Annotated in this window: 52 protein-coding genes and 2 tRNA genes (1 of these 54 running past the window's edge); 33 read left to right on the forward strand and 21 right to left on the reverse strand. The window is 41.7% G+C overall.

Translation table 11 applies throughout. From position 1 onward, the window contains the following. Nucleotides 1-618: 618 nt before the first annotated feature. From ACGHEH_RS19020 to ACGHEH_RS19040, 5 genes are all read right to left on the reverse strand, one after another. Nucleotides 619-990, reverse strand: coding sequence for a hypothetical protein (locus ACGHEH_RS19020; protein ID WP_390448596.1), 372 nt, complete (start codon nucleotides 988-990; stop codon nucleotides 619-621). Between the two features lie 11 nt (nucleotides 991-1,001). Beyond that, entirely contained in the window at nucleotides 1,002-1,523 is a 522-nt protein-coding gene (locus ACGHEH_RS19025) for a hypothetical protein (RefSeq protein ID WP_390448599.1), read from the reverse strand. A gap of 244 nt (nucleotides 1,524-1,767) precedes the next feature. Then, nucleotides 1,768-1,860: transfer RNA gene (locus ACGHEH_RS19030), tRNA-Ser, on the reverse strand. 17 nt (nucleotides 1,861-1,877) lie between these two features. Next, nucleotides 1,878-1,968 (reverse strand) — tRNA-Ser (locus tag ACGHEH_RS19035). Between the two features lie 164 nt (nucleotides 1,969-2,132). Further along, the gene (locus tag ACGHEH_RS19040; RefSeq protein WP_390448602.1) at nucleotides 2,133-2,276 is read right to left on the reverse strand and encodes a hypothetical protein; all 144 of its coding nucleotides are present in this window, start codon (nucleotides 2,274-2,276) and stop codon (nucleotides 2,133-2,135) included. Nucleotides 2,277-2,504: 228 nt separating this feature from the next. Between ACGHEH_RS19040 and ACGHEH_RS19045 the strand changes: the two genes are divergently transcribed. Next, the gene (locus ACGHEH_RS19045) at nucleotides 2,505-3,323 is read left to right on the forward strand and encodes a diacylglycerol/lipid kinase family protein (RefSeq protein WP_390448605.1); all 819 of its coding nucleotides are present in this window, start codon (nucleotides 2,505-2,507) and stop codon (nucleotides 3,321-3,323) included. A 60-nt stretch (nucleotides 3,324-3,383) separates the two neighbouring features. On the opposite strand, the gene ACGHEH_RS19050 is transcribed toward ACGHEH_RS19045, so the two are convergent. Then, the gene (locus ACGHEH_RS19050; protein WP_390448608.1) at nucleotides 3,384-4,172 is read right to left on the reverse strand and encodes a YggN family protein; all 789 of its coding nucleotides are present in this window, start codon (nucleotides 4,170-4,172) and stop codon (nucleotides 3,384-3,386) included. Nucleotides 4,173-4,442: 270 nt separating this feature from the next. Between ACGHEH_RS19050 and ACGHEH_RS19055 the strand changes: the two genes are divergently transcribed. Both ACGHEH_RS19055 and ACGHEH_RS19060 read left to right on the forward strand, forming a co-directional pair. Then, the gene (locus ACGHEH_RS19055) at nucleotides 4,443-4,625 is read left to right on the forward strand and encodes a PA3496 family putative envelope integrity protein (protein WP_138480097.1); all 183 of its coding nucleotides are present in this window, start codon (nucleotides 4,443-4,445) and stop codon (nucleotides 4,623-4,625) included. 145 nt (nucleotides 4,626-4,770) lie between these two features. Continuing rightward, complete coding sequence (locus tag ACGHEH_RS19060) at nucleotides 4,771-5,418, forward strand: cytochrome b/b6 domain-containing protein (protein WP_390448611.1); 648 nt, start codon at nucleotides 4,771-4,773, stop codon at nucleotides 5,416-5,418. 74 nt (nucleotides 5,419-5,492) lie between these two features. On the opposite strand, the gene sthA is transcribed toward ACGHEH_RS19060, so the two are convergent. Continuing rightward, nucleotides 5,493-6,881: a Si-specific NAD(P)(+) transhydrogenase gene (sthA, locus tag ACGHEH_RS19065; protein WP_390448895.1), complete on the reverse strand. Its 1,389-nt coding sequence runs from the start codon at nucleotides 6,879-6,881 to the stop codon at nucleotides 5,493-5,495. 93 nt (nucleotides 6,882-6,974) lie between these two features. Next, the gene (locus ACGHEH_RS19070; protein ID WP_390448614.1) at nucleotides 6,975-8,102 is read right to left on the reverse strand and encodes an acyl-CoA desaturase; all 1,128 of its coding nucleotides are present in this window, start codon (nucleotides 8,100-8,102) and stop codon (nucleotides 6,975-6,977) included. A gap of 104 nt (nucleotides 8,103-8,206) precedes the next feature. Here ACGHEH_RS19070 and fabR point away from each other — a divergent pair, with 104 nt between their 5' ends. From fabR to ACGHEH_RS19105, 7 genes are all read left to right on the forward strand, one after another. Next, nucleotides 8,207-8,833: an HTH-type transcriptional repressor FabR gene (gene fabR / locus ACGHEH_RS19075; protein WP_390448617.1), complete on the forward strand. Its 627-nt coding sequence runs from the start codon at nucleotides 8,207-8,209 to the stop codon at nucleotides 8,831-8,833. Nucleotides 8,834-9,277: 444 nt separating this feature from the next. After that, a complete protein-coding gene (leuA, locus tag ACGHEH_RS19080; RefSeq protein ID WP_390448620.1) occupies nucleotides 9,278-10,825 on the forward strand; it encodes a 2-isopropylmalate synthase in 1,548 nt (515 codons plus the stop codon). After that, nucleotides 10,822-11,898, forward strand: a complete 1,077-nt coding sequence (leuB, locus tag ACGHEH_RS19085) for a 3-isopropylmalate dehydrogenase (protein WP_390448622.1) — start codon at nucleotides 10,822-10,824, stop codon at nucleotides 11,896-11,898. Before leuA ends, leuB begins: the two co-directional genes overlap by 4 nt. Before the next feature lie 51 nt (nucleotides 11,899-11,949). After that, nucleotides 11,950-13,350, forward strand: a complete 1,401-nt coding sequence (leuC, locus tag ACGHEH_RS19090; RefSeq protein WP_390448625.1) for a 3-isopropylmalate dehydratase large subunit — start codon at nucleotides 11,950-11,952, stop codon at nucleotides 13,348-13,350. Then, nucleotides 13,350-13,949 (forward strand): 3-isopropylmalate dehydratase small subunit, encoded by a 600-nt coding sequence (leuD, locus tag ACGHEH_RS19095; RefSeq protein WP_390448628.1) that lies wholly within the window; start codon nucleotides 13,350-13,352, stop codon nucleotides 13,947-13,949. Before leuC ends, leuD begins: the two co-directional genes overlap by 1 nt. A gap of 78 nt (nucleotides 13,950-14,027) precedes the next feature. Continuing rightward, nucleotides 14,028-14,618, forward strand: a complete 591-nt coding sequence (locus tag ACGHEH_RS19100) for a hypothetical protein (RefSeq protein WP_390448631.1) — start codon at nucleotides 14,028-14,030, stop codon at nucleotides 14,616-14,618. Between the two features lie 91 nt (nucleotides 14,619-14,709). Then, a complete protein-coding gene (locus ACGHEH_RS19105) occupies nucleotides 14,710-15,126 on the forward strand; it encodes a globin family protein (protein WP_390448632.1) in 417 nt (138 codons plus the stop codon). A 496-nt stretch (nucleotides 15,127-15,622) separates the two neighbouring features. Here ACGHEH_RS19105 and ACGHEH_RS19110 read toward each other — a convergent pair whose 3' ends face one another. After that, entirely contained in the window at nucleotides 15,623-16,630 is a 1,008-nt protein-coding gene (locus ACGHEH_RS19110; RefSeq protein ID WP_390448635.1) for a GlxA family transcriptional regulator, read from the reverse strand. Between the two features lie 257 nt (nucleotides 16,631-16,887). Here ACGHEH_RS19110 and ACGHEH_RS19115 point away from each other — a divergent pair, with 257 nt between their 5' ends. The 17 genes from ACGHEH_RS19115 to ACGHEH_RS19195 are packed head-to-tail and all read left to right on the forward strand — an operon-like array spanning nucleotide 16,888 to nucleotide 35,965. Continuing rightward, a complete protein-coding gene (locus tag ACGHEH_RS19115; protein ID WP_390448638.1) occupies nucleotides 16,888-18,054 on the forward strand; it encodes a cysteine desulfurase family protein in 1,167 nt (388 codons plus the stop codon). Nucleotides 18,055-18,087: 33 nt separating this feature from the next. Then, a complete protein-coding gene (locus ACGHEH_RS19120; RefSeq protein WP_390448641.1) occupies nucleotides 18,088-18,363 on the forward strand; it encodes a MoaD/ThiS family protein in 276 nt (91 codons plus the stop codon). A 1-nt stretch (nucleotide 18,364) separates the two neighbouring features. Beyond that, a complete protein-coding gene (moeB, locus tag ACGHEH_RS19125) occupies nucleotides 18,365-19,522 on the forward strand; it encodes a molybdopterin-synthase adenylyltransferase MoeB (protein WP_390448644.1) in 1,158 nt (385 codons plus the stop codon). A gap of 45 nt (nucleotides 19,523-19,567) precedes the next feature. Continuing rightward, complete coding sequence (locus tag ACGHEH_RS19130; protein ID WP_390448646.1) at nucleotides 19,568-20,023, forward strand: hypothetical protein; 456 nt, start codon at nucleotides 19,568-19,570, stop codon at nucleotides 20,021-20,023. A 17-nt stretch (nucleotides 20,024-20,040) separates the two neighbouring features. Next, entirely contained in the window at nucleotides 20,041-22,767 is a 2,727-nt protein-coding gene (locus ACGHEH_RS19135; protein WP_390448648.1) for an aminotransferase class III-fold pyridoxal phosphate-dependent enzyme, read from the forward strand. A 10-nt stretch (nucleotides 22,768-22,777) separates the two neighbouring features. Further along, a complete protein-coding gene (locus ACGHEH_RS19140) occupies nucleotides 22,778-23,554 on the forward strand; it encodes a sterol desaturase family protein (protein WP_390448650.1) in 777 nt (258 codons plus the stop codon). An 11-nt stretch (nucleotides 23,555-23,565) separates the two neighbouring features. Next, nucleotides 23,566-23,934, forward strand: coding sequence for a hypothetical protein (locus tag ACGHEH_RS19145; RefSeq protein WP_390448652.1), 369 nt, complete (start codon nucleotides 23,566-23,568; stop codon nucleotides 23,932-23,934). A 1-nt stretch (nucleotide 23,935) separates the two neighbouring features. Then, on the forward strand, nucleotides 23,936-25,288 hold the full coding sequence (locus tag ACGHEH_RS19150) for an APC family permease (protein WP_390448654.1): 1,353 nt from the start codon (nucleotides 23,936-23,938) through the stop codon (nucleotides 25,286-25,288). Between the two features lie 26 nt (nucleotides 25,289-25,314). After that, entirely contained in the window at nucleotides 25,315-26,232 is a 918-nt protein-coding gene (locus ACGHEH_RS19155) for a ferritin-like domain-containing protein (RefSeq protein ID WP_336567750.1), read from the forward strand. A gap of 9 nt (nucleotides 26,233-26,241) precedes the next feature. Continuing rightward, nucleotides 26,242-27,249 (forward strand): 2Fe-2S iron-sulfur cluster-binding protein, encoded by a 1,008-nt coding sequence (locus ACGHEH_RS19160; RefSeq protein ID WP_390448657.1) that lies wholly within the window; start codon nucleotides 26,242-26,244, stop codon nucleotides 27,247-27,249. Further along, nucleotides 27,233-28,279, forward strand: a complete 1,047-nt coding sequence (locus tag ACGHEH_RS19165) for an alpha/beta hydrolase (RefSeq protein WP_390448660.1) — start codon at nucleotides 27,233-27,235, stop codon at nucleotides 28,277-28,279. The genes ACGHEH_RS19160 and ACGHEH_RS19165 overlap by 17 nt, the downstream gene beginning before the upstream one ends. Next, complete coding sequence (locus ACGHEH_RS19170; protein WP_390448663.1) at nucleotides 28,279-29,448, forward strand: fatty acid desaturase; 1,170 nt, start codon at nucleotides 28,279-28,281, stop codon at nucleotides 29,446-29,448. Before ACGHEH_RS19165 ends, ACGHEH_RS19170 begins: the two co-directional genes overlap by 1 nt. A gap of 53 nt (nucleotides 29,449-29,501) precedes the next feature. Then, nucleotides 29,502-31,838 carry an RND family transporter gene (locus tag ACGHEH_RS19175; protein WP_390448665.1) on the forward strand — a complete coding sequence of 779 codons (2,337 nt, stop codon included), beginning with the start codon at nucleotides 29,502-29,504 and terminating at the stop codon, nucleotides 31,836-31,838. A gap of 18 nt (nucleotides 31,839-31,856) precedes the next feature. Beyond that, on the forward strand, nucleotides 31,857-33,044 hold the full coding sequence (locus ACGHEH_RS19180) for an alkane 1-monooxygenase (protein WP_390448667.1): 1,188 nt from the start codon (nucleotides 31,857-31,859) through the stop codon (nucleotides 33,042-33,044). Next, nucleotides 33,034-33,903 carry a metal-dependent hydrolase gene (locus ACGHEH_RS19185; RefSeq protein WP_390448669.1) on the forward strand — a complete coding sequence of 290 codons (870 nt, stop codon included), beginning with the start codon at nucleotides 33,034-33,036 and terminating at the stop codon, nucleotides 33,901-33,903. Before ACGHEH_RS19180 ends, ACGHEH_RS19185 begins: the two co-directional genes overlap by 11 nt. Before the next feature lies 1 nt (nucleotide 33,904). Then, nucleotides 33,905-34,699, forward strand: coding sequence for an outer membrane lipoprotein-sorting protein (locus ACGHEH_RS19190; protein WP_390448672.1), 795 nt, complete (start codon nucleotides 33,905-33,907; stop codon nucleotides 34,697-34,699). Nucleotides 34,700-34,744: 45 nt separating this feature from the next. Further along, nucleotides 34,745-35,965 carry a hypothetical protein gene (locus ACGHEH_RS19195; RefSeq protein ID WP_390448674.1) on the forward strand — a complete coding sequence of 407 codons (1,221 nt, stop codon included), beginning with the start codon at nucleotides 34,745-34,747 and terminating at the stop codon, nucleotides 35,963-35,965. Between the two features lie 85 nt (nucleotides 35,966-36,050). Here ACGHEH_RS19195 and ACGHEH_RS19200 read toward each other — a convergent pair whose 3' ends face one another. From ACGHEH_RS19200 to ACGHEH_RS19220, 5 genes are all read right to left on the reverse strand, one after another. Next, entirely contained in the window at nucleotides 36,051-36,410 is a 360-nt protein-coding gene (locus tag ACGHEH_RS19200; protein ID WP_390448677.1) for a hypothetical protein, read from the reverse strand. A gap of 31 nt (nucleotides 36,411-36,441) precedes the next feature. After that, the gene (locus tag ACGHEH_RS19205) at nucleotides 36,442-36,843 is read right to left on the reverse strand and encodes a hypothetical protein (protein ID WP_390448678.1); all 402 of its coding nucleotides are present in this window, start codon (nucleotides 36,841-36,843) and stop codon (nucleotides 36,442-36,444) included. Continuing rightward, entirely contained in the window at nucleotides 36,843-38,534 is a 1,692-nt protein-coding gene (locus ACGHEH_RS19210; RefSeq protein WP_390448680.1) for a S41 family peptidase, read from the reverse strand. The genes ACGHEH_RS19205 and ACGHEH_RS19210 overlap by 1 nt, the downstream gene beginning before the upstream one ends. A gap of 87 nt (nucleotides 38,535-38,621) precedes the next feature. Then, nucleotides 38,622-39,254, reverse strand: coding sequence for an endonuclease (locus tag ACGHEH_RS19215; RefSeq protein WP_390448683.1), 633 nt, complete (start codon nucleotides 39,252-39,254; stop codon nucleotides 38,622-38,624). A gap of 128 nt (nucleotides 39,255-39,382) precedes the next feature. Next, nucleotides 39,383-40,090, reverse strand: coding sequence for a hypothetical protein (locus ACGHEH_RS19220; protein ID WP_390448685.1), 708 nt, complete (start codon nucleotides 40,088-40,090; stop codon nucleotides 39,383-39,385). A gap of 242 nt (nucleotides 40,091-40,332) precedes the next feature. Here ACGHEH_RS19220 and ACGHEH_RS19225 point away from each other — a divergent pair, with 242 nt between their 5' ends. The 5 genes from ACGHEH_RS19225 (at nucleotide 40,333) to ACGHEH_RS19245 (ending at nucleotide 46,245) form a co-directional block, all read left to right on the forward strand. Then, the gene (locus tag ACGHEH_RS19225; RefSeq protein WP_390448687.1) at nucleotides 40,333-40,713 is read left to right on the forward strand and encodes a hypothetical protein; all 381 of its coding nucleotides are present in this window, start codon (nucleotides 40,333-40,335) and stop codon (nucleotides 40,711-40,713) included. A gap of 256 nt (nucleotides 40,714-40,969) precedes the next feature. Beyond that, complete coding sequence (locus ACGHEH_RS19230) at nucleotides 40,970-42,784, forward strand: assimilatory sulfite reductase (NADPH) flavoprotein subunit (protein WP_390448690.1); 1,815 nt, start codon at nucleotides 40,970-40,972, stop codon at nucleotides 42,782-42,784. A 54-nt stretch (nucleotides 42,785-42,838) separates the two neighbouring features. Continuing rightward, nucleotides 42,839-44,557 carry an assimilatory sulfite reductase (NADPH) hemoprotein subunit gene (gene cysI / locus ACGHEH_RS19235; protein ID WP_390448693.1) on the forward strand — a complete coding sequence of 573 codons (1,719 nt, stop codon included), beginning with the start codon at nucleotides 42,839-42,841 and terminating at the stop codon, nucleotides 44,555-44,557. 45 nt (nucleotides 44,558-44,602) lie between these two features. Beyond that, nucleotides 44,603-45,343 (forward strand): phosphoadenylyl-sulfate reductase, encoded by a 741-nt coding sequence (locus ACGHEH_RS19240; protein ID WP_058028427.1) that lies wholly within the window; start codon nucleotides 44,603-44,605, stop codon nucleotides 45,341-45,343. Between the two features lie 371 nt (nucleotides 45,344-45,714). Further along, on the forward strand, nucleotides 45,715-46,245 hold the full coding sequence (locus tag ACGHEH_RS19245) for a DUF4124 domain-containing protein (RefSeq protein ID WP_390448696.1): 531 nt from the start codon (nucleotides 45,715-45,717) through the stop codon (nucleotides 46,243-46,245). Between the two features lie 47 nt (nucleotides 46,246-46,292). Here ACGHEH_RS19245 and ACGHEH_RS19250 read toward each other — a convergent pair whose 3' ends face one another. The 3 genes from ACGHEH_RS19250 to ACGHEH_RS19260 all read right to left on the reverse strand — a co-directional run bounded on the left by ACGHEH_RS19250 (nucleotide 46,293) and on the right by ACGHEH_RS19260 (nucleotide 50,932). Further along, nucleotides 46,293-46,487 carry a hypothetical protein gene (locus ACGHEH_RS19250; protein WP_390448698.1) on the reverse strand — a complete coding sequence of 65 codons (195 nt, stop codon included), beginning with the start codon at nucleotides 46,485-46,487 and terminating at the stop codon, nucleotides 46,293-46,295. Nucleotides 46,488-46,706: 219 nt separating this feature from the next. Then, entirely contained in the window at nucleotides 46,707-47,795 is a 1,089-nt protein-coding gene (locus ACGHEH_RS19255) for a metallophosphoesterase (protein WP_390448701.1), read from the reverse strand. Nucleotides 47,796-47,905: 110 nt separating this feature from the next. Beyond that, nucleotides 47,906-50,932 carry a TonB-dependent receptor plug domain-containing protein gene (locus ACGHEH_RS19260; protein ID WP_390448704.1) on the reverse strand — a complete coding sequence of 1,009 codons (3,027 nt, stop codon included), beginning with the start codon at nucleotides 50,930-50,932 and terminating at the stop codon, nucleotides 47,906-47,908. 330 nt (nucleotides 50,933-51,262) lie between these two features. Between ACGHEH_RS19260 and ACGHEH_RS19265 the strand changes: the two genes are divergently transcribed. Beyond that, nucleotides 51,263-53,347: a winged helix-turn-helix domain-containing protein gene (locus ACGHEH_RS19265; RefSeq protein WP_390448707.1), complete on the forward strand. Its 2,085-nt coding sequence runs from the start codon at nucleotides 51,263-51,265 to the stop codon at nucleotides 53,345-53,347. Between the two features lie 50 nt (nucleotides 53,348-53,397). Here the strand turns inward: ACGHEH_RS19265 and ACGHEH_RS19270 are convergent, their stop codons facing one another. From ACGHEH_RS19270 to ahpF, 4 genes are all read right to left on the reverse strand, one after another. Beyond that, nucleotides 53,398-53,628, reverse strand: coding sequence for a hypothetical protein (locus ACGHEH_RS19270; protein WP_390448710.1), 231 nt, complete (start codon nucleotides 53,626-53,628; stop codon nucleotides 53,398-53,400). 74 nt (nucleotides 53,629-53,702) lie between these two features. Then, nucleotides 53,703-55,022, reverse strand: a complete 1,320-nt coding sequence (locus ACGHEH_RS19275) for a trypsin-like serine protease (protein ID WP_390448713.1) — start codon at nucleotides 55,020-55,022, stop codon at nucleotides 53,703-53,705. 250 nt (nucleotides 55,023-55,272) lie between these two features. Then, on the reverse strand, nucleotides 55,273-55,926 hold the full coding sequence (locus ACGHEH_RS19280) for an XRE family transcriptional regulator (RefSeq protein ID WP_390448716.1): 654 nt from the start codon (nucleotides 55,924-55,926) through the stop codon (nucleotides 55,273-55,275). A 221-nt stretch (nucleotides 55,927-56,147) separates the two neighbouring features. Continuing rightward, nucleotides 56,148-57,671 carry the 3' portion of an alkyl hydroperoxide reductase subunit F gene (gene ahpF, locus ACGHEH_RS19285; protein ID WP_390448718.1) on the reverse strand. 54 nt of this gene lie beyond the right edge of the window, so the window shows 1,524 of its 1,578 coding nt (coding positions 55-1,578); its start codon lies beyond the right edge, outside the window; the stop codon is at nucleotides 56,148-56,150.

Raw genomic sequence — 57,671 nt, forward strand, 5'->3', positions numbered from 1 at the left:
GTGAGCAACCTTCACAACACTTCGTCTTTTCTTGTTGAATCCGTTTCCATGTAGATAAACCTCGATTGCTAATTCATCCCTGAAGTAGTGCCCCTCGCGCATCCATGCGTTCACTCCCTCATGCTCCGAAACTTCGTTTCGGTAATTCGTCACCTTTGCGCAAAAGAAGCGCACACATTGCGTTCGCAGTCGCTAATTTTGCACCATAAGCGCAAGGTGAAATGAGCAGTTTTCACAGTAACCAAAGTGTTCATTCTGAAACACTTTTCATAATAGTTAGTTAATTAATACACCCTAAACTCCAGTTAAACTAGCTCACTTCACCTTGCGCAAAGTAAATGCACTCGCTTTGCTCGCTGTCATTAACTTTGCACCTAATTTGAAACAAGCTTAACTAATGGCTATGCTTAAGAGGTATTTATAAAAGGTTTGATGTGTGTCGATATACTTAATTTATTTACTTGTTATGTTTGCTTTATTCGGCACATCAGCGAGTTATTTTGCGCGTTTTATTTATCGCTATTGGGTTCATAAAGATATGGATCAAATGTTGATCTATAAAGCTGGGGGGTGCGCCCTATTGATTATGACATTGTCAGCAATAGGGGCTTTGCTGTTTTAGTTACTTACTGTGAAGCTCTCACACTTACTTTTAATACACAGAGATTGAATAGGAAGCACTTGCTTGCAAGTTTCATCAGGGGTTTGTCGTTCGTTGAGTATTCGCTCTTGTGCAGTTTCGGCATCAGCTAAGCGTTCCACTTCATTTTCATCAACATTCTTAGTCGAAAACACAACATAGTTACTTGGGCCACCACACGCTGCTCTCTCACCTACACCTATTACTTTGCATTGAAAGCTCGCATCACAGCTTAGATCAGCTACATAAGCTTCCAGAGTGTTGCTCTCTTCGATCTGAGTACCTGTTGAGGACTGACAGCCTGATAACATGAGCAGAGTTGATGTAACTAGGGCCAAAACTGTTTTCATGTATGTTCCTTTTATTGCGCGATATAAGTACTGCCGTTTAGTGTAACACACTTGTTATTGATACATTGTGTCGCTGGCTTAGTTAACATGGCACAGATGCTTTGCATACCTGTTTGGGCATTATAAAGACTTTCGTACTTTGTTAGTTTATCTGCAACAGCTTTGGCTGTTTCATCAGTTGTAGTTTTAGTTGAGTAAAGCATATAGTGGCTAGGACCACCACAAGCTCGGCTGCCAGCAGCTATTACCTTACATTGCGTATTGGAGTCACATTCATTGTTTTTCTCTATTGCGCTTATATCAGCTCTAAGAGAATTTAAAGTTTCTTGAGATACCTTTTCTAAACCTAGCTCAGTTTTATCTACGTTTGAAAGCTCGGTCACTTTAGGTGCAGACGCAGGCTTATCTTCCGTTGTAGAGCTCACTTTTTCAGCGCTCTGTGGTTTTGCCTGTTCGGTATTGTTCATTTCATCAGTTTGACCACAGGCTGATAAAACGAATAAAACAGCTGTGAAGACAATGGCTTTTTGCATAACGTGTTTCGCTCTTTTTTCAGTCAGTTTGCATCTTATTGAAAATTTATTCAAGCATAGTGAAAATGAACCTGTTATGTAGAACAGTGACTTAATACATTAATAAAGCACTTTCTGTTTAGTTGCTTTACTCACGTTAAAATAGCTTGTTGAACAAAGAAGGAATATCAATCGTTTATGGATTTAATGTGACTAAAATTCAGGCATAAAAAAACCGCAGTTAAGCGGTTTTAATATAAGTTAATGGCGGAGAAGGAGGGATTCGAACCCTCGATAGGGCTACAAACCCTATACTCCCTTAGCAGGGGAGCGCCTTCAGCCACTCGGCCACCTCTCCGGCGCAAACTTTAAATATGGCGGAGAGATAGGGATTTGAACCCTAGATACGCTATTAACGTATGCCGGTTTTCAAGACCGGTGCTTTCAACCACTCAGCCATCTCTCCATGGGCAAAGATAATACTCAGCGATTATGCTGCTGTAAATAGCTTTTGATTTGTTTGCTTAAAATTTAACCCAAAATTAAAGAAAAAATTCTTTTTTTTAGCTCAGATAGCCACATCGGTTAAATTGTGTATAGTGAAATCAAAAAGATAAGCCCTTTAAACGGTTACTTATATTGAGCCATATGAGCCGTCGACAGTTTTTGAGCGCAGACTGCAAAAAGAGACTGCCAGCTAAAGCTTGGCTTTTTAGTAGTTGATTTCTTTAAGCGAGGTTGCGTGTTGCTGCACGCCGCAGCTGTCTGGATCATGATGAGCTCCTAAGTTTTGTAAGTGAGTAGTACTTGATTGAGTGTATTTTGCATTCGATTTGATTAATTTAAAAACAATAAAAATTGCTATTTTCGGATAAGTTTTTCTAATGAATTTTTATTCATTGTTATGATCTTTGAATAGTTATTCTTATCTATTTTTCATTATTTAAGGGCCTTCTTGGTTTTTTGTGAATATTTATTTAATAAGCTAGGTTAATTAATTTTATGCTCGTTGTTGTAAAGCCAAGCGACTCGCCTTTTATCGAAGCGCAGGTTCAATGGATAAAAGAAGAATGTGTAAAAAGAGGGCTCAAAAATCAGTGGTTTTTTACATCAGGGTGTTTTGAGACAGATGTTGCAGCTATCAAGAAAAAGCTAGCAGAAGTAGAAACGGTTGTTGCAGTTGGTGGTGATGGGACATTGCATTTGGTCGCGAATGCATTGGCGAATTCATCTGTTTCGCTTGCTGTGTTGCCAGCTGGCACGGGTAACGATTTTGTAAGGCAGTTCGGGTATTCTAAACAGCAATGGCGAGCCTTGATTTTTTCTGAATCTTATAGGTTATTAGATTTAGGTAAAATCAATCAGCGCTTTTTCATTAATGTTGCAGGTATAGGGTTTAATGCTGCAGTTGTAAAAGATATGAATACGTTTCAAATCCGTCATAAGCTGAGCTATATTTTTGCGGGCATTAAGCACTTATTTAGCTTTAAACACACTTCATCGCATGATCCTTCTTTCATGCGTGTATTTGCCAATGGTCAGTTTTTTGCTGCAGGCCTAAAAGTGGCGCCGAGTGCTAGGATTGATAATGGCAAGCTATTAATGTTGCATTTTAGGGCTGAGTCTTTAATGAGTAGACTTTGGAGCTTTTTACTGATGCTAGTACATCAGCATGAAAAGTCATCTCATCTAGATGTGAGCGAGTTGATGGAGTATGAAATCTCTGTTCCTGGCCTGTTAGTTGAAGCTGATGGCGAAATGATAGGAGAGACACCCGCAGTCGTTAAAGTCTGCCGAGGCGCACTTAAGATGAGGTTATAAAAAGAGCTGACATTAGTCAGCTCATAAAGGGAGATAATTAATACTGCAATTTGATAATGCTTATTTAGATTTAAAGTTGAAAAGCTGATAGCCATTCATTGCTGGGATCTGCGCAACTAAATTTGTCTCTGCATGTGCAATACCTTCAAATTTATCGCATAAGCCATCTGCTTGTTCTTCAATTTGCTTCGCTTGTAACTGCACTTTTTCTTCAATTTGTTTACCCATGTTTTCCATGCGCGCTTCAAAGCTTTCCATGTCGCCACCTGAGCTGACCATTTCAGAGCCGACCATCATTAAGATACTACCGATTGATTCCATCATGGCTGACTCGACGGCTTCTTCTATGTGAGTTTCAAAGTGGTTATCAAAATTTTCTCCGAACTCATGAAAGGTCTTTTCGCCCATGACAAATGCACCTTGTTGATAGAAGGTATCACTGATCTCAACGTGTAGTTCATCCATCAGACCGTTAAGAGACTCTAGTCCTTGTAGGTTGAACGCTTGCGCTACTTCATCCAATGCAACACCAGCAAGCTTTACACCGTCAAGAGCGATATTTGCCACTTGTGGTAGTTGTACTCTGAGTGAATCTGCATAATTCGCTAGAGCTGTTTTTTGATCATAGGTTAGTGTGATTGCTTGTCCATCAACATAAAGCTCACCATAGCTGTCAATTGTTAGTTGTTTATTATTCTCTGCAGTGATCTGTAGTTGATTTGGTGTGATACGAACATCATTCTGGAAATCGACTTGGCACTGGTCACTGCTAATTTGAATACCGTGATCTTCATGTGCGATTGCTGAAGTACTTAAAATTAGCGTTGTTGCTAGCATAAACTTTTTCATAATTATCATTCCTATTGATAGACTCGATGATTACTTATCAAGATGAATGCCAAAAATTAAAGTTATTTAAATTCATATTGTTACGTGTTTTTGTTTTATTTCTGGAAGTGTTCTTATAGCTAAAAAAAAATAAAAGTGGTTTATTTAACCAATTATTACGATTTTTAACATTGAGGTCTCCATGCTAAGTCGCATCGTAAAGTTTGCAAACCTAAAAAATCGAGCTAATTATTAATTCAGTATTGTGCTTATAGTCATGAGGTTGTCACCATGCGTAATTCCTTTTCTGAAGATGCGCCTATTGATGATGAGTTTGGTGCGGAGTTAGATGATTTAAATACAGAGTCTTCTAGTATTCAAAAGCGCCGTGCTCGAAAAAGGTTAGAAGATTATTTTGAACAAAAGCGCTTACGTGAATGCTTAGGTGATGATGAGTTTGGAGATATTGATTAAACAAAGCGCGCTGTTTTTAGCTAAGTTTCTTCGCTTAAGTCAAAGTCAGGGCTAAAAGTAACTCTGCGTTAAATCTCAACTATCTAGACACGCTCCCGCAGTTCGTCATAATGGTGCGCATGGCATAAAATAGTTTGAGATTAATATGGGCAAAGTTAAGGTTTGGGATGGCTTTATTCGAGGTTTTCACTGGTTGTTGGTTATTGCGTTAGGTGTGCTGTATATCAGTGGAGAGGAAGGCTGGCTAGAGTTGCACTTTGTTACTGGTTATGTGTTGTTAGCACTAATGTTAGCTAGATTAGTTTGGGGTGTAATTGGTAGTGAAACAGCTAGGCTAAGCAAGTTGATTAATCACCCGAAAAAGGTTGTTAATGCATTAATAGGCAAAGAAGACAGAGTTGGCCACAATGCTGCAGGCAGCCTGATGGTTGTGCTGTTTTTTGTGTTGATCCTTCTACAACTCGTTACAGGGTTATTTACCACAGACGATATTCTTGTTGATGGTCCTTTGGTGCAGTATGTCAGCTATAATCTTGTTGAGCTAGCAGGGTCAATACACCACAGCAATGTCGACTTTATAATTGCCGCAATTGCATTACATATCTTGGCTATCATTGCCTATCGTTTTAAAGGTAAAAACCTCATCAAAACGCTTTTAACAGGCAAAGTAGAATCAAGCTTGCAACAGCCAAAAATGAAGGCTGGTTGGATAGCTTATATCATCTTTGCTCTGTTCGCTGCGGTATTAATTTTCTTGTGGGGTATGGAGCCTTTAAGTCAATTGATGGCATAAGCCAAAACTTGAGTGAATAAAAAACCCGATAAACTCAGTTTATCGGGTTTTTACATTTTTATGTGGTGAGTTACTTAGTCACTCAAGCGGTTTAAGCCATTTAACGCTGCTACACGATAGGCTTCTGCCATGGTTGGATAGTTAAAGGTGGTATTAACAAAGTATTCGATGTTATTACCCGGGCCCTTTTGTTCCATAATTGCTTGGCCGATGTGAACGATTTCTGAGGCACGCTCACCGAAGCAGTGAACACCTAAAATCTCTTTAGTTTCCGAGTGGAATAACAGCTTCAAGCTACCCACTTGTGTGCCTGTGATCTGCGCACGCGCAAGGTGCTTAAACTGGGCTCTCCCAACCTCGTAAGGGATTTTAGCTGCTGTTAGCTCTTGCTCTGTTTTGCCCACAGAACTCATTTCAGGAATGGTATAAATACCAGCAGGAATGTCATTGATCAGCTTTTCGCTGCAATCGCCTGAAACAATGGCTTTAGCTGCGATACGGCCCTGGTCAAATGCGGCACTGGCTAAACTTGGATAACCAATCACGTCACCAACGGCATAAATGTTATCGATTTCGGTTTGGTAGCTATCGTTAACTTTTAATTGTCCACGGCCATCGGCTTTTAGGCCTACAGCGGCAAGATTAAGCTTATCTGTATTACCGGTTCTGCCATTGGCAAATAAAATGCAGTCGGCACGTACGCGTTTTCCTGATTGCAGATGCAGTACGACACCATGCTCATGTGGTTCAACTTTAGCAAATTCTTCATTGTGACGAATAACAATGCCGCTATTCCAGAAGTGGTAACTTAGCGCATCAGAAATCTCCGCGTCCATAAACGCCAGTAATCTATCGCGGGTATTGATCAAATCAACTTTAGCACCAAGCCCTTTAAAGATAGAGGCATACTCACATCCAATAACACCGGCACCATAGATTAAAACGCGCTGAGGGTCATGCTCTAGGCTTAAAATGGTGTCACTGTCATATATTCTAGGGTGAGAGAAGTCGACACCAGGTGGACGATATGGACGTGAGCCTGTGGCAATCACAATAATCGGTGCCGTGATAACTTCATAAGAGCTATCTGCATGAGTCACCTTAATTGAGTAACGGTCAATAAAGCTGGCATCACCTTGAAATAACTCAATGCGGTTTCTGTCATAAAAGCTGCTGCGCAGATTTGATTGCTTAGAGATCACATTACTGGCATGGCTAAGAATATCGCCAAAGGTTAAACGCTGCGGTTTTTCAGTGAGGCTAAAAAGTGGGTTTTGTTTATATTCAATTAAACGGCTAACAGAGTGTCTTAGTGCTTTTGAAGGAATAGTGCCCCAGTGAACGCAGCCACCACCAACCGCTTTATGGCGCTCGATAACGGCAACACGTTTGTGGCTTTTAGATAGGTTCATGGCGGCACCTTCACCGCCAGGACCTGAACCTATGATAATGGCGTCATACATAAATGACGCCGGCTTGTCTGTATTTGATTCTGCTTTTTGTTTGGCCACAGCCCCTCCTCAACTTGCGAGTTGGCTATCACCGAATAAATTGATTTAAGCGTTCGATAATAGCCTTGCATTTAGTGCTAACCATGCTTGTTTTTGCGTTTGCCAAGCAGCTTCAAGTTCTTTGTATTGCTTGGCAATTGCCGAAGTATCACATTGCTCACGCATGGAATCAGCTTTTGCTTCTAATAACTGCTTTTGTGCCGCACAAAAGGTTTGTAACTTTTTTAGAAGCAAATCATATTCTTGTTGTAACAATGTAAGCTGATCTTGGGCTAAAGGCAATTTTGCCAGCTTAACTTTAGTCTTAAGTAACAAGGTTTCAGCTTTGGCTTTTTCGATACGCTCGACTGGTGTGCGTTTGAGTTTACTGGCAAGGCCGACTGCCGCAAATGCACGGATCATCCATTTTGTTGGGTCGTAGTGGTACCAACGAATACCATTGCGATAGTCACTGGCAAAAATATGGTGGAAATTGTGATAGCCCTCACCGTAGGTGAACAACGCTAAAAAGCCATTATCACGGGCGGTATTTTTTTCGGTATATGGGCGAGAGCCCCATATATGCGCCAGTGAGTTGATAAAGAAAGTAAAGTGCTGACTTAATACCAGTCTTAACACACCTGCCAATAACAACACACCAATAATGTCACCAAACAGCGCGCCTAGTAGTAATGGAATACCCACATTCGTTAGTAACACAAGTTTCATGTAATGACGGTGTTGAAACATCACAATAGGGTTGCGTTGTAAGTCTCTGGCATTGCTGTAGTCACCATAGTTTTTACCTTGGTAGTCACGCAACATCCAACCAATATGGCTATACCAAAAGCCATTGGTTGCGGCATAAGGGTCTTTGACAGGATCGTCGACTTGACCATGGTGAACACGGTGGTCGCTACTCCAATGTAATGCACTATTTTGCAGTGCGAATGCGCCACCTAATGCAAATATCCATTGCACTGCTGGGTGAGCTTCATATGTTTTGTGCGCCCATAAGCGGTGGTAACCGGCGGTGATAGACAAGCCGGCATAAAACATACAGGCAACAAAGGCTATCCAAGTGCTGGTTTCAAAGCCATGGGTTATTCCATACCACGGCACTAAGGTAATGGCAGCCAAAAATGACAGGGCAAAAAACAAAACATTTGTCCAAATGAGAGGGGGTTTTTTCATTTTAAAAAAATCTCAGCGTACACTTGTACGCTAAAATAGTATTTCATTCTCATCACGTCAAGTATTAGACTGCACAAGTTATCGATAAACTCTAGGGAGAAAATATGTCAGGTGTTCGTGCACAACAAAAACAAAAAACCCGACAAGCCTTGATTGTAGCTGCATTTAACCAGCTCAGTGCGGAACATAGTTTTTCTAATTTGAGTTTAAGAGAAGTGGCAAGAGAAGCGGGTATTGCACCGACTTCGTTTTACCGACACTTTAAGGACATGAATGAACTCGGTCTAACCATGGTTGACGAAGCGGGTTTAACATTACGTCAACTGATGCGACAAGCACGCCGTCGAATAGCAAGTGGTGGCAGTGTGATCAATACCTCTGTACTGACTTTTATGGAGTTCATCGACACCTCGAGTAACCAATTTAGATTGTTGTTACGAGAGCGTTCAGGCACATCAAAAGCATTTCGTGCTGCAGTCGCACGTGAAATTCAGCATTTTATTTTAGAGCTTGCGCATTACTTAGAAGCTGAAACCCCATGCGATGCGAATCATGCTTATATGCAAGCAGAAGCCATGGTGACCTTGGTATTTAATGCTGGTGCAGATGCACTTGATCAAGACACACAACAACGAGAAGAATTAACCGAGCGTCTGATTTGGCAGTTGCGTTATATCGCCAAAGGCGCGAACCATTACGGCACACACCAAATAAATTCAAAGCCTTCATAAAAAAATCATATAAAAATTAATCTACTCGATTGTTTACTGTTCAAATTTAAAAAGACCCTTAACTTTATGTTTTAGGGTTTTTTTATTCTAAAAAGCCTCTTCACTTGTTTTTTCTTTTCTTTGCTTACTCTGTTTTTACTGCTTAGTTGAATTGTTTATGCTTGATCTCTAGTGTGGTGACATGTTAAAAATCGCATTAGTTACAGCATAAATACAAAACATGCAGATTAAGAAATGAAAAAGTTCACACAATTGTCACTGCTATTAAACCTCTTACTGATCAAGTATCGGTGTGGGGCGGTGTGCGTGTGAAATGCAGCATAACGAAAACCCCGCACATTGCGGGGTTTTTTGTTTTTACGCCGTGACCAGATAACTGATTAAAACTATTTGCTTATAGCGATGGTGTTCAAAGGGCGATACAAAGGGGTGAGGAGCTAAGGTATGAATGATAAAGTTTGGGTTTTCGATACAACATTAAGAGACGGTGAGCAAGCGCTAAAGGCGAGCTTAACTGAAGATGATAAAGTACAGCTTGCACATGCCATTAGCCGCCTTAATGTGGATGTCATGGAAGTCGGTTTTCCGGTTTCAAGTCCTGCAGATTTTCGTGCAGTACAGCGCATCGCCACTGAAATTAAAGGCCCTGCGATTTGTGGTTTAGCTCGGGCTGTAGCAAAAGACATCGAAGCCTGTGGGGAAGCATTACGTCCTGCAGAGCAAAGTCGTATTCATACCTTTATTGCAACCAGCCCTTTACACCTTGAACACAAGCTACGCATGAGCCTAGATGATGCAACTGCGATGGCGGTGAAATCAATCAAGTTAGCCCGCAATTACACCGATGATGTGGAGTTTTCGTGTGAAGATGCGGGCCGTACTCCGCATTGGGATTTATGTCGCATTGTCGAGCAAGCAATTAAGGCAGGCGCTTCAACCATTAACTTACCTGACACCGTGGGCTATGTGACGCCTGACGAGTATGCGGCGATGATCCACCATTTAATGAATAACGTGCCAAATATCGACCAAGCGCGTTTAAGTGTACATTGTCATAACGATTTAGGTTTGGCGGTGGCAAACTCAATTGCTGCAGTACAAGCCGGTGCGCGACAAATCGAATGTACGATTAATGGTATTGGTGAGCGAGCGGGTAACTGTTCGTTAGAAGAAGTGGCGATGATTATGAAGATGCGTCACGACCATTTAGGTGTTTACACCGATATTCGCAGCGAAGAGATTTACCGTGCGTCGCGCCAAGTTGAAACCATTTGCAATATGCCTGTGCAGCCGAATAAGGCTATTGTCGGTGAAAATGCTTTTGCTCACAGCTCAGGCATTCACCAAGATGGCGTGTTAAAAGCACAGAACACCTACGAGATCATGGCCCCAGAAACTGTGGGTGTACCAAACAACCAATTAAATATGACCTCGCGTTCAGGTCGCCATGTCATTGAGCATCGCTTAGAAGAATTAGGCTATCAAAAGTCTGACTATGACATGGATAGTTTATATGACAGCTTCTTAGCGCTAGCTGACCAAAAAGGCACAGTCTATGACTATGACCTAGAAGCCATGATCTACTTTAATCAGATCAGTGATAAAGACGAAACTTACCAACTTGAGTTTGTAAACTCAGCGTCAAACTCTCAATCAGTCGCCAGTTCGACTATTGGCATGACAGTCGGTGGGCAATCAAAGCAAGAAGCTGCCACAGGAAATGGTCCGGTCGAAGCCTCATTCAAAGCCATTGAACGCATTACGGGCATGGCGGTTGAAGTGATTGAATACAACTTAGATGCCACAGGCCAAGGTGCAAGCTCACTTGGTCAGGTAAATATTATTGCTAAATACGATGGTCGCCAATATCACGGCGCCGGCCTTGCTGCCGACATCGTAGAAGCCTCAGTACGCGCCATGATCCGCGTATATAACTTAATTGACAGAGCACAAAAAGTGTCTGACTTAAAACAACAAAGGAAAGCAGGATGAGCCAACAAAGTTACCAAGTCGCCGTTTTAGCTGGAGATGGCATCGGCCCTGAAGTCATGTCTGCCGCCGAGCAAGTATTAGATGCGGTTAGCGCGAAGTTTAATTTTACGCTACAACGTGAGCACCATGCCATTGGTGGTGCTGCCATTGATGAATTTGGTGCGGCGCTTCCTGGCTCTACTTTAGCGGCATGTGAAAAAGCGGATGCCATTTTATTTGGCTCAGTAGGTGGCCCTAAGTGGGAGCATTTACCACCGAATGAACAGCCAGAGCGAGCATCTTTACTGCCACTTCGTAAGCACTTTGGGTTGTTCTGTAACTTGCGCCCAGCACAGCTATTACCTGCACTGAGCGCCGCGTCTCCTCTGCGAGCGGATATCAGTGCGCAAGGTTTTGATATTTTATGTGTGCGTGAGTTAACAGGCGGTATTTATTTTGGTGAAAAAGGCCGTGAAGGCGAGGGTGCGAGTGAAGCTGCATTCGACACGCAACGTTATTCTCGTGCTGAAATTGAGCGCATCGCGCGCTTTGCATTCGAAGCGGCGCGTCTACGCAGTAACCATGTTACGTCAGTAGACAAAGCCAATGTATTGGCATCAAGCGTACTATGGCGTGAGGTTGTCACCGAAGTGAGCAAAGACTACCCAGAAGTAACGCTTGATTATATTTATGTAGACAATGCAGCAATGCAGCTTGTGAAGCAGCCAAGCCAGTTTGATGTGTTACTTTGCGACAACTTGTTTGGCGATATCTTGTCAGACGAATGCGCGATGATTACAGGCTCTATGGGCTTATTACCCTCAGCTAGCTTAAACCAATCAGGCTTTGGTTTATATGAGCCTGCAGGTGGCTCGGCGCCAGATATTGCGGGTAAAGGCATTGCAAATCCGATTGCGCAAATTTTGAGTGCTGCCTTAATGCTTCGTTATTCTTTAGGGCAAGATGAAGCGGCACGCACCATCGAAAAAGCGGTAGCTGAAGCTGTTGCAGCAGGTGTTGGCACGCCAGATATCTACCCTCAAGGCGGTTACACCACACAAGACGTAGCACAAGCAATCGTTTCACGTATTTAATTTTGGCTGATGGCTGCACCGTCATGCAGCCAAGATAAGAGGATGTAGCAAGTGGCTCAGACTTTATACGATAAAATTTGGCAATCTCATGTGGTTGCACAAATCAATGAACAAACCGATTTACTTTATATTGATCGTCACTTAATACATGAAGTGACATCACCACAAGCATTTGCGGGGCTGCGCGAGAATAACCGCAAAGTACGTTGCCCTGAGAAAACTTTTGCGACCATGGATCATAATGTTTCGACTAAGAGTCGTTCGCTAGATGCCGCAAGTGAAGTATCGAAAAACCAGTTAATGGCGCTAGCACAAAACTGTAACGACTTTGGTATTGAGTTGTATGACTTAAACTCGATTAACCAAGGGATTGTGCATGTCATGGGTCCTGAACAGGGGATCACCTTACCGGGGACTACAATTGTATGTGGTGATAGCCATACCTCAACACACGGTGCATTCGGTGCCTTAGCACATGGTATTGGCACGTCTGAAGTAGAGCACGTATTAGCAACGCAAACACTACAGCAGAAAAAAGCCAAATCATTGAAGATCCAAATTAATGGTGTGCTGCGTCCAACCGTGACCTCAAAAGATTTAATTCTAGCTGTGATTGGTAAGCTAGGCACCGCTGGTGGCACGGGCTATGTGGCAGAGTTTTGTGGCGAAGGCATCGAAGCGCTATCAATGGAAGCGCGCATGACGCTGTGTAATATGAGCATCGAAATGGGTGCCAAAGCGGGTTTAATCGCACCAGACGAAACGACGTTTGCGTATCTTGAAGGGCGTCCGTTCGCACCAAAAGGGAATGATTTCAAAGCTGCCGTTGCATATTGGCAGACACTGAAATCAGATGAGGATGCACAGTTTGATTTAGTCGTTGAACTCGATGCGCAAGATATTCAACCACAAGTGACTTGGGGCACAAGCCCAGAGCAAGTTATTGGTATTGATGAGCGAGTACCAAACCCAGACGAAGAAGCCGATTTAATCAAAGCTGATGCCATGCGTGCAGCACTGAAGTACATGGGTCTTGAAGCCGGCCAGAAGTTATCTGATGCAAAAGTCGATACCGTATTTATCGGTTCTTGTACCAACAGCCGCATTGAGGATTTACGTGCGGCCGCTGAAATTGTCAATGGCAAGCAGGTTGCGACTGGCGTTGAAGCTTTGATAGTACCGGGTTCAGGCCTAGTAAAACAGCAGGCAGAACAAGAAGGCTTAGCAGATATTTTCAAAGCGGCAGGGTTTGAATGGCGTGAACCAGGCTGCTCTATGTGTCTTGCAATGAACGATGACAAGCTGGGCGCTGAAAAGCGCTGTGCTTCGACCTCTAACCGTAACTTTGAAGGTCGTCAGGGCCGCGGTGGTCGAACTCATTTAGTGAGTCCTGCGATGGCGGCAGCAGCGGCGATAGCTGGTCATTTTACAGATATTAGAGGAGCGGTGTAATGGCGGTTTATCATCAAGGTTTATTGGCACCTTTAGACAAAAATAACGTCGATACCGATCAAATTATTCCAAAGCAGTTTTTAACTTCAACCAGTCGTGATGGTTTTGATAAAGCGTTGTTTTATGATTGGCGCTATTTAGATGATGGCAGTGCGAATCCTGACTTTGTATTAAACGCAGACTGCTATCAAGGTGCTTCGGTATTATTAACGCGTGATAACTTTGGTTGTGGCTCATCTCGTGAGCATGCGCCTTGGGCACTAAAGCAGTACGGATTTACTGTGATCTTGGCACAAAGTTTTGCAGATATTTTCTTTAACAACTGTGGTAATAACCAGATGTTGTGTATCGCGCTATCGGCAGACACATTAGATAGCCTGTTTGCGATTGCCGAGCAGCATCAAGATATTCAGGTTGAAATTGATTTAGAAAATCAGCAGATCCGCAGTCAGTATTTCGATGCCATCGACTTTGATGTGCGCTCAGATATCAAAGCGCGTTTATTAAGTGGCTTAGATTTTATTGGTGAGACAGAGCAATTGAATGCACAAATCGATGCGTTTGAAGCTAACTTATCCGCTGATCGCCCTTGGCAATAAAACTAAGTTAATCGCGTTTTTTTGCATACAACCAGAGAGCTAATTACTCTCTGGTTTTTCTTTTTTAGGATAAGCATAATGAAAAAAAGCCTAGCCGTTCTTGCGCTACTTGTTAGTGGCTCAGCCATCGCGCGTCCAGCGCCACTGGTATCAATTCCAACCCATGATGCATTTTTCGATAAAATTGCCGCGCATTGTGGTAAAGCCTACCAAGGTAAAGTAACGCTGGATAACCAAGGTCCGAGCAAGTTTAATGAAGCGAAGCTAGTGATGCATGTGCGTCGTTGCAGTGAAAAAGAACTGCAAGTGCCTTTTCATGTAGGAAAAGATGCGTCTCGTACTTGGATCATTACCAAGACTGGCAGTGGTTTGAGTTTGAAGCACGACCACCGTTTAGAAAATGGCGATGATGATCCGTCAACCATGTATGGCGGCCATACCGTTGATGCAGGCTTTGCAAACGTGCAGTCTTTCCCTGCTGATCAGTATTCAAAAGAGTTATTTGTGAGCCTAGGTATTCCTCAGTCAATGGGCAATACTTGGCAGATGTATATTTACGATGAAAAGTTTACATATCGTTTAGTGCGTGAAGGTCGCGAGTTTAGAGTTGATTTTGATTTAACGAAACCGATCACACCGCCAAAAGCACCTTGGGGTTATAAAGACTAGTCTTTATTCGCTTTTTGACACTATTGCGACTAATTTTAGATATGTCATGATGGTGTCGAATAGCTCGGCATCTGCCAATATGAGGTTAGTTATGTCGATCACCGAAAGGCAAAAAAAGCTAGTACAGCGTAGTTTTGTGCAAATAGAGCCCCATGCAGAAGCAGCAGCAGAGCTTTTCTATCAAACACTCTTCCAATACGATCCGTCACTCAAGCAGCTATTTAAAAGTGATATTAAAAGCCAAGGGCAAAAGCTAATGATGACCTTGCGTGTGGCAGTGAGAGGGCTTGATGACATCAATGCGCTGGTCCCTGTACTTCATCAATTGGCTGAACGACATGTTGGGTATGGTGTACAGGCCAAAGACTTTACTCCAGTAGGTAATGCGCTTTTATATACTTTAAAAATGGGGCTAGGGGATGCTTGGACACCAGAATTGCGCCAAGCATGGGTTGATACGTTTCGAATGATTGCAACCGTAATGAAGGCGCATACTTTTAATAGCTAAGCGTAGTAAAGTTTATTATCTAGGCGCGTATTTTACTTCGGCTTGTAGGTCTGGCTGATAAGCACGGAGGGGGGGCCGGTAATATTTCAAAGTCTCGCCACCTTTTTGTAAGGTCAGTTGTGCATTCATGCTTTGGCAAAGTTTTTTTGAATGTCTTACTCAAAATACGCTTTGTCGCGTGAAATGCGCATAATCATCTGAGCGGATCTTTAAGAAGTCGTGGTCATCAGGATGAATACTTTGCTACTTTTGTAAATATGATTTATTAGATATTTAAATATAGTATTCAGAGGCTCTACCGACGATACCTGTGATTTAATAACTAGCTCAGAAGTGTACTGTATTAAATTGTAAGCTGAGTTTGTAACTCTACCTAATGCAGAGAGTATACTGAGTAATTTTCTTTAATTAAATTTTGTATCTGTAATAGTAAACGTGAGGCTATTTATCACTACTAAATTTAGTGGGTGAAACCTCGCGTTGCAGAGACCTTGGATTAATTTAATGGTTCTGTTTTAAATCTATTGCGATATGCGTTTGGTGACAAGCTGGTGTGCCTAGAGAAGCTTTTTCTAAACGCACTGATATCTTCATAACCAACTGAGTTAGATATTTTTTCAATTGAGAGGTTACTTGATTCGATTAGCATTTTTGCCTCTTCAACTCTCAAGCGTTGTCGATATGCTGCAGGCGTTTCTCCCGTTGCTTTTTTAAACCTTCTTATTAAAGTTCTTTCACTTACAGCAAACCTATTTGATAATTCCTCAATTGAAGAGTTATCTTGAATGTCTTTTTGCATCCACTGCTGCACTTTATATATTAATTCATCTTGGTGTTCAGGTACTAAACGCCTATCTATAAATGGCATTTGAGATGAGCGATTAGGGTCGATTAACAAAAGTTTTGAGATTTTACTCGCTAACTTCTCATTCGCTAGTTCGCGAACTAATACAAGTGCTAGGCTAAGGTTTGCCGATGCAGCACCAGCTGTGAAGATGCCATTATCCTTAATCACTATTTTGTCCATTGATAAATGTACTTGAGGATAAAGCTGAGTAAACATTGACGAAAGCCACCAAGCACAAGTCGCTTTATGATGATCGAGCAACCCAGTTGCTGCTAGTACTAAAACACCAGAACAATATCCAGAGATCGGCCTATCTAACTTTTTAAACTCAATAATTGCTTGTGAAATGGGGGCGAATGATAGCAAATACTCATTGAAGCTTTGTTGATCGCTTATAACAGTTGATGCAACGATGACTGCATCCATATCAAGAAGATAATTTGATTGCTCCAGGCTTTTTGTGGCTAACTGAACCCCCGCACTATTGCTGATCGGGTTTCCCAAAGGAGAAACAATGGAACATTCAAAAAGTAACTCATTGGATTCAGGCTTGATTGTTTTCCAATACATGTTGCAGTAATCGAAAGTTTCGATCAGCGTAATAATTCCACCAACAATCGCTTTGTCGGTAGCCAATATTGCTATTTTGCGTGGCATTTGTCTTTTTTATCCTTTTAATTGGCAATTTAAACTCTGTTTCCCTCTTCATCAGCTTGTTAAATTATTTTTAACCAAGAGCGTGATGATATTCCTTGTGTGATTTAATGTTCTGATTTACATGTTTATTTCTCTTGTGCTTTTGAAACCTTTTGTTTACATGATTTTATATTAAGGTTTCTTTCGTGTCCAAAATAGATACAAAAATATGTCGCATGTAGGCTATCACTTATTTATTAAAAAATGATGTAAGAAAGATGGAAAAGAAAATTGCAGGATACTTAGATTATAGTGCTACAACCCCATTGGATAACGAAGTTATTCTGGCGATGCAAGAGTCATTGGGTTCTTATGCAAACCCTTCTAGTAGTTACTCTATAGCTTGGCAAAATAAGAAAACGATTGAACTTGCTCGTAAAACATTAGCGAAAATATTACAAGTCCAAGTAAATAGCATCTTCTTTACATCTGGTGGAACTGAGGCAAATAACACGGCAATAAAGGGCCGTGCGATGATATTTCTAGATTCGCCCGGACATATTGTTTGTTCCAGCATAGAGCATGCATCTGTCTTGGAGGCTGTCACATGGTGTCAAAATGTACTGGGTTTTGAAGTTACTTATGTAGACCCAGACAGAAGTGGCGTTGTTCAAGTCGAAGCTGTCTTGGGTGCTCTGAAAGAAAACACCAAAATAGTTACTTTGATGGCGGTTAATAATGAACTCGGGACAAAGCAACCTATAGCAGCACTCGGAGAGGCTCTTTTTCGTGATAGGCCAGATATCTTCTTTCATGTCGACGCAGTTCAAGCATTTGGAAAGACCGATTTAAACCTAAATGAGCTAAATATAGATAGTTTGGCTATATCAGCACACAAAATATATGGGCCAAAAGGTACTGGCGCCCTTTATTTGAAAAACCCAGATATGACTTATTCCCTTATTCATGGTGGTGGACAAGAGCTGGGTTTTCGAGGGGGGACCGAAAACATTCTGGGCGTGGTTGGTTTTACACGAGCGCTAGAGTTACTTGAGATAAATAAATACAAGGATGAAGTCAGTGTTTCTGCACAGAAGAAGCTCTTCATCAATTTAATCAAGCACTACTTTCCCGATGCCACCTTTAATGGCAGTGATGATGACGTGCTTTGTCAAAGTAACATTGTGTCAGTAAGTTTCCCGGGTATTCAAAGTAAAACGTTATTGGAAAGGCTGGATTTACTCTATGGGATAAGGGTGTCAAGAGGCTCAGCATGTTCAGAAAATAAAGTACAAAAAATGTCACATGTGCTAAATGCGATCGGTATGTCCCCTAGTGAAGCTGAATCAACAATTAGGGTTAGTTTTGGACGTTATTCTGATGAGCAAGATGTACGTAAGCTTGTCAAAGGACTAATAGAAATTACAAATCACGAGATGGCTTAAGCTCTAAGTCAAAAAGTGTAAAAAGGAAAATTTATGGAAGTCACAATCATTCTTCCTGCACCACTTCGAAAGTATGCAGGCAATCAGAAAAAGGTGTTCACTAATGCAAGCTCTGTAAATGAAGCATTTGATGAACTTAAGCTACAAAGTACGAACTTAATTGAACACATCATTGATTCTGAGCAACAGGTAAGAGAATTCATAAAAGTTTTTGTTAATAAGAAAGATATTGCACAACTACAAGGCTTGGAGACACCGTTAAAGCAAGGAGATGTTGTTTCAATAGTGCCAGCATTTGCAGGTGGTTAAAGTGGGATTCTTAGATCAAAAAGTTCAGCAATTAAAGCAAGAAATTATTGAAATATCTGCAAATGAACTAGAGGCTTTCACTCAAGCTAATTCCAGCGTTATTGTTGATGTAAGGGAAAAAGAAGAGCTTGAATCAGGCATGATTGAACATGCTCTACATATCCCAAAAAGTTTGTTGGAGTTAAAAGCCGAAACCGAATTAACTCAATTATCACAAAGCATCATTTTGGTATGTGGCTCAGGTGTTCGTTCATTATTTGCTGCCGATAGTCTTCGCGCAATGGGCTATATGAACATCAGCTCGTTAAAAGGAGGTATGCAAGCCTGGAAAGATTTGGGTTTACCAGTATCACGCCCAAAGATGCTTGATCTTGAAAGTCGTCAACGTTATCTCAGACATACGCTTATTCCTGAGATTGGTGAAAATGGCCAGTTAAAACTTTTAGACAGTCGTGTTCTATTAGTTGGTGCAGGCGGGTTGGGTTCACCAGCTGCACTCTATCTTGCTGCTGCGGGAGTTGGCACCTTGGGAATAATCGATAGTGATGTTGTGGAAGTGAGTAACCTGCAGCGTCAGGTCATTCATGGCGAGTCTTATTTAGGCAAAAAGAAAGTACTATCTGCTGCTTCGCGCATTTCAGAACTTAATCCTCAAGTGAATGTCGTTACCTATGATGCAATGCTAGATGAAGATAATGTTGATGAGCTATTTTCTCAATATGATTTGGTCATAGACGGATGTGACAACTTTAATACGCGCTATTTGATTAATGACGCATGCGTAAAGCATGGCATTGCAAATGTGCACGGTGCAGTATTTCGGTTTGATGGTTATCTAACAGTCTTTAGTGGGCACCAGTCTGCTCCTTGTTATCGCTGTATATACCCGAGCCCTCCTCCATCAGAATTAGCGCCTTCTTGTATGGAGGCCGGTGTGATGGGAGTGCTGCCTGGTGTGATCGGTATTTTGCAAGCCGTAGAAGCTATTAAGCTGTTGTTAAATCTAGGTGAGCCATTAACCAATAGGATCCTTCGATACGACGCCTTAGATGCTGAATTTACAGAACTGGAAATTGAACATGATCCAAATTGCCCAGTTTGTAGCGTTAATGCTGACGCTATTCAGTATCAAAATTTCGATACAAGCTGTTCGCTTTAACCCTCTAAGTTATTTAAGGAAAAAATATGAATTTTGGAGGCGGTTATGTCTGTAGTTGAGTGTGCTTTTTATCTAGTGCATGTGTTTGCAACTATTAGCTGGCTAGGTGCTATGTATTTCAACCTCGTGCTTATTTTTCCTTCATACCGCGCTGGGGCAAAGGATATCCAGCAAGAGCGCAGGATGTATCAAGTACAAGGTACTCGGGCAGCATATTGGTTGTATGCATTTATTATCTTTACGTTTAGCTCGGGAATTTTTCTAGCTGTTGTTCAAGAGCGAAGCGTGCTCGATTCGTTTTTAGTGATCAAAATCTCTCTACTCTCGGTTATGGCCGCATGCCATTTAATTGGTAGTTATTTCATTTGGCCAAGGATTATGTTTTCCCTTGGTGATGAAGTAAGGCGTTATCTGAACCGGTATCAATTCACCATGTTAGTAAGTGCAGCTTTGGGTAGTTTGGTTGTTGTAATTACATATGTTGAACACCTAGCAAAATAAAATTTAAGAGACTAACCATGTTAATTGATTTGATAAAAGCTGACACACAAAAGGTGTCGAAATCTGTTACACCTACTATTTCTGAATTAAGCCAAGTTGATTCTAGAATTAATCCAACTCGTCAATTTATGCTTCGTCATATTGGCTTTGACAAAGCGATTACGCATGCTCAAGGCTCTGAGTTGTTTGATGAAAATGAGAATGTTTATTGCGACTTTATTTCTCAATATGGTGCATTACCTTTTGGTCACAATGCACCCAATATCAAAAGTAAAATCGTTACGTTTTTAGCGAACAACGAAGCAAGTTTTGTACAGCCTTTACGTGCACAACATGCAGAGTTACTCGCTCAGCGTTTGATAGAGTTATCACCATTTCAACAGGGCTACTGCACTTTTTGTAATAGCGGGGCTGAGTCAGTTGAGATAGCAATTAAGCTTGCCCGTTCTTATACCGGTCGCCAGGTAATCATATCAAGTAAAACCGGTTTTCACGGGAAGACACTAGGTGCGGGATCTGCAACGGGTAATCAACAATATAGCGCGCCATTTTTAGCTGATACGCAATTCTTTGAGCATATGAATCTAAATGAGCTTAAAGAGCTAGAAGCAAGACTTGCTAAGAAAGATGTGGCGGCATTAATTATTGAGCTGGTTCAAGGTGAAGGTGGTATGCGTCTTCTAGAGCCATCTCTAGTCGAGCAGCTGTCCAAGCTTAGCAAGAAATATGGCACTTTGTTGGTGGTTGATGAAGTTCAAACAGGTATTGGGCGCTTGGGCTATACATTTGGTCTTGAAAAATACCCTGATGTTGAAGCAGATATTATTTGCCTTGCTAAAGCCTTAGGTGGTGGAATCGTGCCGCTAGGAGCAATGATTTGTCGGGACAAACTGTGGACTGAAGAGCTTGGTTTATTTCATAGCTCAACTTTTGCGAATAATAACTTTACCTGTGTTGTGGGAAATGCAGTTTTAGATGAGTTAACTGCAAATGATGGAGAGATTTTACAGCATGTTCGTGACGTTGCTAAATATTTAAAAGTAAGTTTAGAGAAGGTTGTTTCTGACTTCCCCTTTGCCTTTAAGTCGCTCCAGGGTGATGGACTTATGCTGGGGGTTGAATTAATGCCTTGGCCGCAAAGCCACAGTTATTTTCTAGCTCATGCAAGCTTTCATGGTTTAGCTGCGCCATTAGTGTGTGGTTATCTGTTAAATTGCCATCAAATTCTTACTGCACCAGTATTCAATCATAACAGTGTGGTTCGTATAGAACCAAACCTCATTGTTACTAAGCCTCAAATAGATCGCTTAATCGATGCGCTTAATGATGTGGGCGAATTGATAACTAAAAGAAAATTTAGTTCTTTATTTGCCTACATGATAGGGAAGCCTTCGCGTGAGGTTGAGTATACAGAACAAGATTTAGCACTTGATCCAGTGATGCCGCTTCCAAAGCCTTCAGGCAAGAAATTGGGCAGCTTTGCCTTTTTGATTCATCCGACAATGGATGAAGATTTAATGCGAATTATGCCTGAAGCGATTAATAACCTTCATCCAGAACATAAAGATCTTTGGTACAGCTGGATGGACTCATGGTTCTCAAAACGATATGAGCCAGCTCCTGTGCTTTATGCGCCAGCAGTGACAAATAGCGATGGTGACTATGTTGAAGGATGGTTAATTTCTTGCCCACTAACACCTGAAAAAATGATGCGTTTAAAAAAGGAAAAGCGTGAGTTTTTGATGCAGCAGTATTTTGATATTGCACATGCTTTAAATGTTGATCGTGTAGGTCTAGGCGCTTTTACATCAATTGTAACGCGAGGTGGAACTAGGTTGCCAGAGCGAACAGTCGCAGTAACAAGTGGCAATAGCTTTACTGGAATGATGAGTGCAAGGGGCGTTATTGAGGCTGTGAACGCTCGTTTCTCGACATGCAATGGTATAAGGCTTGCCGTGATTGGTGCTGCCGGTGCGGTCGGTCGTATTGCTGCGATTGAAGCGTCAAGAGAGTTTAGAGAAATAACATTATTTGGAAATCCAAGCAATCCGCATGCAATTCAAGGCTTAGATGAAATACGGGCCGAAATAGTATGGCGTGCATTTGAAGATGAAGCTGAATTTAAACCAAATGCGATTGCCAGAGAGTTAATGTCTAAAGCCGAGAAAGTAATTAATTTTAGGTCTCCTTTATTTAGAGAGTTACTTAATAGCACTGGGGTAGAGGCTTTTAGAGCCATGACTTTATTTATAGAGCAACGAGCTCCAGGTCTCATTGAATCCTGCATTCGTATTTCAGTGTCAATTGAAGAGGAACTGCCTAACTGTAACGCAATTATTTCAGCAACTTCGAATGGTAAGGGATTTATACCTAGCAATTTATTAGCTCAAGAAAGTGTTGTTTGTGATGCTGCGCGTCCACCTGACTTTTCAGGTTATATATCTCAAGAGCGCCCAGATATCGTCGCTTTTGAAGGGGGGGTAGTGAAGCTTCCTGAACCAATCGCCTTTGGCAAATCAAATATTTTAGGCTTCGAGCCTGATGTTAATTTAGCTTGTCTTTCAGAAACAATAATTCTTGCTATGGCTGGTTTAGAAGGAGATTACAGCTTAGGTAAAGAGCTGGATATTACTCAAGCTCGGGAAATATACGAATTTGGTTTGTCTTTTGGTTTTAAGTTGCCCACAACGATAGTTGAGTCAATTGAACCTGCCGCGCAACCACACACTCAGTTTGCAGTTTGAGGAAGACAGAATGGCAAATGAAGAGTTTATTAAACAGCAAAGCTTGAGTTGGGTGTTTAAAAGGTTTATTGCAGAGCGCTCAATCCAACTTTATTTTGCACTGGCTATTGCCTGCAGCATTTTATTATTTAGCAATTTCCATGCATCAGGATTTAATTTAGATGTGATGTTAGGGGAGCTGGGCATCTGGAAGTTATTAGGCGCAATGGTTTTTGGTTGGGGTTTGTATCTGATCCAAGAATATATTGCCCACGTTTGGGTTTTTCACATGCCGGCACCAGCAAACCCTAAATTGTACAGGTACTTATATCGTTTGCACATGGGGCATCATGATATGCCAAAGAGGCTAGATATTTTGATAACGCCATTTTGGTTCACTTTGCCTGTGTTGATGCTAAATATGTTTGGTTTTTACGCAGTGACGTCGAGTATCGATATGACGCTTGCAGCTACATTAGGTCTAGTACTGGGGTATATAGAATTTGAGTGGTTTCACTTATTGGTACATTCCCCGTACTCATGCAAAACCAAATGGCTTAAGTTTATTCAAAAGCGCCACATGGCTCATCACTACATTACGGAAAAGCGTTGGTTTACCGTTACTCCACTTGGTTCTTTATTAGATGATTTGTTTTTAACGGGCGGCCGAGTTGAAACAGCAACACCATCCAATAATCCCAAGAATGGCGAGTTATCCAAAGACGACCCTCGTTTAATCTATGCCAGAAAATATTACAACTTATCCGGTTCTACGCCCGATTCGGACGCAAATTTAACAGTGAAATGATGGAGTCAAATATGGAAATGGGTTTAAAGGCAACACTTAATAACTTTGCAAGTAATGTTAACCAAAATGCACAGGTTCAGAGGTTAACTAAGAATTGGACAGTTGATATTAACTTGCAATGCACTGATCAAGATGAGCAGTTTTTGATAGTAGTTAACCAGGGGCAGGTCGTTGAAATTAAAGAGCTAAACGATTGCACTGAGCAAGAAAGAAAAGAGACGATTTTATTGCGCACCCATACGGATTGCTTCATGGATATATTTGAAGGCCGTTGTAATCCTGCAATAGCAAGCCTTGAAGGCGACTTGCAAGTGTTTGGTAATGAGCAACACAGCATAAAGCTAGACGCAATAGCACTTATATTATGGGGTTTTCATTAATATGAAACTCACGGTTGATTTTGCGTCTGTATCACGAGGATTTGGCTATATTTCAACGGCGAGTGGGATCGCCATTGCAATAAGTTGTAATTACGTACTACTTATTATTCTTGGTATGGATACGCAAAACTCTCTACGCCTAGAAGGTCAATTTATAGCTATTTTTGAAATTGCGCTAGCTGCCATTCTTATGCTCACTATTATGGGTCCTATCCTTGAGCTGGCTTCTCTTTATCCTGGTTCTCCAAGTTTAAGAACCTATACAAAAAAACACTTAGGTTCACAACTATCTCTGCTCTTAACGGTAGGTTACTTAGTTGTGCTTATCACAATTGCTGGGATAGAGAGCTTTTTGCTGTATGCAATTTTAACGAGTTTTTTTAGTGAAGCGCTGTCATGGGGAGTTGTTTTCAGCGTACTTGGGTTTGTCATTTTAATTAATTACCGAGGTTTGAGGGTTTCCGAAAACCTTCAACGTATTTCAACTACTCTGCTTTGGTTTGGTAGTTTGCTTTTATGTTGGTTTGCATATAACCAATCAGAGGTTGAGCCTTTCGTTCATAGCATTAACACTTTTAATGAGATTAAAAATATCGTACCCAGTGCGATCGTTTTCGGTGTTTTTCTTTTTATTGGTGTTGAGCTAGCTGCAAGTTCAGTTCGAAAGCCTGAAGATTTTTTTAGTCTCTTGCCAAAAAGTATGTATATCGCAATCCTTTCAATCGCATTGCTTTATATGAGTATGGCCTTTGTGTTTTTAGAGTTGAAGCCTCACTCAGTGCCTGCTGAAAACCCTTTACTGTATTTTGCTGAGTTGCTTTTCTCTCATGAAGGTCGATTGGTTGCTCTTTTCTTAACTATTCAAGCACTCGTTACCTCTTTTAATAGTGGTTTGTCTGGAGCTTCTCGAATGATTTACATGTTAGCGAGAGAAGGAGTATTAACAAATAGGCTCCTAAAACTTGGCCGAGATGGCATCACCCCTGTAAATGCAGTTTTGTTGATGAGTTTGTTGTCTGTTCTGCTTAGTTTCGTGACGATTGGATTTGGCTTAAGCACTGAGTTTTCTCAATTGTCTGCTTCGCTCATTTGCTTAATTTATTCAGGTTTGTTGATTGCTTCATGTTTGACCGCTTCACGCCAACAACAGGTTGGGCATTTTTATAAGAGTCAGGTGCCGAGAGGGATGCGCTTGGGTCTGGCTATCTTATTTGCAATTTTGAGTTGTATTAATCTAAGTGAGCTACTTTCAAGCCTAGGCGGCGCTGTAATTTGCTTAATTGTTTGTGTAACTCTTTTCTTAATTTGGTTTCAAAGCAAGCCAAATACACATGTTATTAAACAAGCTCGGTAGAGTGAAATTTGTTATTAGGAACAAAAATGGATGTAAAAAATAAACTCTTCGACAGGGATAGCAAGAAGTTTACTGATGTCGGTTGGGATACTGACAAATTTGATGTGCAATCTTGGTTAGAGCGCGCGCCCTGGCACATTTTGCAGGATACAGAATATGGTGTGAAATTTGATGCGCCAGATCCTCACCCTGCATTATGGTCGGATAAGTTATTGTCAGAAATTTATAAGATTGACTTGGCTACATTTTTGACCGCAGAAAAAATCTCTATGACTGGTATTTCGAAGTTAGTGTCGTGTGCACCAGATGAGGCAAGCTCAGTTTTTATGGCAACGCAAGCTGCTGATGAAGCTCGGCACTTTGAAATTTTTAGTCGCAGGCTAGCAGATTTTGGTGTTTCCCCTGAAGAACGAAATAGCATGATGGACAGAGTTACCACACCGGAAATGCGTAAATTTTACGATTTAATCGCGGAGCAGGTGGATCGAGGTGATTTTTCAGCAGCCATGCTTTCGCACAACATTATTTTGGAAGGGATGGCCTACCCTGTTTATAGGTACGAAGCTGCTTACTGGTCTGTTTTTGACCCACAACTTTCAGCCATGATCCGAGGCGCTTTCGCGGACGAGGTTCACCATGTCGCTTATGGAGAAGCGATTATGCGTAATTACACTGCTAAAGGCGATAAAACACGGAATAAAATGGCTCGTTTAGCCAAAGAGTTCCGCATGTTAATGACGGAAGTTTTTGAATCTACAATCAATCACTATATTGGCTTGTACCAAATGGCTGCAGATAACTACATGGATGAAATTGGTGATATTCATATCTTTCCAACAAGGAAAATGCGTGACGTGACTGAAAAAGAGCAAGTAGAAATGCTTATGCATGATGTCAACAATGAGTGTGATAAACGCTTAGCGAGAATTGGGCTCTCACTTTAAGGGAATACTATGTTCTGGAAACTCTTCAAGAAGAAAACAGTTAGTGAGCATCAAGTTAGTTTCTTTAATTCTGATCAAGAGTATTTATTCACTGTTCGAGAGGATCAGACTATTCTCGATGCCGCGTTAATGCAGGATGTGCCTATACCTTATAGTTGCCAGGTTGGTTCATGTGGAGAATGTCGTTGTACGATTCAAAAGGGTGAGGCTTCTTTCATTAAAGATCTAGCATATATGTTTGATGAGGAAGAACTTGAAAAGGGTTATACACTTGCTTGTCAAACTTACCCAAGAGAAGATTTAGCGCTAAGTTCTGTATTCGAAGAGCCAAGATGTAGTGCTTTTGTCACCACAATAACATCAATAGCTCCACACATTCTTGATGTTCGGATACTGGTACCAAATGACTTTGATTTACGAATTGGTCAGTACCTTGGGGTCACCAATCCAAACGGAATATCAAGATATTACTCTATTGTATCTAAGGTAGTTACCGGCACTGAAATGGAGTTAGAAATTCATGTTGCGCTTAAGGAAGGCGGGGTGATGTCTTCATGGTGGGCAAGTGTGATGACAGAAGAGAAGCCTCTGCCAATTAAGGTCGGTGAAGCGAAAGGGAACTTTTCAGTACGTAGTAATGGCGACATTATTGCAATTGCTGGAGGATCTGGTTTAGGTGTCACAGCTGCACTTATTTCTCAACACCTTAGCAATTTTCCATCAGCTAGAGGCCACTTGGTTGGAGTTGTTAAGAGTTATGACCAAGCCTACTTTGAGAGTGTCATAGCAAAGCTAAACAACAGCTTTGGTGAACGAGTCACGCTGAAGTCAATGAACCACAAGGAGTTTCTGTCATCTCAAACACTGACAGAATTAGAAATAAAAGAATCCGCAGGCAACTCAGAAAAGCTTAGCGGCTTAATTTGTGGCTCAAAAGCTCTAGTGTCACATTGCAAAGCACTTTATGAACAAATAGGTATTGCGAAAGAAAAGGTGAGCTATGACGAATTCATCTAGCACAAATTTTCCGCCTGTTTCAAAACGGTTAGAAAGCTTCCCCAGTGAATTGGATTTAGCGCTTGAACCAAAAATGCGGATACCAACAACCTTAAAGTATGTTCGTTTATTATTGAAAGTGAGCCAATTATTACCCGGATTAACTCATCGTTTGTGCTACAAGTTATTCTTTAGAATTAATAGTAAAGCGAGGGCTGATAAACCTTCAGGGCTAGCAAGCCTATTCCCTGATGAGTATTGGATTACTTTAATTACCCACGATGGCTCGGCAAACAAACAGATTTGTTGTTATGAGATAGGCGATCCAAGCGCACCGACAGTGGTGTTAATTCATGGCTGGGAATCTAGAGTAGATCAAATGTTTAGCATCGCAGAGGCTCTGTTAGAAAAGGGGTTTCGAGTTTTATGCTTTGACTTACCAGCTCATGGTCGTTCTCAAGGTAAGCACACTGATTTATTAGAGATAAATGCGATCGTGTGTGCGATGTTGCAAGGAGCGTCTTCTGCCAATGCAAATAACAATGTACAGGCAAAGACAGTTAAATGTGAGGCTGTTGTTGCACACTCTTTTGGTGGGGTGTGTGCTGCTAAATTATTGTCCAGTGGACTTAGTTGTCGGAGCCTCGTCTTAATAAGTACACCTTCTTCCTTCGTGGGAGTTTTTAATAAGTTTTCATATTTACTGGGGCTCAATTCAAACACTCAAAGTAAACTTAAGAAACGCATTTCAGATCGTTTCAAAATGATTACTTCTAATGTTTGGGACAATTTCAGTACAAACGATAACCTTGCTTCACTTAATCAAAATGTACTTATAACGCACGATATCAAAGACAAGGTAGTACCTATCCAAGAGGGTAAGCTGTTATTTGATACATCGCAAAGAAGAGAATCACATTCAAAGCAGCAAGTCCTTGTTACAAATGGGCTTGGGCACAACCGAATTTTGGCTGATGAAACGGTTGCTGCTGAGGTCGCTTCATTTATAAATGAGCAATTCAGCTCTGCTCAGTCAGTTTGGGAGTCATAATGTCTTACTTGCTCTATGGCTTATTTAGTCTGTTATTCTTTCCTCTTCTTTACTTGGCTTTACTATTTGGAGGCATGTGGGGATGGGCTTATGTTTTAGGCTTCATTGTCATTTACCTGGTTGGTGATAATGTACTTCCAAAATCAGATGGTAAAGTGTCAGGGCGTATCGGCAGCATTTTTGATACGCTTTTAGTCGCACATATCCCACTTTCTTTTATCGCATTATTGCTGCTGTTTTGGCAAATAGAACCGAGAAATGAAATGCTATTGGTATGTGTGCAATTCTTTTCAGATAGCTTTAATCTATCGTTACAGACTAGCCCACAAAACAGCTTATTTGAGCTGATAGGATTGGTCATGGCTTGTGGTTTCATGTTTGGTCACAACACCGCAGTCGCACATGAGATCATGCACCGCCAGACGCGAGGGTTGTTTGAAGCGTCACGATTACTCTTTTCCATGTGTGGAGACGCACAGGTTGTGATCTCCCATATTCATAGTCATCATGCAAATGTAGCAACAGAGCTCGATCCTACCTCTGCACGTCGTGGAGACTCAATCTATAAGCATTTCATAAGAGCATTATTTGGCCAGTACCGCGACTCTTGGAAGTTCGAAGTTGCGCGACTAAAGCGCCATTCAATATTTGGTAAATTAATTAAGAATCAAGTCATTAACGGCTTGTTGATGACCATATTTTGGTTGGTTCTTACAGCGTTATTTGTCAGCCCTCTGGCGATGTTAGCTTGGCTCGTGATTATGTTTATAGCGAAATGGTTATTAGAGTCGATTAATTATGTACAGCATTATGGCTTGATCCGCATACCAGGCTCAAAAATTGAACCTCGACATAGCTGGGAAACTCGTTCTCTGGGCTCAAGAATTGGTCTATACAATGCAACTTGCCATGGTGGACATCATGTAAATGGTACGATCCCATTTTGGCAGTTATACAACGATAACAAGACACTTTGTCTAAAACACGGCTATATGTTCGCTATTGCCTTGTCTCTCTTTCCTCCTCTTTGGTTCCGTTATATAGCACCAATGCTCAAGCAATGGGATCAAAGTTTAGCAAGCAAAGAAGAGTTGAATGCATTATGTATTCAGGGTCATTTGAAGAAAACGCCTGTTGAGAATGAGCAGAACTTAAATTTTGGAAATTAGGATATTACCAAGGCAGTCAATCTGCTAATTGGATATTTAGAGGATAGAAATAAATGATAAGTACTAATTCAATGGCTGAATTTGTCATCAAGCGTGCTTGGTGGATTCTGCTTTTTTCATTAATGCTGTTTCTAGGCTTAGCAAAAGGTCTCAACCAGCTCACATTTAGTAATGACTACAGAGACTACTTTAGTGCTGAAAACCCTCAGTTATTAGAGTGGGAAAGGTTACAGCAAGTATTTACTAAAACAGATAATGTATTAATTTCAGTGAGTACTAAAAGCGGTGACTTATTTTCAAATGAGCATCTAGCGGTTGTTAAAGCCATTACAGAAGAAGGTTGGCAAATTCCATACGCAACACGCGTTGATAGTATCACCAATTATCAGTACGTAAGGCCTCAGGGTATCGATGATATTTTAGTGTCTGATTTGGTTGAGGAGCCTTCGATTCTCAATCGTGCTGAGTTAGATAAAGTTAAGGATATCGCCACTTCAGATCCTTTATTAGTAAATCGTCTGATTAATCAAAGTGGCACTACAACAGCAATTAATATTGAAGTGAGACTTTCAGAAAAGCCAAGAGAAGAAATCACAGAGATCTCAGATGCCGCATACCAATTAAAACAGGCATATGGTGAAAAGTATCCTGAATTACTATTTCATATCACCGGAAGTGTGCCATATAACTTCGCAATGACGAATGCGACTAAAAAAGACATGGCTTCTTTGATGCCTGCAATGTATCTATTAATTCTGGTGCTATTTGTAATTTTTACTCGTAGTATTTTAGCGGCCATTGCTGTTTTCATACTTATGGTTTTTTCGATGATTTCAACAATGGGAGCTTCGGCTTGGATGGGGATTGTGTTAATGGCCCCTTCAATGAGCGCTCCAACCATAGTAATGACGATGGCAGTTGCGAATGCTGTACATATGGTAATTACATTTTACAGCTACTATCGAGGAGATACGCTTAGGTCTGATGCTATTCGACAGACATTGAAAGCTAACTTTTCACCTGTCTTAATTACAAACCTAACCACAGCAATTGGCTTTTTAACAATGAACATGAGTGATGTCCCCCCTTACCGCGATTTAGGTAATATGGTCGCTGGTGGTTTAATATTGGTGGTATTTTTCTCTCTTTTCTTATTTCCTGCATTACTGAAAATTCTTCCACTCAAGGCTAAGAAGGTGAAATTAAGTTCAGGTGGGGTGTATACAAAATTAGCATCATTTGTAATATCAAATAATAAACTTATTTGCACATTATTCATTTCAGTAGCAATCCTGAGCAGCTTTGGCATTACCAAACTACAGTTAAATGACCGTTTTATTGAATGGATGGATGATCGTTACGAATTCAGGAACGACAGTGATTTTGTAAATGAACACCTTACAGGCTTATACCGATTAGATTGGGGGTTAGATGCGCAGCAGCAAGGAGCAGTAGCATCGCCAGAGTATTTATCTCAACTAGATGCATTAACTACTTGGGCGAGAAGTCAACCTGGTGTAGTACACGTTCATAGTATGTCTGACATTTTCAAAGAGCTGAATCAGAAATTCCATGCGGGAGATCCCAATTACTATAAAGTTCCTGAAAGCCAAGAGCTAGCAGCACAACTATTGCTTATTTATGAACTCTCATTACCGATGGGGCTAGACCTCAACAATATGGTCAACGTATCAAAATCATCGACACACTTTGTTATTCGAACAGCAAACTTATCTACAATTGAGCTTTTAAATTTAGAAAAAGCAACGAATGAATGGATTGCATCTAGTCAGGGGCCCATTAAACCTTCAGAAGCAGCAAGTACTACAATTCTTTTCGCAAATATTTCAGAGAGAAACATTCGTTCGTTACTTACCGGAACAGTTTTTGCGCTTATTTTAATTTCACTGCTATTAATTGTACCCATGCGTAGCTTGAAATTTGGTTTATTAAGTTTAGTGCCTAACTTGTTGCCTGCAGCTATTGGATTTGGTGTTTGGGGGCTGTTGGTTGGTCATGTAGGGTTGGCGATTTCTGTCGTAGTAGGAATGACAATGGGGGTCGTCGTAGATGATACGGTTCATTTTATGACTAAGTATTTGCGAAATCGTAGAAATGAAAAGATGTCTCCAAATCAAGCGCTTGTAGCAACGTTTGAGCAAGTTGGCCCCGCTTTATTCGGGACTACCTTAATGCTATCAGCTGGGTTCGTGTTACTGGCACAGTCAGGCTTTGAGGTTAACCAACAGATGGGTGCGCTTACCAGTATCGTGATTGTGGTCGCTTTCATTGCGGACTTTTTGCTGCTACCTAGCTTGATTTTACTTTTGGATAGAAATAAAGCATTGGCAAGCCGTGAAGAACAAGCTGCAGCAGATATGCCTGCATAATTTTACAAGGAATAGAAGATGATTAAATATATAAGATTCATGGCCATGGCATTTGTATTTAGTCCAGCTATGATTCTGCTGTTGATACATGGCTCTAGTCTCGCAATTTTTTTGCCGATGAGTGTGATCGTATTACAAGTCGTACTGGATAACCTTTTACCCAAATATACGGCTAAACCAGCTTATCAACACAAGTGGTTCTTAGATTTTTTATTGTTCGTGCAAGTACCTCTGACTATGGTTGGTTTATTTGTACTCATGTGGCAAATAGCACCTGGCGATTTGTTTGGCTTTGGCGCTTGGATAGAGAAGAATACTAGTTTAGTAGTCCTTGAGTCACATGAAGCATTTACTTTTAAAGATGGTCTTTTGTCTGCGATGGCATGTGGCTTTTATTTCAGCGTTAATACTTTAATTGGTCATGAATTAACTCACAGACTAGAAAAACCAATCTCAATGTTTTTTGGGAAGTTAGCACTTGCCTTAGTGGGTGATAGCCAATTCGCAATTTCTCATGTCTATGCTCATCATAAAAATGTGGCAACACCTTTAGATGCCGCAACCGCTCGTAGAGGGGAAAACCTCTACGCATTCTTTATTCGATCATCGTTAGGTCAATATAAAGAGTCATGGGAGTTTGAGACAAATCGTTTACGTAGATTGAAGAAGAATCCATATGGATTGAGTAATCAAGTTATTTCTGGACTATTACTTACTTCAATATTTGCACTATGTTGCTATTTGTTGAGCGGCTTTGATGGTCTGATTTGTTATTTAATCTTTATTTTTGTTGCTAAGTTCCTGTTTGAGTCCGTTAATTATATTGAGCATTATGGGTTGGTTAGGGTACCAGGAGAAAAAGTTGAACCGAGGCATAGCTGGGATTGCAGAAATGTTATGTCCACCTTCAACTACCTAAATTTAACACGCCACTCCGACCACCATGCGAATGCAAGGAAACCATACTGGGATTTGGAAATTCAGCCTACAGCAGCTGATCTTCCACTCGGTTATATGGCCTCAATATTGTTATCAACTATCCCTCCTATTTGGCACCGAGTATCAGTACCTATGTTATTAGACTGGGATCAGCGCTTTGCGACCAAAGCTGAGAAAAAGTTGGCACTAGAAGCGAATACTAAAAGTGGTTTGCCTGAATTAATTAATTCACATTCTTTATATTTGGAGCAAGGTAATGAGTCATAGTTCTACTCCAAAGGGGGTTGACTTTAGCCCTGTAAAAATCAATTTCACTTACAAAGGTGAAGACTTATCGACATGGAATGATAATAATGAGGGTAAAAGTCACTTTTGGAATGTTATATCCTGTGTTCTACCGCCTCTAGAAACTTATGTTATCAAGGCTGTGAGTGACGTTTTACATACTATTGAGGATGAAAAGCTACTTTATGAAGCACGTATGTTTTGTCGCCAAGAAAGTGCACATGCTCATACTCATGATGAACTGAATCGCATGCTACTTGCCAAATATCCCAGCTTAGAAAAGTTTGAGAAAGTAGATTATTTTTTGCTTAAGTTCCTCAGTAAGTGCCTCAGTAAAAAAGTTTTTATTGGCGTTTTTGTTTTTGTAGAGCATTTAACAGCAGTCCTCGGTCATCGTGGTCTTGAGCGCCCTGAGCGGTGGTTTGATAAAGCAGATCCAGCTTTATTTGATATGTGGCAATGGCATGCCCTTGAAGAAGTTGCACATAAATCGGTGTGTTACGATGTGCATAAGGCATTAAATGGAGGTTATTTTTCTCGTTTTATAGGGTTCGTAATTGGCTTCTTCTTACTCTTGTTACCTGGTATTTTTGCAAGGTGTATTTATTTGGGGTTTCGCTCACCAAATAAGCTGCGTTTCTTTGGTCAGCTATTAAGTCATTTAGTTGGAAAAGACGGCGTATTTCGTGTGATTTTAAAAGATTTCTTCGAATATTTTAAATTCACTTACCAGCCTTGGGATTTAGATAGTAGAAAATTATTAAATGACTACCATGCTGAATCTCAAGATGATGGTCAAGAAGGTTTGCAGACACAATTTATAATTAAAGGAATTAAATAGAATGAAAATAAAAAAAATATTTTACGCTGTTGTGGTTTCATCCCAGCTTCTTAGTTTCTCAGTTTTGGCTAATGATATAGATGGATTATCAGGTTTAGATATCGCCAAAGAGCGTAAGTTGCGTGATACGGGGTGGGGGGATTATAGCGCTAAGAGCACAATGATATTACGAAATGCGCATGGTGAAGAAAGTATACGAAAGTTATCTGCTAAAGTACTTGAAGTGCATGGAGATGGAGATAAGTCTATTAATGTTTTTTCATTCCCTAAGGATATTAAAGGGACCGCATTATTGAGCATTAGCCACATTGCAACTGATGATGATCAATGGTTATATCTTCCAGCATTAAAGCGAACTAAAAGAATTTCGTCGTCCAATAAGTCAGGTCCATTTATGGGGAGTGAGTTTTCCTATGAAGACCTTAGTTCATTTGAGGTTGAAAAAAGTGACTATAAACTACTTCGCCAAGAAGCATGCGGAGAGTTAACTTGTTATGTTGTTGAGTCTTATCCAAAAGACAAATACTCAGGGTACCAAAAACGCATTAGTTGGATTGATTCAAAGCATTACAGAGTACATAAGACAAATTTCTTCGATAAGCGAGGTTCATTGTTAAAAACTTTGGAATTAACTGATTATAAAAACTATTTAGAAGCTTATTGGCGCCCTCATACTATGAAGATGGTGAATCATCAAACTGGAAAAAGCACAGACCTTTTACTTGAAAAAGTGACTTACCGAAATGGTTTTAGTGATAGTAATTTTAGCCAAGCGCAATTAAAGCGTGTTTTCTAAATAGCTGTTTGACTATTCCTTTTAATATGAGCAGCAGGGAGCCACTTGCTGTTCATTGTTTACAACAAGGAGTTTATGTTGTTGAGATTTGTTTTAATACCCATAATTATTTCAACTTTTTCTTTTTTTGTAGCTGCTGAAAGTACAGTTAGCGCTCAACTGGCATTTGAACAGCGTATGTTCTGGCAGTCTCCAGCCCAAGCGAAACAATCTTCATCTTCTAGTGTTATAAAATTTGAAACTGAATATACATTGACTTGGGATGATGGATTGCAAAGTGTCGTATTTAAACCTTTTTTTCAATTAGATAATCATGAAACTAGAAATACCGCTGATATTAGGGAGCTTTTGTGGGTTTATAATCAAGATACGTGGGCAATGCGAGCGGGAATCGGCAAAGTATTTTGGGGTCAAACGGAGTCTTTTCATTTAGTTGACACTATTAATCAGACAGATATGTTGGGAGGGGTCGACGGGGAAGATAAGTTAGGGCAGCCGATGCTTAATCTTGAAATCTCGGAAGATTGGGGGAGTGCTTCATTTTTCGTTTTGCCTTACTTCCGTGCAAGAGAATACCCTGATGAGGCAGGGCGTCTTCGTTTTACTTTACCTGTTCATGATGAAGGTAACTTATATGAATCAGGCCAAAAAGAGCAGCACATAGATATAGCTACAAGATGGGTTTATTTTGGAGATAGCTGGGAGGGCGCAATTTCTTATTTTGACGGTACCGCTAGAGAGCCTAGCTTTATCGTTAGTAAAGAATTGGGGAAGTCGAATTTGACAGCTTACTACCCCCAAATGCAACAAGTTGGTCTAGAGGCTTTGTACACTTCTGGAAGTTGGTTATTAAAGTTAGAGGCAGTCCAGCGGAAAATGACTATAGGTACTTATAATGCATTTGTCTCCGGCTTTGAATATACAGAATATGGTGTTTTCAACACCGCTTACGATGTCGGGTGGATAGTTGAGTACCAATACGACGATCGTGATAGCCAAGCTTTGTCTATCGCGCAGAATGATTTTATGGTGGGGGCAAGAGTGGCCTTAAATGACATCGCGTCGTCTGAATTTTTGGTTGGATATGTTCAAGATCTGGATGCATCTTCGAGTAATTATAGCTTTATTGAAGCATCAAGCCGTTTATCTGACACATGGAAACTAACAGCTGAGGCAAGAGTTTTTAACGCCAAAGGTCAAGTTGACGTGTTGCATTATTTTAAGCAAGACGATTTCGTAGAAGTTTCATTACAGTATTATTTTTGAAATCTATTTCAAGTTAGTTAGCACAAACAAGCTTAGTTTTAAGTGTGAAGTAATAAACTAAGCTTGTTTAGAGCAGATACTGTATTTATTGACTTACACACTTAACCTCAACCTGTAAATCAGGTTGATAAGCGCGAGGGTAAGTCGGTAATCTTTCAAAGTCTTGCACGCCTTTTTGTAAAGTCAGTTGTGCATTCATGCCTTGGCAGAGTTTTTCTGAGTGCCTTAATAGAAATACGCTTTGTCGTGTGAAATGCGCATAATCATCTGAACGTACACTTAAAAAATAGTGGTTATCATTAAACTTGGTTTGTTCATAATGCACTTTGTGATCGAAGTCATATAACTTTTCAGGCTTCCCCATTGGTGTCGGAGTATGGTGGCAAGCGGTGAACAGCCCGATTACCGCCCCCAAAGCCAATAATTTAATCCATTGTATTTTCATAACAGCCCCAAACTAGATAAGTTGGTGAGGTTCATACGCCTCTAAAAGCGGATTTTTCTATCATGGGTTGGCAATAAACGCTTTTTAGTAATACAAACTGCGTAGTCTTAGGGTAGAAAAGCACACATCCAACTTCTCTTAGTTGTAGCACAAATCGCTGAACAGTAAGTGAATGTTGATCAAGGATGGGGTTCCCTGAATGTTCGGTTGGGCGGTCGTATTCTAGAAATAATTCATTATTGTTCATGAAAACGGTATCAGACAACATTGGTGCGATTCCGCCTTTTAGTGAAACGATGGCTTGCTGTAATTCCGCTTTCATGGTTGGGGTTGTGTGTTCTACAACCGCTGGAATAGGTTTTATTGGTCGGGTGTGTGTACACCCAACCAATAATGTTATGCCCAAAAGTAAGGTAATGAGCCTGCAGTGCATTACTGCTCTTTCACCTTAATATCAACCATGCTATTGCGCATAGGGTGGAATGGCTGGGTAATATTAAGACTGTCATCTAACACTGTTTTCTGCACGCTTGGCGCACGGTTAGCGGTTTCTTTTGCCACGACAGGGCAAGCGCCAGTTTCAATATGTGTTAGGGCCGCAGCGAGCATACCCTCTTGCTTATCACCAAGATGTTTAGAGAAGTCATCCGCGACATTACAGCCAGGTACTCTCGCAGATAGACCTGCTTCAGAGTTTTCGTTTTCAACTGGGATAAATCCGTCCGCGTAATCACCGAACTCTTTGGCGTTTGCGCCTTTAAATTGAACTGTATAGTAAACTTCGCCACAGTTTGGCGTTGGGGTAAAGCCGTATGGTTTACCACAGGTTTGTCCACCAATCAGTACCACATTCACATCGATACCGCGCAAGCCATTGATCAAAGATTCACTGGCAGAACAAGTGCCTGCACTTGAAAGTATATACACAGTATCTAGGCTAACACTTGGTAATATTTGGTTGGTATAAACTCTATTGTTCCAATCAATTTTGCGATTCTCAAACGTATAATAATCTTCTTCAGTGCTAGCTGCTTCAAGCTTGTCATTGCGCAGTGAACGACTGAACACCTTGGCATTATTTTGTGCGCTCTTAGCAGCCCCATTGTTTTCACTTGCTCTTGTTTGCTCTTCACCGGCAACCATATAACCAAGTTGTGCTGACATGATAACGAGACCACCACCGTTATAGCGCATGTCGAGTACGAGCTCATTAATGTTCTCATTTGAAAATTGCTGGAATGCTGCAACGAGTGGATCTTGACCGACAGAGATAAATTGGTTGAATTGTACATAACCTACTTTTTTGTCAGCGTGTTGTATCACTTGAGCATTTTGAACAGGAGTTGATTGTACATCACCAGCCGTCATTACGATCTCGATAGGGTTTTCTTCACCTTCACGCTTAACAGTAAAGGTGTGTTCTTCACCTGCTTGAGGCTGCAAACCTGCATTGAGTTTATCTATACCAGCCGAATCAGAGGTATTTATATCTGTACCATTGATAGCTATAACTGTGTCGCCACGTCGAAGCCCTGCATTAGCTGCTGGAGAACCATCTTGTGTGAAAGCCACGCGAAGTACACGAGGTGGAGAATTACTAATGAATACCCACCTTACACCGTAACCTGATACAACGCCTGATTGCGCTTCTTTTTTATATTCTTCATAGCTTTCTGAATAATGATATTGATCTTTATCTTTACCAGAGTCGGTTATTGCATCAGTTTTAAGGTGTCTGAAGTATTTTGCAACCGTATCTAAGTTATCATCAGAATCGAAGTCTGTATGGTTTGGGTCTTTATCTTCGACTTCGTCGTACCAAAGGTAAGTTTCGTTAGTGTATGAACGTAAGAACATCTTTTCATGCATGGCGGTCCCTGCTTTATCAGGGTAAGGCGCATTCTCGTATGGGTCTGTACCAGTACGCGGCGTTTCACATTGATTAACAAAACTGCTCGAAGGATCGAACTGATTTAGCGTCCAGGTTGGCTCTGTGACCGTTCCGCCTGTACCTGTGGAAGGAGTAGTCGTTTGGTTATTATTACTTGAACTACCACCACAGCCAACTAGTGCTGTTGCTGATAAAGCGAGTACTATACTTAGGCTTAATGTATTCAGTTTCATAATTTATTCCTATACATCTTGTGTGAACAAAATACCAACAAGTGTTTGTAAACACAATTGGTACAGCTCGATAAAGCGAAATTAATGCTAATTGTACCCGTGCTTTTTTTGCCAAGTTGTAAATAATTGTTGCTGTTTTTTAGATAACTTCAAGCCATAAGTGCTCTGCATATAAAAGTAAGCATCCGCAATACGCTTTTTAGCAAAATCAGGCGGCTCTACTGTCCGCACTTTAAAATTAACTTTAACAGGGCAAGCGCCATGCTTTAGTTCTGTACTTGGTAACATACCAAAACGATAATTACTTCTGTCACCGTTTATTTCACCAATAGCGGGCGCTAAATTGTTAATATCAGCTTCCATTTTGCGAAACTTAGCACTGACTTTTCTACAGTTTTTCCTACCACCATCTTGCCAACATTGTAGCTGGTGGCCAAACTCCCAAGCTGAAACAATGTGCTCCCATTCAATACGCGTGGCGCGACTATTTGGTTTTCCTGCATGGGTATAGGGTTTTCTCGGCTCATAACCACAACTATTAGCATCAGGAATAAGTTTTTTGCCTTGGCGTTTGATCTTACAGCCGCAATAAAGCGTGGTGGCATCTTGAGGTAAGGTTTTATTGAGATATTTTTTTGCTTGTGAAAAGCTTGAAAACTCTTTGCCAAAAGTTGGCGGGCTCAGCAACAGCAAAGCCATTAACGCGAATAGCGGGCGCATTTCTCTCACCTAAGTGGACTACAGAAAAATGCACTATATCACCGCAATAAAGGCTTTGAAATTATCTTGTTGATCGCAATGGTTTTTACAAAAGTTCATGCCCTAGAAAATATAGTGCGCATGTTCCGTTAAGCAGGTTTTTGTCTGCGCTTGCGCCAAGGTGGTGCTTGAAATAATAAGAACATGCCAGAGAGACAAAACAACACACTGACGACAGAAAAGCTAATGAGCAACGGGTTATTAAAGTCTTCTCGCTCGTCATAGTCCATAATGTGTAGCATCCAGAAAAAATCGAAAATACGCCAAATGGTACTTCTTACTGTAATAATTTGCCCGCTTTGCGCCTCTAAATAAAGTGTCGTACTACACCAGTCGTTGTAAGTGACTGCCCAGACGTTTTCTATATAGCCAATTTCTCTTGGGCCTTTAGCTAACAATTGAACAGCATTGATTTTGCCATTGCCTAAATAATGAGCATTGGCTTGCTTTCTAATTAAAGTTTCATTTGGAGCTGCAAGCGCTTCACCTGTTCTGCCGTTAAACCAAGCCGCGTTATCACCTTGCACTTTAATGATGGGGATATCTAACATGTGTTTGAACGCAATGCTTGAAAGTGTACCTTGGCTTTTTGTAATGAGATTCAAATCTGCAGAGTAATCGGCTCGCTTAAATGGATTATCGAGCTGACGGTGAGCTAAGTGTTTGCCATGCACTTTTTCGAGTGGGATAGCACTCATGACAAACCCGCCTAATAACCAAGCGAATATTTGAATAGCGAGAAGGTAGCCAAGCCATTTATGTATTTTTCGAATGGGTTTAAATGCTGTTTTTGTCATTATTTTTATCCAAGCAAATGAGAAAAGTGCTCAGTGTACCTAAAAAGGTTTTTCTGTCACTGCGACAAATTGTCTCAGCCTAAAAGTAGTATTAAATCTGTTTTTACGATATTGAACAAGATTTGTTCAATATTAAAATGCGTTAGCGGTAGCAACCATTCGGTGAGTTAGTTACACTTGTCTATATTCAGTATCGCTTTGTTACACCTTAAAAAATATAGCTTAAAATGAGAACAGTCATAATGTCAGAAATCCAATTCTTAAATGTAGACCTAGAGCTTGAATCAAAACAGGATATTAGTGCCTTGGTAGACGATTTAAAGAAGAACGCTATGGTGCTGCACTATGATAAAGACGACTATCGTCATTTAGCGCGTATTGAAGCCGACGCTGATGTGGTAAGTCCTGATAAAGCGATTAATCATTTATGCGAGTTAATAGAGTCTTGTTCTAAAAGCGCGCTTAAGCAATGGTTATCTTGCTCTAAGCGTACCTTTGATATTGGATTTAACTCAGGTACTGAACCTAAGTGTTTCTCTCAGCCAATTAGTGCAGATACATTACTGAGAATTTCGGCGATTGGCGCGGGGATTGAAATCACTATTTACCCGGTTGAAAGTTAAGCTAGCATTGATTTAACAAAAAACGCGATCTTGGGTTTCCAAGATCGCGTTTTTTTGTTTTTGAGCAAAATTTTCTTAAAACTGTTTTTAATGGTGTTTTTGCTCTTTGATAACCAAATGGAATAACAAAGCAGATCTAATTCTTTATCCTTGGCAACGCAAATCAGTATGCTTCAGCCTTAGAAAACCTTACTTCGAGTAGAAGTAATTCAGCAAGCAAACTAAGCAGACGGTTTAGGGTTAGGGGATAGATTCCATGTTGTTAAGTCAACTTAGTGCCGCGGCAAGCCCGCTGACACAAGAGCAAGTGCAAAAATTACAAGGTTTAGTGGCCGAGCTAAACCCAATTCAGCAAGCTTGGGTAAGTGGTTACCTAGCTGCAAATGCAAATACAGCTGCATTAAGTGGTGTAGTGGGCGGTCAAGCGCCAGCTGCATGCGAAGCGGCTGCACTCACCATTCTATATGGTTCGCAAACTGGTAATGCCAAAGGCGTTGCTAACCAGCTTAAAGCGGCTGCTGAGGCGAAAGGCCTTGCGGTTAAGCTGGTGAACATGGCTGACTACAAACCTGCTCAACTTAAGAAAGAAAAGTTTATTGCTGTTGCTGTTTCTACTTATGGTGAGGGTGAGCCGCCAGAAGACGCAGAAAACCTACATGCGTTCTTAGCATCGAAAAAAGCACCTAAACTAGATGGCGTTAAAGTAGCGGTTATCGGCTTAGGTGATTCAAGCTACGAATTCTTCTGCCAAACGGCGATTGATTTTGAAGAGCGCTTTAAAGCACTAGGCGCAGAAACGGTTGTTGCGCGCGCTGACTTAGACGTTGATTATGAAGACCAAGCAACAGCTTGGATCGGTGGTGCAGTTGATGCATTCGAACCTGAGCTAAAAGCACAGTCACAAGGTTCAGCACAAGTTATTCCTATGGCTGGCTTCGGTGCAGCACCAGCGCAAAGCCAATACACTAAGCAAAACCCATTTGCGGCTGAGCTAAGTGTGGTACAAAAGATCACAGGTCGCGATTCAACGAAAGACGTACGTCACATTGAAATCTCACTAGAAGGCTCTGACATTACTTACCTTCCGGGTGATTCTTTAGGTGTTTACTTCTTAAATGACGAAGCACTAGTAGATGAAACACTGGCATCATTAAACATTGATGGCGCAACAGAAATCACATTAGGTGAAGAAACGCTACCAATTCGTACAGCACTTATTGAAAAGCTAGAGCTAACTCAGTCTTACCCGGGTTTTGTTGAAAAGTACGCACAAGCAACTAACAACGCTGAGCTATTAAAGCTAGTTGAAGACAAAGCGGCAATGCGTGAATACATCGAAGCACGTCAAATCTTCGATATCATTAAGCAAAACCCAAGCGATATCAGCGCACAAGATTTAGCAAATAGCCTACGTAAGCTACAAGCGCGTTTATATTCAATTGCGTCAAGCCAAGCTGAAGTGGAAGAAGAAGTACACTTAACCGTTGGTTTAGTTGAATTTGATGCCTTTGGTGAAAAACACTTTGGCGGTTGTTCTGGTTACCTTGCACACCGTGCAGAAGAAGGCGTACAAGTTAAAGTATTTAGCGAGCATAACGACAACTTCCGTTTACCAAGTGATGATAACACGCCAGTTATCATGGTAGGCCCAGGTACAGGTATCGCTCCATTCCGTGCATTCTTACAAGAGCGTGATGCACGCGGTGCAGAGGGTGAAAACTGGTTGTTCTTCGGTAACCCGCACTTTACCCAAGATTTCTTATACCAAGTAGAGATCCAAGGTTATGTGAAGTCTGGCCTGCTAAATAAAGTAGACCTAGCATTTAGCCGCGACCAAGCAGAAAAAGTATACGTGCAAGACCGTCTTCGCGAGAAAGGCGAAGAAGTATTTGCATGGTTAGAAAAAGGTGCACATTTCTATATTTGTGGTGATGCAAACCGCATGGCGAAAGACGTTCACCAAGCACTTATCGACATTATTAAAGCCCATGGTGGCAAAGATGACGAGCAAGCTGAAAGCTACCTAAAAGCGCTTCGCAGCAACAACCGTTATCAAAAAGACGTGTACTAGTAGCAAGTACTAGTACACCACACTGACCGTCACAGTAGAATTTTAGGATAAGCCATGAGCACAGATTACAAACCTAACAGCAAGCTAGACCCAAATGCCAAGTTTGCTGATAACGAAAGACTTAAAACACAAAGTAACTTTTTACGCGGCACAATCACAACGGATTTAAAAGACCAGCTTACAGGTGGTTTCACAGCGGATAACTTTCAGCTAATTCGTTTCCATGGTATGTACCAGCAAGACGACCGTGATATTCGTCCAGAGCGTACTAAGCAGAAACTAGAACCAATGCACAATGTGATGCTTCGCGCACGTATGCCAGGCGGTATTATCACGCCTAAGCAGTGGTTAGCGATTGATGAGTTTGCAGGCGATAAAACCATTTACGGCAGTATTCGTTTAACAACGCGTCAAACATTCCAGTTCCACGGTGTGTTAAAGCCGGGTATTAAAGAAATGCACCAAATGCTGAATAGCGTTGGTATTGACTCTATCGCAACTGCCGGTGACGTTAACCGAAACGTTCTATGTACGACTAACCCAGTTGAGTCTGAGCTTCACCAAGAAGCGTATGAGTGGGCTGCGAAAATTTCTGAGCACTTGCTACCACACACAAAAGCGTATGCTGAGATTTGGTTAAACGGTGAAAAGACAGAAACAACGGAAGAGCCAATTTTAGGCTCTACTTACTTACCACGTAAGTTCAAAACGACGGTTACTATTCCACCAAACAATGAAGTAGACGTTCACGCGAATGACCTTAACTTTGTTGCAATTGCAGAAGACGGCAAACTAATTGGCTTTAACGTGCTTGTTGGTGGTGGTCTGGCAATGACGCACGGTGATGTAAACACATACCCGCGTAAAGCGGATGACTTTGGTTTTATCCCGCTTGAGCATACGCTTAAAATTGCTGAGCATGTTGTATCTGTACAGCGTGACTGGGGTAACCGTGTTAACCGTAAAAATGCAAAAACTAAATATACATTAGATACATTTGGTAGTGATGCATTTAAAGCAGAAGTTGAAAACCGCGCTGGTGTTAAATTTGAAGACAGCCGTCCATATGAATTTAAATATCGTGGCGACCGTATTGGCTGGGTAGAAGGTATTGATGGCAAGCACCACCTAACGCTATTCATCCAAAGTGGCCGTATTTTAGATTACCCGGGTAAGCCACTAAAAACAGGTTGCCGTAAGATTGCTGAAATTCACCAAGGTGACTTCCGTATGACGGCGAACCAAAACTTAATTGTTGCAGGCGTACCAGCTGATCAAAAAGATATCATTGAGCAGATTGCCCGTGAGCATGGTTTAATTGACGATTCACACTCTGAACAGCAAAAGAATTCAATGGCATGTGTTGCATTACCGACATGTCCGCTTGCGATGGCTGAAGCAGAGCGTTACTTGCCAGAACTTATCGAAAAGACTGAAGCGATTTTAGCGAAGCACGAAATCCCGAATGACGACATCATTATGCGTGTTGTTGGTTGTCCGAATGGTTGTGGTCGTGCAATGTTGGCAGAAATTGGTTTCGTAGGTAAAGGCCCAGGTAAGTACAACGTTTACCTAGGTGGTAACCGTGAAGGTACGCGTGTACCTAAGCTTTATCTAGAAAACGTAGGTGAAGACGTTTACTTACCAGCATTAGACGAATTAATTGGCCAGTGGGCGACCGATCGTAACGAAGGCGAATGTTTTGGTGATTTCGCTATCCGCAAGGAAATCGTTGCCGAAGTGAAAGTCTCTAAAACAGACTTTCACGCTTAAGAAATCATTGAGTTGGCAGGCAGGCCTGCCAACCTAGGAACAAGCATGAGTAATTTTAAACAATTATTAGAGTTAGAAGGCGAAGCGCAAAAAGCGTTACTTGCCGAAGCGAATGCTTTGTTAGAGCCAATGACACCGCAACAGCGTGTGGCATGGGCGCTTGAAAACTTGCCTGATACGGCATTTTTATCTTCAAGCTTTGGTATTCAAGCGGCAGTTATGTTGCACTTGGTTTCAACCGAAAAGTCAGATATTCCAGTGGTATTAACTGATACTGGCTACCTGTTTCCAGAAACCTACCAGTTTGTAGATTACTTAACAGAGCGTTTAGACTTAAATCTAAAAGTATATCGTTCACCAATGAGTCCAGCTTGGCAAGAAGCTAAGTACGGTAAACTTTGGGAGCAAGGTCAAGAAGGCATTAAACAATACAACACCTTAAACAAGGTGGAGCCTATGACTCGTGCTATCGAAGAAATAGGTGCAAAAACGTGGTTCAGTGGTTTACGTCGTGATCAGGCATCAAGCCGTGCTGACAAACAAGTGCTTGAGATCAGCCGAGGCACTGTAAAAGTGTACCCGATCATTGAGTGGAGTAACCGTGACGTGTATATGTATTTGACCAAGCATGACCTACCGTATCATCCGCTTTGGGACGAAGGGTATGTGTCGATGGGTGATGTGCATACTACCCGTAAGTTAGAGCCAGGTATGACAGAAGAAGAAACACGCTTCTTCGGCCTTAATCGAGAGTGTGGCCTGCACATTGACGGTGATGGCATTTAATATCTCTTATCTAAGAGTTCTTATTTAAAAGTTCTTATTTAAATGGCGAATTTTTAGAAACTAGTCTAAACATACAGCCATTAATAATTTTGCCTTGATGTAAATAAAAAGCGCAGGTCTTAAAGCCTGTGCTTTTTTATTCCACATTTTCTGTTGATACAAATCAGTCGTAATAGTTAAAAAATTTGAGGTGCTAAAGCTGACGCTTGCTGCGTTAAAAACTCCTCATTTAGAACAACTAAATCACAAAGGTTTTGCCTGGCAATCGCCAAATTCTCTCAGCCTCAAAATTGCTCACTAAATTACACTAATTGGTATAATATCTATAACCAAACTAAAATAATAAAGAGTCAGTACGACGGAGTGTTCTCGTGGGTTATAAAGCATATTTGATGATTATGGTGATGCTGATTGGTGTGGCATCATTGTTTGTAATTAAACGTCCTGACGGTCAACCATATCTGTCTATCGATGCGATTTTCAATAAAGTTGAAAACGATACGCAAAGCTTATTAGACGAGTCTAAACGGCATTTAAATAAAGCAGTAGATTACGCCAAACAAGCAACCGCTGATGAGAACCAAGCCACAAAACAGCCAACCATTTATAAATGGCAAGACGAAAACGGTAACTGGATTTACTCAGACCAACCTAACCCGAAAGGCAATAGTCAAACTCACCAGCTTGACCCAAGCAAAGTCACCATCATGGCTGCTGAAGACACGTCAATTTTATATAAAGACAAACAAACCGCTGAGAGCGAATCATTGAAAGCCAGCGCGATGAATCCGCAAGATGTCAAAGAGCTGATTAAGAATACCAAGAATATTCAAAAGCTAATGGACGATAGACAAAAGCAACTAGATGCTGTTACTGAGGGTAAGAAAGAAAAAGGGAATTAGGAGAAACATCAATTGAGCTGAGAAGTCTCAGCTCGTAAGATCGCTAATTAGCAACCTTTTCCTGAAGCACAAAAGAAAGGCTGGTCATTTTCACCGACAAACTTTTTTGGCACACCAGAGATATATGCATCATCATCAGATGAGCCATCTAGCGCAAAGCCTGCAGCGATATTGCGAGTAGCATTTAAACCTAGAGTTTTATTCGAAAGTTCTTTCAAGTTTTGTTTTTTTAGTTTTAACATAATATTTCCTTTAATGTTTTTTGTACCTTCACTAGGTAGACTATTGTGGTTTTTTAGACTTGTCAACTTCTTACTTTAGCTCATAACTAATAAGTTGCTTGCTCAAAGTCACCGCTTTTTATGGATACAGTGACAGTAGCTGAATGCTAATTTTTAGCTTAAGAGAGGTTCAAGTGCTCATTTGTGTAGACGCGAGCACTCCTTGTTTTGTGAGTAAAACTATTTCATTAAAGGCTTTCTTTTACCTTCCAGCGTACCACGCTCATGTTTACCATTTTCAATAAATAACACTTCACCATATTTACCGCGTTTAATACTGCTGTCGATGGCAATCACTTTACCTTTAAAGCGGGTTTCTATTTTTTTCTGAGAAGTGTGGCCAACAACGATGTGGTTTACATCGAAGTGTTTTAATAATAAATCCAGCTCTTCGGCGGTGGCACCGTCGTCTTTAAAGTAACCGCGATACCAAATGGGACCATGGGTTTTATGTAGGTAACGGGCAAAGCCTTCTCGTTTCTTCGACAGCTCTTTTTCAACAAGGTGTGATTTAAAGGTTTTGTTTATGGTGTCTAAAGTAACTTTATCTTCAGCGAGCTGAGGATGAAAACCACCATGGGCGTACAAATGGTCGTTTATTTTTACCAGCACAGGTTTGCTTCGTAACCAACGACCTAAAATAGTGTGTTGATTAAATAGTTGATCGAAAGGTGTCTCAAGCAGCTTTTCTGCTTTGACATATTTAGGATGTAGATAACGTAAATCGCCATTTAAAACCATGACTTCATGGTTACCTAGCAGAAGGTGAATTTTACCGCCAGCTCGCTCGGCTTGCTTTTCAAGGTCGTGGATAAACCAAAGGATTTCAGTCACTTTGTCGCCACGGTCAAAAATATCGCCGGTTATGACAAAATGGCCATCACCAAACGCCCATTGGTTTTGCGCGTTAATGATGTCGTTATTTTTAAGTAGAGTGAGCATCAGATCATACTGTCCGTGTAAATCACTGAGGGCCGCTACGCGTTTAACACCTTGGAACTCAATTAACTGCTCATCAAAAGTTAGCTGCGATGTGTTTGCTGTTAAGCCGCAATCAGCAAACCCATAGGGCATGGAGACCCCTTCAAGGTTGACCTGCTTGCGTTTAACTTGGTCATTGCAAATCCAATTGACTGTTAATGCATTGGCGTGCACGTCAATGTATGGACCGTCAGAAATGACTTCTTTGCTTGTCGATTCTGCAGCGCTGATTTGTGAGGCAAATATCAGTGTGGCACACAGTGTGGTGCGAAAGCGGCTTTTGATCATTATTTTTATCCTGCTCAAATTGGCGAGTGTTCAGTTTTCTTCTTAGAAATAAAGTAGCCTTGATCACATGCTTTTCGGGGCTATCAAGGCTGTTTCTCTAAAGCTAAAAATTAAAACTTAATTTCTGCGCCTAGATAACCAAAGCGCCCCATACCTGTGCCATAGCGGCTGTAGAAGTTACCACGACCGCTCGGCATGAAGTCACCTTTGTCATCCAACAGATTATTAATACCACCAAACACGCGTAGCTCTACGTCAGCTGCCAGGTCTGTATTATATGATAGAGATACATCATGACGCATATAGCTGCCATATTTGTGATATGCCAGTGCTTCAGGGCTTGCGATACAGCCATTGTCTTCTTCAGTTGATGCACAACGCTCAGCATTTCGCTCTAGTGCAGCGGTGTACTCTCTTTCTCGGCTTAGGCTATCTGTGAATGATCCTAAATATTTAACCGCATAACGTACGCGCCACTCATCTAATCGCCAGACTACTGAGGCTGATAACTTGTCTTTTGAACTGCCATACCCTGCATAATCATCGGTCTCGAGGCCATCTAAACCGAGATAAGTGGTTGAGTTTTCGAGAATATGGTTATAGTCCGCTTTAAAAGATAGTCGACCTAAACTTTCAAAGTCATATTTGTATTCGATTGCGACATCGATGCCGCGGCTGCTGACTTCGTCTAAGTTATCTTCGCGTTGCACGATTTCGGTAATGTTACCTTCATCATCACGGCTGATTTCGTTACAGAATGGGTTACTGCTACCAAATGCGGCACTTGAATCGTAACACTCCTGTAAGATGCGCTCATTAGAGATAACCGAGATAGCCCCTTCAATGGCGATGTCATAATAATCGACGGCAATTTGTAAGTCTTCGATGGCACTTGGCGCCATAGTAAAGCCAAATGTAAAGGTGTCAGCCGTTTCTTCTCTGAGGTTGGCATTACCCGCATTTGGTGAGTATTTACTGCCTGAACTTGGGTCAAACTCAAAATCTGGATCTTCAGCGAGTAAAGCTGAGAATACAGGGTCTTGACGACACTTATCATGTCCCGCATTGGTCGAGGTTGCCGTTAAGCCCTCACAAATGTCGGTAAAGCTGTCGTAGTCACCGCGAGCAGGAGACATCAACTCCGTGATAGTTGGAGCACGTTGTGCACGGGCAAAGTTAGTACGAATAGTAAGATCTTCAATAGGTTGCCACAAAATGCCTAACTTATAGCTAGGCACAGTGCCCACAGCATCTATGCTGTATTTTGCTAAACGTAGCGAGGTTTCAAGAGAAAGGCTTTTCGCTAGAGGTGCATCTTTAAGTAGTGGCACATCAAATTCAGCAAAGCTCTCGTAGACATCGATTGAGCCTTCGAACTGCGGCACAACGTTAAAGGTAATGCCGCCTTCACGCATACCAATACTGGTTTGTAAGTCTTGCTTATCTTTACGGTATTCACCACCAAATACTGCTGACACGGCACCGGCTGGTAGCTCGAATAGCTCACCTGTCATGTAACCAACAATGTTGGTTTGGTCAATATAGGTGTTGATTTCTGGGTTTACGCGGATCCAATCAGCCATTTCTGGGGTGATAGAGCCTTCACCAAACAGGTTGATTGGCACACAGCCTGCTGCACGAGCGGCTTCGTCTTTGCATTGAATGGTACCATCAGCGAGCTTTTCTGCATTCAAGGCGTGGCTTAGTTTGCGAACATCGAGTTCGTTATAACGCAATTGCTCTTGGTGGAATTTACCAAGACCGACTGATACATCCCAGTCCCACTCTCCGTCGAATGCAGTACCTTTCAGGCCCGCCCATGAACGTATTGTTGTACGTGTGTTATCGGTGGCAATATTACCCACTTCATTGAAGCGTCGGTCCCAATAAATACGATCTTTGTATGGCTCGCTATCCAAAATAGCCTGTGGAACAAATGGATTATCTAGCGGAATATAACCTGGTTTGATACGACCTAAGCGTTCTCCTGTTTCAGGGTCATAAATAGTCTGGCTGGCACCTTCGTATTCGTCTTCAGGTGACTTGTCGTTAAATGATTCGTCGATACTGAGTTGAATCTGACCATAAAAACTCACGTCATCTGTTAGTTCATAATCAACTTTACCTGCGATAGAAAAGCTGTCGTTTGGCACTTTTAACATCACATATTGGCGCGTATTGATGCCGTAAACCTCTTCGTTGTCTTTCCAGTCGTCTCGTAATGTTTGACCGTCATACCAGAATTGTTTGTCGTTTTTCGAGTTTTCTAAGAATACGCCACCTGGAATGCCGTCACTCTTACTTACCCAATCAGCCTGAGTGATGTCACGCATACACTGGTAACCTGTTGCGGTCTGCATCTGGTTACACATTTCGCTTTCACTGTAGCGGTATGCATCTTCAATTTGAGCGCGTTCGCGATCGAAGAAGCTCATACCAAATTGTCGATCCCAGTTTGCACTGACAAAGGCATAACCACGGCCATCATCAAAAGCACTACCAAAATCAAAATCTAGCGTGAACTCTTTGCCGCCGCCATCAAATGACTCACCAGTACGCGCCTTAAATGTTGCCCCTTCTTTGTCAGTTTGTGTGATGATATTTACAACACCAGCAACTGCATCGGCACCATAGGTTGCTGATGCACCGCCACTGATAACCTCAATGCGTTGCACCATACCACTTGGAATAGTACTTAGGCTGACCACGTTACCGCTGTAACTGTTTGATACGACGCGGCGACCATCGATTAAGGTCAGTGTTCGGTCAGAGCCTAAGCCACGCAGGCTGATAGACGAGATACCCGTCGACGCTACACTCGATTGGCTGGTGGTGTTACTGATAGAGGCATTAATTGAAGGAATATTATCGACGAGAATTTCAGACAGTGAGCCTAAGCCAGTATCTGAAATTGCATCTTTATTCATAGTCACTAGTGGTGTGGCGACACTAAAACTATCTCGTTTAATACGTGAACCGGTGACGACAATTTTCTCAACTTTCTCTTCTTCTTGTTCTATTGTCGTTTGGTTTTGTTTTACTTTTACGGCATCTAAATCATTTTGCTGTGCATTGGTGCTGAATACGGCACCAAATAGGGCGGCTTGCACGGCAACGCAAAGTTGCTTTTTGTTCATGGTTGTTCCCGTTTTGATGAGTTAACTTGTTAAAGTGATGTCTATTTTTGTGTTGTGTTTCTTGTGCCTTGATAATCAAGGACACATGAGACTTGATAAATTGCCAATCTAACTCAACCTCGGGAACATCCGATTTATCTCTTTTTTATATCTTTTTGTTACTTTTCAAAATCTTGTGAATTGTTAAGTAAAATTATTTGTTGCAATTAAATAACTATAGCTACTCCCTGTTTTTTATAAATAAGGTAAGATAAAACTATTCGCCCGCACTGAATAAATATGAATAAAAAGTAGCGGTTGCAAGTAGAGTGGTTAAGTAGAGCGAAGAACATGCAGTATGAAAAGTCGTTTCAGTTGGGTCCGTATCAGGTGTTTATTGATGAACACTTGGTGGTGCTGAATGGCGAAAAGGTAGCGGCTCAACCGAAAGTGATGGAGCTATTACAAGTTCTAGTACAACGATACCCTGAAGTTGTGAGTCGCAATGAGCTGATTGAAGGGGTATGGCAAGGTAATGAAATAATTGGTGAAAAAGCCCTCACCAATACAATTTGGCAGCTTAGACAATTGTTTGCTCATCCAAGTGCGCCCCTTGATGTTGTTGAAACGATCCGTAAAAAGGGCTACAAGCTGACACTAACACCTGAGCCCCTTAGCTTATCCTCAGAAACAATTAAACCAGTGTCACTGATTGAGAAAAAGTCTTACAAATATCAAGTTGCTTTTGGCTTAGTGTGCATAATGATGGTTTTAGTGGCTTGGTCCTTCTTGAAGTCTCCCATTGAAGCGCCTGCAAAGTCAGCCTCTCAAATAGATGAAATCACGAAAATGCCAGGCAGTGAGTTGCGCCCCAGTCCCTCACCAGACGGTAAACAGTTAGCGTTTATTTGGCAGCAGGGGCAAGACAGTCAGCTTTATTTAAAAGATTTAACCCACCCCAACGTACCTATTAAGCAGCTGACCTTTTCAGATAAAAGACCTTGGAAAGCAGTCTGGAGCCCCGATCAGCAATATTTATATTTTGCTCAGAAGAATAGCCAAGCGTGTGAAATTGTTCGGCTTTCTTTAGCTGACTTAGAGCAGTTGGTTTTAACCAGTTGTCCGACAGACTCAGGCTACAACTACATTGCGATCAGCCCGGACGGTAAAACGTTGGCGTTTAATGGTAGGGCGCCGTTGGCTTCGCAAGATGGCATTTACTTACTCGACCTAACCCAAAGAGATGCTTCACCCGAACGCTTGAGCTGTGATGCAGGGTGTAAACTGCGAGATCGAGATGTGGCCTTCTCACCTGATGGGCAGTACTTGGCGATCACGCAGCGAAAGAGTACCTCAGAGGAGCGCCTGAGCCTGTATCATATTGATAAAAAGCAGTTTCAAGTATTGGATTCAAGCCATGCTGATATCGTTGGTATGAGCTTTCACCCCAGTGGGCAGTACTTAGTTTATGGGGCTCAAACAGCAGATAAACGTCGCGGTTACATTATAGATCTCGAAACCAAGTCGCAGACAAAATTATCGCCGCGAGGATTCAGTTATCCGCAGTTTGATGATCAAGGCAATCTGTATTATCAAAAGCGTCGCGAAAACTATTTCATTGCCAGTTTTACTACCCAAAGTGACGTTATTTCAATGCCGTCGCCGCTGATTGAATCTCACTATTCAAACCAGTACCCGTCTTTATCGCGTGCGCATGACAAGCTGGCATTTTTATCAAATGAGTCTGGGCATTATGAGCTATGGCTAGCGAACTTAGATGGCACAGGCCGAGAGCAAATCACTCAGCTACATCGTAACTTACGCTACCCAAGTTGGTCTCTGCAAGGTGATAAACTACTCGTCGTGAGTTCAGATGAGGCCGATGGCCACGATAAGCTCTATGTGTTCGATTATGCTTTGAAGCAATTACGCCGCCTTGATTTATCTTTTGGCAAAATAGGCCGACCGTTTTGGCATGGTAACGGACAAGATATTGTTATTCGTCAATCGACGGATGAAGGATGGCAACTTTTTCGTTTAAATGTTGAAACTATGGCACTTTCAGCTCTGTTAACTAAACCAGCCCGATCCGGACAGTATATTTCTGAACATGAACTGTTGTTTGTTAATGGTAAAGGTTTATGGATAAAGCAAAGTGAGAAGCCGGCGTTGTTAATTGCAAAAGCGCAATTTAATACCCGATATGCGTGGCTAGCGACGCCAGAAAAGGTCTTCTATAAGCACTTGGGCGACGACTATAACTTTATTCATGCTTACGATCTAAATAGTAAAACCACTGAAAAGTTATTGCGATTGCCTAAATCAAGTTTTAGTAAAGCAGCTCCGTTTGTCTTTGATGAGACAACACAAGTACTGCTATTTACTCAGAGTTTAACGCCACAATCAGACATTAACCGGCTAACTATAAAAAATTAAGGCGTGAATGTATGCACTTACGCCTTAATTGACTGCTCAAAGTGCTCTAATTAAACACCCTGACACTGACCTTGCTTACATTGCTGTAGCAGGTGGTTGTAGAGACCTTGGCTTGATGCACAAGCTGAGCCGCCACCTACACGGGCACAAAATGACAGTTGTTGTTGCTTAGCCCATGCACTGCAATTACTTGAGCAAGGCGTTGCAGCAACAACTGCAAGAGACGCTGTGGCGATAAAACTTAAGCTAGCAGCGGCAATGAGTTTGGTGATTCTAGACATGTTCTTTCCTTATTTGTCAGTAGGTTTAACTTGGTTTTATATCAAAAGGGGAGCACACTCCCCTCGGCTTACTATTACTTACAGCTCGGATCATTACCGATTAGCTTCCAAACTTGTGAAGAGCCTGGCTTTTCATCTAGCGTCCACCACTTTGCTTCGTACACTTTACCGTTGTATGTTACACGGTCAGGCTTACGATAAACGGTATTGGCATCCCAAGAGCCTGCACATACAGGAATGTCAGCTGCTTTTGCAGAAATAGCTCCTGCGTGATTAGTGTTGCTGCCAGCTTCTGTAAATTCAAAGGTCACGCTAGCAGTACCAGACTGAGTCGCTGTGAATTCAACATTGACACTACAGTTGCCATTCTGGCTCAGTGTGCGGTTGCTACACGTATCAGAAGTCACAACCAAACCACTTGTTACACCACTGCCGCGCACTGTAACCGCATTAAGTGCAGCTGCCTCACTGCCTGTATTGCTGATGTTAAAGCGGTGCGAAACAACTTCATATAATGTGAAGTCAGCCAAGGTTTGGCTTTGCTTATAAACTAGGTTTGAGCCGCCGCCAGCATATTTAATTTCGTCGATCCAACCACTCAGTGCTGCCACATCGGCATAGACACCGTATTTACTTGGACGCGCACAGCCTATACCCCAACTGACTGTACCTAGTTGTACAATCTCGCCACCGCGGTTGATCACGATAGGGCCGCCACTGTCACCACTACATGAATCTTTTTGACCTTGCGGGTAGCCTGCACAAAATGCGACGCTGCCTACATTGGCATAGTTACCACCTGATTGATTACAGACAGCATCAGAAACAAGTGGCACATCGACTTCTTGAATGAATGAAGGACGGCTTCCGCCTTCTGATAAACGGCCTAACCCGGCAACAGATAATAAGTCACCGCTGCGGGCGTATTGGCTTAGAGAGCCTGAAGCGAGACGCACTGCTTGGCCTTGTGTTGGCGTGCGCTCAAGTTTTAATAATGCGATGTCATAGTTCAATGTGCTGCGGTTATATTGCGGGTGCACGTATTTTTCAGTAACGCCAATGCGGTCGCCATCTGTGCCACCGAGTCTAAAACCTGCCACTTTTACATCAATAAAGCGGGCCGCTTTACTGCTGACACAGTGCGCGGCAGTCAGTACATAACCATCTCCAATGTAACTACCGCCACAAAAAGCGGTTGTGCCATTCGAGTTCAAGATTTGCGTGTAGAACTGCCAGTTCGCCGTGTTCGCAGGACCACCCCCAACAATTTGTGGGGTGATTTCAGCAGTATCCTGTTCAGGAATAAATGGCAAGGTATCGCTTTGTGCTTGGGCTGCAAATGCACTTGAAAGCGCAATGGCTAAACTTGTTGTTAATAGGTTGAGTTTTTTCACAACGGATGTCCTTGTTGTTTTTTTAATCGAGTGGTGATTATGGGTACTGACAAGTCAAATGCAAATAAAATGTTAATGATTATTTTTCAAGTCAAGGCGTGTTTTTCAGTTTAACCAACATTTATAGAGGCTTAATGGGAGGTTGGTAAAAGAATGTAGGAAGTGGTCTAATTTGATTTGGTTTACAATTTGGTAACGTGAAAGGTTTTGCAAGTGACTTACGTCACCTGCGAGTATTGATAAGTAACTGTTATAGACTGCGGCCACACCAGACAATGCGACCGGCCACGCCGTGTTGTTCGGCGTTCTGGCTATCAATTTGCCAGCTTGGGTAGGCATCATTATCTGAAACCACAGCAATATGATCTGATTTTTGCTTTAAGCGCTTTGCCATTAAACCGTCTTGGGTTTGGATCACATACACACCTTCACGACTGATTTGTTGTTGGCTTAAATCAACCAGTACCATGTCGCCATGCTCAAGGGTTGGCAGCATACTGTCACCGCGAATAGATACGAATGCCAAACGGTCACTGTGCACACCAAGCTGTGAGCTTAACCAGCGTTTATTTAACGCAAATTGCTCAGTGACATCTTCGCTGCCGCCCATGCTACCAAAACCCGCACTGGCCTCAACGTCGAGTTGTGGCACCATTAAGAGTTCATCTTGGCTTGATGAAAACGGCTTATCGACAGGTTGCTCGCCAGTTAATAGCCAGTTTAAGTCGATACTAAATAGGCTATAAAGATGTTCAAGATAGGTCATTGAAGGGCGACTTAAACCACGACAAATACGATAAATATGTGAAGGTGACTTGCCTGTTAAAATGGCAAATTGGCGTTTGTTACCGCCAGCAAATTGCTCAACCAGCTCCATAAAACGACGAGAAAAAGCCGTGCTCATAATACATCACCTCAACATCTTTAATTTGGCCGCACAGCATAATCTCTGACCTGACACTTGTATAGCCAAGTGCAGCGCAACTGCGGAATAAGTAGACAGGTTTGGGTTAATTACATAGAAAAGTAGCCCTTAATCTAACTCAAGGGCTACTTTGGACTTGCTGGGTGTAATAGCAAGTATTAGGAGTAAATTGGTTGCTTGGGCGAAGCTATGTCTGTCACTTACGCTGCGCTTGCTTCGGTTTGTGATTCATCACTGTGGCGAATAAGGTAATCAAAAGCCCCTAAGCTGGCGGTTGCCCCTGAGCCCATAGCGATAATGATTTGCTTAAACGCAGAGTCAGTCACATCGCCCGCAGCATACACACCGCTCATGCTGGTGGCGCCATGTTTATCAACTTCAATTTCACCAAAGCGGCTAAGTTGTACGTCGGTTTCTTTTAAAAATTCACTGTTAGGGATTAAGCCAATTTGTACAAAAATACCGGCTAAATCTACTTGGTGCTGCTCGCCCGATACGCGGTCGGTGTAGCTTAACCCTGTTACACGTTGACCATCGCCAAGTACCTCGGTGGTTTGTGCATTCTTGATGATGGTGATATTTGGCAAGCTGTTGGCTTTGCGAATAAGTACTTCGTCGGCACGTAATGTGCTGGCAAACTCTAATACGGTGACGTGCGAGGTAATGTTTGCAAGGTCAATTGCCGCTTCAATACCTGAGTTACCGCCGCCGATCACCGCAACGGGTTTACCTTTAAATAATGGGCCGTCGCAGTGTGGGCAGTAAGCAACGCCTTTGCCTTTGTATTCTTGCTCGCCTGGTACATTCATATTTCTCCAGCGTGCACCGGTTGCCATGATCACTGACTTCGCTTTTAACGTCGCACCTGATTCAAGGGGGACTTCGATGTAGTCACCACGAGCAATACCTGCGGCGCGTTGCCCTTTCATAATATCGACATCGTATTCTTTAACGTGCTCTTCAAGTTGGGCAACCAGCTTTGGCCCTTCAGTAGCTTTGACTGAAATAAAGTTCTCAATGGCGAGGGTATCAGCAACTTGGCCACCAAAACGCTCGGCAACAACACCGGTATTTAAACCTTTTCGTGCCGCATAAATGGCTGCTGATGCACCTGCAGGGCCACCACCGACAACCAGTACGTCAAATGGGTCTTTTTCATTGAGCTTCTCGGCTTGTTTGGCCGCAGCGCCTGTGTCTAGCTTATTGAGAATATCGCTCAGCGATACCGCGCCTTGTGAGAATTGCTCACCGTTTAAAAATACACTCGGTACAGCCATGATGTTGCGTGCGTTCACTTCGTCTTGAAACAGTGCGCCGTCGATCATGGTCGCTTTAATGTTGCTGTTTCTGGCCGCCATAGTATTAAGTGCTTGTACCACTTGCGGACAAGTTTGGCAGCTCAGAGATATATAGATTTCAAAGTTTAATGGCTCAGTAATGCCATCAATAATGCTCAGCTCTTCTTCAGAGGCTTTGCTTGGGTGTCCACCTGTTTGTAACAGTGCCAATACCAGTGAGGTAAACTCATGACCCATCGGAATGCCTGCAAAATCGATGTGTGTATTGCGCTTGGGTGAGCGCACAGACATGTTCGGTGCACGGGTCGCATCACTTTGTTCTGAGACTGTGATGTGTGTGCTTAATGAACTTAAATCGTTTGCTAAGCTTTTTAATTCGCTTGATTTGTTGCTGTCATCTAGGGCAAGCACTAGCTCGATAGGATC

Origin of the sequence: Pseudoalteromonas sp. MTN2-4 (assembly GCF_042848605.1) — a bacterium.
Taxonomy (GTDB): domain Bacteria; phylum Pseudomonadota; class Gammaproteobacteria; order Enterobacterales; family Alteromonadaceae; genus Pseudoalteromonas.

Coding starts and splice junctions, on each gene's coding strand:
- ACGHEH_RS19200 (WP_390448677.1), bottom strand. CDS start 36,410: ATGAAAATACAATGGATTAAATTATTGGCTTTGGGGGCGGTAATCGGG.
- ACGHEH_RS19280 (WP_390448716.1), bottom strand. CDS start 55,926: ATGAGCACGGCTTTTTCTCGTCGTTTTATGGAGCTGGTTGAGCAATTT.
- ACGHEH_RS19120 (WP_390448641.1), top strand. CDS start 18,088: ATGGAAGTCACAATCATTCTTCCTGCACCACTTCGAAAGTATGCAGGC.
- ACGHEH_RS19190 (WP_390448672.1), top strand. CDS start 33,905: ATGAAAATAAAAAAAATATTTTACGCTGTTGTGGTTTCATCCCAGCTT.
- leuB (WP_390448622.1), top strand. CDS start 10,822: ATGAGCCAACAAAGTTACCAAGTCGCCGTTTTAGCTGGAGATGGCATC.
- ACGHEH_RS19205 (WP_390448678.1), bottom strand. CDS start 36,843: ATGCACTGCAGGCTCATTACCTTACTTTTGGGCATAACATTATTGGTT.
- ACGHEH_RS19060 (WP_390448611.1), top strand. CDS start 4,771: ATGGGCAAAGTTAAGGTTTGGGATGGCTTTATTCGAGGTTTTCACTGG.
- ACGHEH_RS19110 (WP_390448635.1), bottom strand. CDS start 16,630: ATGCCACGCAAAATAGCAATATTGGCTACCGACAAAGCGATTGTTGGT.
- ACGHEH_RS19215 (WP_390448683.1), bottom strand. CDS start 39,254: ATGCGCCCGCTATTCGCGTTAATGGCTTTGCTGTTGCTGAGCCCGCCA.
- sthA (WP_390448895.1), bottom strand. CDS start 6,881: ATGTATGACGCCATTATCATAGGTTCAGGTCCTGGCGGTGAAGGTGCC.
- ACGHEH_RS19045 (WP_390448605.1), top strand. CDS start 2,505: ATGCTCGTTGTTGTAAAGCCAAGCGACTCGCCTTTTATCGAAGCGCAG.
- ACGHEH_RS19020 (WP_390448596.1), bottom strand. CDS start 990: ATGAAAACAGTTTTGGCCCTAGTTACATCAACTCTGCTCATGTTATCA.
- ACGHEH_RS19255 (WP_390448701.1), bottom strand. CDS start 47,795: ATGATCAAAAGCCGCTTTCGCACCACACTGTGTGCCACACTGATATTT.
- ACGHEH_RS19180 (WP_390448667.1), top strand. CDS start 31,857: ATGATTAAATATATAAGATTCATGGCCATGGCATTTGTATTTAGTCCA.
- ACGHEH_RS19160 (WP_390448657.1), top strand. CDS start 26,242: ATGTTCTGGAAACTCTTCAAGAAGAAAACAGTTAGTGAGCATCAAGTT.
- ACGHEH_RS19175 (WP_390448665.1), top strand. CDS start 29,502: ATGATAAGTACTAATTCAATGGCTGAATTTGTCATCAAGCGTGCTTGG.
- ACGHEH_RS19165 (WP_390448660.1), top strand. CDS start 27,233: ATGACGAATTCATCTAGCACAAATTTTCCGCCTGTTTCAAAACGGTTA.
- ACGHEH_RS19185 (WP_390448669.1), top strand. CDS start 33,034: ATGAGTCATAGTTCTACTCCAAAGGGGGTTGACTTTAGCCCTGTAAAA.
- ACGHEH_RS19130 (WP_390448646.1), top strand. CDS start 19,568: ATGTCTGTAGTTGAGTGTGCTTTTTATCTAGTGCATGTGTTTGCAACT.
- ACGHEH_RS19105 (WP_390448632.1), top strand. CDS start 14,710: ATGTCGATCACCGAAAGGCAAAAAAAGCTAGTACAGCGTAGTTTTGTG.
- ACGHEH_RS19220 (WP_390448685.1), bottom strand. CDS start 40,090: ATGACAAAAACAGCATTTAAACCCATTCGAAAAATACATAAATGGCTT.
- ACGHEH_RS19240 (WP_058028427.1), top strand. CDS start 44,603: ATGAGTAATTTTAAACAATTATTAGAGTTAGAAGGCGAAGCGCAAAAA.
- ACGHEH_RS19270 (WP_390448710.1), bottom strand. CDS start 53,628: ATGTCTAGAATCACCAAACTCATTGCCGCTGCTAGCTTAAGTTTTATC.
- ACGHEH_RS19135 (WP_390448648.1), top strand. CDS start 20,041: ATGTTAATTGATTTGATAAAAGCTGACACACAAAAGGTGTCGAAATCT.
- ACGHEH_RS19055 (WP_138480097.1), top strand. CDS start 4,443: ATGCGTAATTCCTTTTCTGAAGATGCGCCTATTGATGATGAGTTTGGT.
- ACGHEH_RS19210 (WP_390448680.1), bottom strand. CDS start 38,534: ATGAAACTGAATACATTAAGCCTAAGTATAGTACTCGCTTTATCAGCA.
- ACGHEH_RS19155 (WP_336567750.1), top strand. CDS start 25,315: ATGGATGTAAAAAATAAACTCTTCGACAGGGATAGCAAGAAGTTTACT.
- ACGHEH_RS19140 (WP_390448650.1), top strand. CDS start 22,778: ATGGCAAATGAAGAGTTTATTAAACAGCAAAGCTTGAGTTGGGTGTTT.
- ACGHEH_RS19260 (WP_390448704.1), bottom strand. CDS start 50,932: ATGAACAAAAAGCAACTTTGCGTTGCCGTGCAAGCCGCCCTATTTGGT.
- ACGHEH_RS19040 (WP_390448602.1), bottom strand. CDS start 2,276: ATGATCCAGACAGCTGCGGCGTGCAGCAACACGCAACCTCGCTTAAAG.
- fabR (WP_390448617.1), top strand. CDS start 8,207: ATGTCAGGTGTTCGTGCACAACAAAAACAAAAAACCCGACAAGCCTTG.
- ACGHEH_RS19025 (WP_390448599.1), bottom strand. CDS start 1,523: ATGCAAAAAGCCATTGTCTTCACAGCTGTTTTATTCGTTTTATCAGCC.
- leuA (WP_390448620.1), top strand. CDS start 9,278: ATGAATGATAAAGTTTGGGTTTTCGATACAACATTAAGAGACGGTGAG.
- ACGHEH_RS19250 (WP_390448698.1), bottom strand. CDS start 46,487: ATGTTAAAACTAAAAAAACAAAACTTGAAAGAACTTTCGAATAAAACT.
- ACGHEH_RS19115 (WP_390448638.1), top strand. CDS start 16,888: ATGGAAAAGAAAATTGCAGGATACTTAGATTATAGTGCTACAACCCCA.
- ACGHEH_RS19230 (WP_390448690.1), top strand. CDS start 40,970: ATGTTGTTAAGTCAACTTAGTGCCGCGGCAAGCCCGCTGACACAAGAG.
- ACGHEH_RS19145 (WP_390448652.1), top strand. CDS start 23,566: ATGGAAATGGGTTTAAAGGCAACACTTAATAACTTTGCAAGTAATGTT.
- ACGHEH_RS19070 (WP_390448614.1), bottom strand. CDS start 8,102: ATGAAAAAACCCCCTCTCATTTGGACAAATGTTTTGTTTTTTGCCCTG.
- ACGHEH_RS19265 (WP_390448707.1), top strand. CDS start 51,263: ATGCAGTATGAAAAGTCGTTTCAGTTGGGTCCGTATCAGGTGTTTATT.
- ACGHEH_RS19050 (WP_390448608.1), bottom strand. CDS start 4,172: ATGAAAAAGTTTATGCTAGCAACAACGCTAATTTTAAGTACTTCAGCA.
- ACGHEH_RS19170 (WP_390448663.1), top strand. CDS start 28,279: ATGTCTTACTTGCTCTATGGCTTATTTAGTCTGTTATTCTTTCCTCTT.
- ACGHEH_RS19150 (WP_390448654.1), top strand. CDS start 23,936: ATGAAACTCACGGTTGATTTTGCGTCTGTATCACGAGGATTTGGCTAT.
- cysI (WP_390448693.1), top strand. CDS start 42,839: ATGAGCACAGATTACAAACCTAACAGCAAGCTAGACCCAAATGCCAAG.
- ACGHEH_RS19100 (WP_390448631.1), top strand. CDS start 14,028: ATGAAAAAAAGCCTAGCCGTTCTTGCGCTACTTGTTAGTGGCTCAGCC.
- ACGHEH_RS19225 (WP_390448687.1), top strand. CDS start 40,333: ATGTCAGAAATCCAATTCTTAAATGTAGACCTAGAGCTTGAATCAAAA.
- leuD (WP_390448628.1), top strand. CDS start 13,350: ATGGCGGTTTATCATCAAGGTTTATTGGCACCTTTAGACAAAAATAAC.